The organism is Paenibacillus sp. Soil750 (genome assembly GCF_001428045.1).
Taxonomy (GTDB): domain Bacteria; phylum Bacillota; class Bacilli; order Paenibacillales; family NBRC-103111; genus Paenibacillus_E; species Paenibacillus_E allorhizoplanae.
This window is the reverse complement of record NZ_LMSD01000043.1, coordinates 173,015-230,685: the sequence shown is the minus strand read 5'-3', so window position 1 is coordinate 230,685 and position 57,671 is coordinate 173,015. Positions and strand designations below refer to the sequence as shown.

Sequence of the window (57,671 nt, the reverse complement as noted above, 5' to 3'; positions counted from 1 at the left end):
CCTTTAAGTTAAATATGAAACAACCGATAAAGAATAACTGCCGCTTCTGCTCGAGTTGTGTATGCTTTAGGTGCAATTCCCTGTCCATTGCCTTGAACGAGGCCTGTTTTGAGCAACGTTGCAATAGCTGCCTTCGCATAGCTCGACACGTCCATGTTGTCCGAGAATGTATCCAAGGTGCTAGTCTCATTACTCATATCCAATCGATGAGCTTGGTGAAGTGCTCTTGCCGTAATAACCATCAGATCTTCTCTCGTTATATTTGCTTTTGGGTTAAAATGGTAGGCATCACTGCCCTCGATAATACCGAGTGCTTTGGCAATACCTACCGCTTCAGAATAATAATCAGCAGTTGTCACATCTTGAAAACTATCCCCTGCATTCGCCGTGAGTCCTAAGGCTTTTACCAACATTACGATATAATCCGCACGAGATACTTCTTGCTCCGGACTAAATGTATCCAATGATGTACCTGTAGTAACACCTTTGGAAGCTAGTGCTTCCACTGCTTTCTGTGCCCAAGCGAAGCCAGCCAAATCGCCGAACGTACGATTAACGTAAGCCACAGCATATGTGCTGAAATGTGTTGTGGTAAATACAACGCTACGTGCTACAGCATCGTACTTCGCATTGGGTACAGCTATGGCTTGACCGTTCTCATCGACATACCAAATGACGATATGATCAAGGTTTTTCAGTTCTTCCCCTGTTGGCTCGTAAGGAATCGTAACCGTCACTGGGGCAGCCGGATTGTTCCAATGGAGTACTTCTGCGCCTGCTCTCATTTTCAAATCAATCACTGGCTTGCTGCCAATTTTCGATTTCAATGCATCTGGTATTTGAGAAGGATCTAAGAAACCAATTGTCAAACTTATGGAATCCGACTCCTTACCACTCGTGGAGCTAAGCATGTTGCTTGGCAATGATACCGTTCCTTGTGGGGTGATTACCTCCACTAGCTGATTCAATGCAGAGCCTTGTAAAGCTGCTCTAGGCAGCTCTTGCTCATAGGAGTTAGCGCCAGCAATCTTCGGCAAAATTACCGATAACTTCTTATTTCCGTTAGCATCCGTTTTCGCCAATTCAACCAATTGCTTCCACACCTCAAGTGAGACGGATGCAACGGCCGTATGGCTGTCATTCAAAGCAGGCGTTTGTTTCAGGCTGGCAGCACCTTCTAAACTAAGTTCGATAGTAGGCACTGGATTTGGTTGAACTGCTCCTGTACTTGGCATATTCGTTGGTTCAGATGGAACCTGTTCAATGTCTTCCGTAACCAACATAATTTTCACCGAACCCAACGAAGCTGGCGTAATAATTCCACCTGCTGGTGCCGTTCCCCATCCCGCAGAAGCTACCTCAACGACTCCCTCTGCCGCATTGGTTTCACCCTTCGCACGCAACGTAAGCGCGACAGAATTCGAATTCAATGACTTTCCGCCCAAATGTCCAAGAATGAGCCTTACAACACCAGGTGTATGCGCATCCGTGGTTAGCAGCTGCACCGCTTGTGAAGCGCTTTGTGCCGATACAAACTCAAACGCATCTGAATCATAGTGGATGACGAGATCCTCTGCAAAAATCGTATCAACTAATCCTCCGTTTCCAACGTTCACGCTAAAGTTTGATCCCTTCGTAACTCGACTTGGCGCAGACAGTGTTTCAGCTGTGCGATCAGTATAGAACTCGAAATCATCCAAATTGCCCCAGTTACCGGATTTACCTTCGGCCTTTATCCCAATAGTCGCTGTACCATTCGGTTCTGTACCATGATCTGCAGTATTATTAGTAACCTCAATATTCATCAGAATCGGATGCTTCCATGCCAACCAGCCTGTATTCACAATGCTCTCAGACAATTCAGCACCGCCGTAGTCCTTGGCAAACAACTGCATGCTGCTTTCTCCCCCGCCGCCGTGCGACCAAGCTTTCAGGGTGTATTTCCCGTTAGCTAAACCAGTAATCGTTTGCGTAGCCGAAAATGGCATATCCTGCGGTAAGGAGTAGTGGAGTGCATAGGTACTGCCATCATGCGCATTTGCACTATCGGATACCACTTTAATTGCGTTGCTCCCCCCAGTGATCGTCCAATTGGCGTTGTTACCACTTTCAAATCCAGGATTGCTCACCAAGTTGGTAGAGCCCTGAACAGTAATTGTTCCAGTTGCTCTTAACGGAACACCCGTCACAGTGCCCTGAAGCTGAATCGTACCTGGATGCTGCAAGGCATCCTCTTCAAAGACATCCCACGTCACGGGTAAATCACGAACGGAATCATCCGTAAACTCAACCTGCACTTTACTTGGAAGCACCGGTGTACTGCCAACCGTTACTTTTATTTGTTCCGGGTGTATCGCTGTTGCCTCCGCAACAAAGAGCTCGCCGCTCGAGCTAGCCGAGACACGATTAAAGACATCCAACGATGGCAATGCATGACCGTTAAAATCAAACATCGCTTGATTTTCCCAACCGTTACCCTCTCCAGCCTTCGAGCTCCACTCCGCACCTTTCACCGGAATCCAATCTGGTTCCCAGTAAAACACCCCAAGCCCCTTCTGATTGGGAACCTGTGCGACAGCGTTCATCACATCATGTACCTCTTGTGCTTGACCTTGAACGGTCGCTTTATAGCCGCCTAATTGTTCTTGACTAGGCCCGAAATTGTTCGAAAAATTGTCGCCATCATTCAGCGTGTACGCATACGCATTCTCAGCTACAAGCACCTCTTTGCCATATCGCTTGGAAATGTCAACCATATTGGTTCGGAGGTCCTCCAGTGGCCCATGCCAATAGGGATAGTACGAGAAGCCAATCACATCATAATCCACCTGACGCAAGGTCAATTGATCAAAATTCCGGCGAAACAGCTCGTTGTTCCCACCGTCGGCAAGATGAATCATTATTTTTGTCCGTAGCGCATTCGCATTGTTCGGATCATGGTCACGGACAGCTTGGACGCCTTGTTTGATCAAATTCGCCCATCCCTCATAGCCGCCGCTTCCTGTCGTCTGTCCTTCTGGCCACACCATTCCAGTGTTCGTCTCATTCCCGATCTGTACCATTTCCGGCATTACCCCTTCATCAGTTAAACCTTGAATTACATCCGCTGTATACGTGTACAACGCTTGTTGAAGCTGGACAGAGTTAAGCCCTTCCCAAGCCGCAGGCTTCGTTTGTTTAGAAGGATCTGCCCAGAAATCGCTATAATGGAAATCGAGCAGCACCTTAAGCCCGAGCTCATGGGCTCTTTTGGCAATTTCAATCGTTCTCGCCTTATCGTTATTTCCACCGCCAAGCCCAATTCCATTCGCATCAACTGGATTATTCCAAACACGTAGTCTGACCCAGTTCACCCCATGGTCCTTTAGTATTTGGAGAGCCTCTTTCTCAACGCCCCCATCGTAAAATTTGCCCCCGCTGACTTCAATTTGCTTCAACATGGACACGTCAGCGCCCTTAATGAAATCCGCGGACAGACCAGGGATTGGGTTAATGTGGATGTCACTCGAAGTCGTTGCAGCCGGCGAATCTGCCAGAACGGTTGGTATTGCCGTAGGCAGTATTCCTGAAGTTAACATTGCAGCCATAGCGATTACTAAGCTTTTCTTCATCGTCTCAAATCCTCTCTCGCGCTCTAATGTGAACGCTTTCTTTTCTCACTGCTACATCTTACCAACATCAGAATAGCAGCATAACCCGCAAAAATATCGATTACCTGTTCAATTTATAGACGCACTAAAAAACCGCCTCCTGCACCAGGAAGCGGTCCACACTTATTTTTTAGCGATAACAGGATCAGCTTGGCTTTGCATTTCAGCCACAATCTTATCGATACCTGCTTGCTTCAACTTATCTTTGAAGATTTGCAAACCATGCCCAGCATCGCTAGGATCAACTAAGCCGTAGAATAAAGGTTTTCCATAAGTTTCCATTACATTACTGACAGCTGCAACTTCATTCTTCACTTTGGTATCATCGAACGTAAATGTCTCCAACGGATGGTTAACCGTTACGGTTTTCTTCCAGTTCTCTGTGAATTTAATCGTCTCTTCAGCTACTGTCGAATCAAGACGCTCATTCAATGAATTCCAGCCCCATGGATCTGTACCAGATGGCGGGAAATCGGCCGATGCAGGAAGTGGCTTGAACTGATCCTTGCCTACTGGCTCATAGTGCTTGCCTTTGATACCGTAGTTGGTCAAATCATGAATCTCTGGGTCATAACGAAGAAGGTCAATCGCCATCAATGCACGCTCATAGTTCTTGGAACCCGCATGAATGGACATCCCATTGTTGATGAATGGATTGGATAGACGTTTCTTGTCTGCACTTAGATCGTATAACTCGACTTTCCAATCCGGATGCGTCGTTTGCATTTCGGATTTTGTGCGCAGCAGTGTACCTAGATTCCACTCAACTGAAGCTAATTTACCATCTTTGAAAGCTTGTGTTTTATCTACTTTATTGGCAATCGCATCGCGGGACCAAGCACCCGTCTTTTGGGTATCGAACATTTTCTTAGAGAAAGTTGCGAATTCAGGTGTATCTACATAGCTGAAGAGTTTGCCTGTTGCTTCCGTTACTTTATACACGATAGGCAGCTGCGGCACGACAAAGTTCCACTCGTTCGGCTGAATCAACTCTACCGAATTAAACTCACTTACCCCAATGCTTGGTTTGAAATCCTTTTCTTTCTCCGAGATTACTTTCAAGTAATTCACATAATCATCATACGTTTTCAGCTCAGGCAAATTATACTTCTGACGCAGATCACCACGAATACCAATCATATGATAGCTATATTCAAAATTGTTTTGAGGAATCATGTAAATTTTGCCGTTGATTTTCGCTTGCTCCCAAGCGACCTTCGGCTCTTCGGCCCATGTTTTTGGCGCGAATTTCTTGATCAGATCTTCGGTCAAAGGCATGAAACCATTCTTCGTAGCTTGTTGGGCATAGTAAGACCAAGTCGCGGAGAACACAAGATCGAAGTCTTCATTCGCAGCAAACATCAAGGGATATTTCTGTTGATATTCGCCCCAATCCAAGAAGCTAATGTCGAGTGTGGCATTAATCTTTTGCTTCATTAATTTATTAACTTCTCCGTATACCTCATCAAAAGCCTTTGGCTTGGAGCCTAACAGAACCGTTTTCAACTTAACTTCCTTACTTGTATCAATGCCCGTATTTGCAGCTGCTGTCGCGGAAGCGCTTGCTTGTGGAACTGATGACGATGACGCACTTGGTGAAGGCGTAGCTTCTTTGGTGCTGCAAGCTGTCAGTACAGTTCCCATTGCAAATAAGGATACCAGACTGAGTGTGGCTAATTTTTTCGTGTTTGCCATGTTATTCTCCCCTTATAAATGATAGATAAGTTATGATAAACCGGGAATTGGAATTCCCGGGGCTACCCTTTTTTACCCTTTTACAGCTCCAACCGTTAAGCCTTGAACGAAATAACGCTGTACGAACGGATACAAGAAAATGATCGGTCCTGTAACAAGAATGGCTAAGGCCATCTTCAAACTCTCGCCAGGCAAGTCTGTTACCTGCATACCGGTAATCGCCATAACCTTGCGAATACCTTCGAGATTTCCTAACATTTTATAGAGTAAATATTGCAGGGTGTACAGTTTCTCATTCTGTACAAACAGCAACGAGTTAAACCAATCGTTCCAATAATTCAACGCGGTGAACAAGCCAATTGTAGCTAGACCAGGCTTCGCCAAAGGGATAATCAATCGCACGAAGATCGTGAAATCCCCTGCTCCATCAATTTTCGCTGACTCGGTAATCGCATCCGGGATGCTGCGCAGAAACGTTCGTAAGATGATGATATAGAACACATTTAACAATGGCGGGACAAGCAGCGCCCAAAAGGTATTCTTCATGTGTAAATAGTTAACCATTAAGATATACCAAGGTACAAGTCCACCGTTAAACAGCGTTGTAAAGTAGAAGAAGAATGAAAATCCGCTGCGCCATTCAAAATCCTGACGCTGCAGCACATACGCTGCCATCGCGGAGATGAATAATCCCACAACTGTACCTGTTACCGTCAATGCGATAGTAAGTAGATATGAGCTCACGAATTGCTCAGGATGCTTAAGCGCAAACGTGTAGGCATCCCACGAAAATTCCTTCGGCCATAATCGAAACCCATCACTCGTGATCGACGATTCACTTGTTAATGATCCGCTAATGATGAGCAAGAAAGGAATCAAGCAAGCCAAACATATCACTGCTATAAAGACATAGCCAACCGTATCCAAGATGCGTTGATCGATTTGACTCTTTTTCACACTGGTCGTACTCATAGTTCCACCTCGCAAGTTGCTGTAAATTTAGAATAACGCATTATCTTTATCTGATTTACGTACTAGGAAATTCGTCACCATGATTGTGACAAAACACAGAATTGACTGATAGAATCCGATTGCAGATGACATGCCGATTTCGTTGTTGACCAACAGAGAGCGATACACGTAAGTGTCAATGACATCTGTCGTTTCATACAGTAGGCCGTTATTACCCACTAGCTGGTAGAACAGTCCGAAATCGCCACGGAAAATGCCGCCAATCGCCAAAAGCACAAGAATCGTAATCGTTGGTCGAAGTGATGGTAACGTGATGTATCGAATGCGCTGGAACACGTTAGCACCATCGATTTCCGCTGCTTCATAAGTCTCACGATCAATACTTAGAATGGAGGCCATGTAGAACACAGCGCCATACCCCACTGCTTTCCATGCCGAGAAGAAAACCAAGATATATTTCCAATACTCCGTAGTGGTATAGATATCTAATTCAGGAATGTGCAACGCGCGCAGCAGTGTGTTTACGGTTCCATGCTCGTAGTTAAACAAATTGTAAGCAACTGCCCCTACGACAACCCAGGATAAAAAATAAGGTAAAAACATAACCGTTTGCGCTGTTTTACGGAACAGCTTGGACCCGATTTCCGCCATGAAGATGGCGACAATAATTTGTAAGCCATTATTAATAAGAATGAATGCCGCATTGTAGAGCAGCGTGTTCCTGGTTACTCGGAAGGCATCTCCTGTTAGAAAGAAGAACTTGAAGTTGTCCAAACCTACCCAAGGCGACCCCATAATTCCTAAATCATAGCGATACTGCTTGAATGCCAACACAATGCCTGCCATCGGTACATAGCTGAAAAGCAAGAAATAAATTACTGCCGGCGCAATCATGAATAACAGCGCTTTCTTGGATCTCATGCGATACAGGAGTCCTGTTCTCATCTCTATCCTTTCCCCCATCCGTTTCTAGTTGTCTCTCTCCTGTATCTAAATTAACAGGTTACTCGGAACATGATAACCCGACAAAATATCGATTCCCTGTAACTTTTGCAGATGGCCACGCTTGCTAGTGGTATTGCATGTAAATATAAGATAATCTATAGCTACATCTAAGGGGGGTTGCCCGTCATGAAACTTCTATTTGCAGAAGATGAGAAATTCACGCGAGAAGGCGTACTCAAATCCGTCAGTTGGGAGCGCCTTGGTATCACCGAACTCCATGAAGCTGTAGACGGTCTGGATGCTGTTGCTATTGCGGAACAGTTCAAGCCGGACATCGTGCTCACCGACATTCGCATGCCGCGGATGGATGGCATCGAGCTTGCCTTTCATCTTCGCCGCAAATACCCGCAATGCAAAATCGTCTTTATGAGCGGCTATGCCGACAAAGAATATTTGAAAGCCGCGATTACCTTGAAAGCGGTTAGTTATGTAGAGAAACCAATTGATGTGGAAGAATTAGAAGATGCCCTGCGGGGTGCGATTGATATCGTATTGGAAGAACAGCGACATGTTGCCAATGATACGGTAGCCAAAGAAAACAAGAGTTATATGAAGCAAGAAGCCGCTTTGCAGCTGATTCGCGGCGGTTATGATGAGGACATGCTGCATAGTCGCTTATTAGCAGCTGATTTCACAGCTGTCATGCAAGCACCCGCAGCAACGGCCGTCATCAAGCTGATTTCACCTGGATCACAGAAAGAAACGCTGGGACATTTGATTGAAGAAGCGCTCGCTAGTAGTGAGCAACCCTATTTGTACGCTTGGAAAGATGATCATCACGCGATCGTTCACTTCTTTTCGCATCAGCATGACGGCGTCGAGATCAGCCATGTTCGACATCTGTGCTACGAGCTGTCCGTCGCCTTGAAGCGGGAGTTCGGTTTATTTTCCATCGCTGCGGGCAAAATTGTCCCTTCCGCCTATAAGCTGCAAGAGTCCTATACGAGTGCTGTGCTCCGCTTACAGGAGTCGTTCTTTCACAAACCGTGCTCCCTCATTTTGCATGATAATACGGGAAGTGATGCGCAATCGCTGCATTACGTAACGCAGCCTGAACAACTCGTCCGCTTCACGGAAGCGTTGTCTGAAGAGCATTTCGCTGACGCCGATCAGCTGCTCGCAACGATAACCGGGGATATTCGCCAGCATCCAGGCACGCTGATTGTTAGTGTGAAAGAACTCTACTACCGCTTCATTCTGGAAATGGATAAATTTGCACAAAGTCGCAACATCACCCTCTTCGATACCTCGGAGGAAAATGATGTGGCTTGGAAGCTGATTCTGGAATGTCATTATTTGGACGATATCCACCGAGTTACCGCCATGAAGCTAGACGAATTGAGAAAAGCTATTCAAGATCGCTCAAGCGGTGGCATGTCTTCGACAAGCTCCCGAATTGTGCGTTTCATACATCTGCATTATGCTGACGATGATCTTTCCGTGCAGGATGTAAGTGATCATATGCAGATGACGGCTTCTCATCTTATTTCAATCTTCAAAGATGCTACAGGGAAAACGATCAAGCAATATGTGACCGAATATCGGATGGAAAAAGCGAAAGAGCTGCTGCGCAACAACCGACTGAAGGTACTTGATGTGGCTTCGCAAGTGGGCTTCAAGGACGGGGAACATTTCGCCAAAATTTTCCGCAAATCCACGGGCATGACGCCTTCCGAGTATCGGGAGCGATGCCAATCATGATCTTCTCTTTCATTCAAATTCTGCGCAAATGGCTGTACAATACGAAGCTGCGTCATAAGATTATGTACACCTATTTGCTGCTGATCATGCTTCCTCTCGGCTTCTATCAGTTCATTGCTTCCGAGAAAATGTCCGATATCATCATCAATCATGTCACCTATTCGGCTAAACAAGGCTTTGATCAGACGTATTCCTTTCTGAATTATCGCGTCCAACGGATTGCAGAGACAACGAATATTCTCGTTTCCAACTCCGCCATCTCGGACATTCTGATGGATAACAATGTAACCAGTGATATCAATCGTGAGCTGCAGGAATACGCTAATCTTAAGAAGCTGCTGCGCTCTATGCAGGATAGCCTTGATATTTCACGTGTCATCCTTTACGTGCCTAGTGCTTTTATTTTCGCCAATGAGACTGAGAATTTCTTATCACTTAATGAAACGAAGGACAGTCCTTGTTTCAACCGGTTAAATGATTTGCATGCCAAATATTTGTGGTGCTCAGCCCCAGAACTTGGGGAGAAAGCTACCCGTGACAATTCTTCGCTCTACGTAGTCCGTAGTATATTGGATCCGAACAATTATGCCATTCCCATCGGTCAATTACGCGTTGATGTTCAAGCGGAAACGATTCGTTCCATGCTGAGTAAAGCGAATGTGGTCAGAAACAGTACGACTTTCTTGGTGGATCAGAATCAACAAATCGTCCTATCCTCGGATCCGTCAGTGACCACACTAGTCAATTTGCCTGATACGCTGGACGATGCAGTCTCCACTACTTGGCAAACGAATAACAATTACTATTTGTTCCGGCAACTGCCTTCCAATTGGGGGATGGTCACCGTCATACCACTGCATGAGGTTGTGCAGCAAAGTCACCAATTACGCAATGATTTGTTGGTTATTTTGCTCATCGTGACCGTCATCGCCTACTTGTTAGCCTACCTCTTCTCCTTCTCCGTCACACGGCGTATCACGCAATTAACTAGCCGCTTACGGGACGTGCAGAATGGAAATCTCATCGCGCTCGCACAGACACAGGGTAGAGATGAAATCGGTGAGCTGATCCAAACGTATAATTACATGATCGAACAAATAAGCTCGATGAATAAGGAGCATTACCGGCTGGGACAAGAGGTCAAAAATGCCGAATTAAAAGCACTTCAATCGCAGATAAACCCACATTTTCTTTATAATACATTGGATCTCATTAACTGGATGGCCGACAGCGGGTTGAACACGGATATTAAGAAGGTGGTCAAGGCTCTCGCTCGTTTTTACAAAGTCAGCCTCAGCAGCGGCAAAGACATTATCACCTTGCGCGAGGAGCTGCAGCATGTTTCGTTCTATGTGCAGATTCAGAATATCCGTTTTGAAAATAAGATTGATTTCCAGATTGACGTACCTGAAGAGCTGCTCAGCCATCCGATTCCGAAAATCACCCTGCAGCCCCTTGTTGAGAATGCCATTCTTCATGGGATATTAGGTCGAACGCAGCGCGAAGGCAGCATCTCGATTCGGGCCTATCTGGAAGATCTTACGATGCACCTCCTCATCAAGGATGACGGTGTGGGTATGAGTCCCAACCTCATCGAAGATATGATGGCGGGCATTAGTCGAAGTCGGATCGGTGGCAGCAGTTTCGGCGTTAAGAACGTTGGCGAACGGATTCGCCACTATTTCGGAGAGCCTGCGAAGCTTACTTATCGAAGTGTCCCGGGAGTAGGGACTGAGGTTGAGATCACGTTTCCATTTACGGAAGAGGAAAAATAGGATGTCTGTAGATGCGGAGGTGCAGAACATATGTACGCAATGAAAAAGCCAGCGGATACCCGCTGGCTTTTCCTTTTACTGATTAAGTTTCACTAATCGTTGAATGATAACAGCAGCTTGCGCACGTGTTGCCTGTGCCAGTGGCATGAATTTGCCATCGCTGCCCTCTATTATGCCTGCGCTTTGCATCAAAGCAATTGCTTCTGCCGCGTATCCTGCAATATCTGTCGCATCTGCAAATGCATTCCCTTGCTGTCCTGTCTTCAGATTCAACTTCAGTGCCTGTAAGCTGCGGAAGACCATGACCGCCATCTCTTGTCTGGAAATTTCGCTATCCGCTCCAAAGCTTCCATCCTCTCTACCACTGATAATGCCTAACTTCTCAGCAGCAGCTACCGATCCAAAGTACCAATCCGTTTGGTCAATATCGGTGAAATTCGATTCTGCTTGGTCATCAGCTAAACCTGCAGCCCGCATTAACATGGTTAAGAATTCGGCACGCGTTACCGGATTGCTAGGCATAAACTTGTTATCGCCTACCCCGTTTAGCACTTCTCTAGCTGCTAATGCTTCAATGCTGGTTTTCGCCCAATCCGCGCCTTTTAAATCACCGAATGTTACATTTGCGTAACTAAGGCTGTACGTTCCGAGCTCATTTGTTTTGAATTCCATCTTCCCTGTAGCCGGATTATAAGTGCCATTGATGATAACCTCGTGTTTTCCTGTGGCATCCAGATGGTGAATAACCACATTCTCAGGCTTCTCACCTGGCTTCAGTTGATAGGCGATAGCAACTCTTATAGCTTCGCCATCGAGTCTTGAAACAGGCTTCCCATCTATCTCGATGCCCAACTGATAAACCTTATCGCTGTCTGAAGATTTCTCTTCAAAAGTCCACTGAATCTCCTTAGCTCCCGCTTCTGATTCACCTTTCAGTGCTTGAACAGGAAGTTTCACTTCAACGTTATTTGACTTAAATGCCAATTGCGTAATACCGCTTGCAATGGCTTTATCCAGAAGTGCCACTGGAATAACTGCACCAAGTGGTTTATCCCCTTGCACATGAGGTAAATCAAAGCTCAGCTTATTGTCTTTGGCATTTTCAAACGCTGTACGGAAATCCGCTTCGCCAAGCGTAGTAATATTGCTACTTGCTGGATCAGGAATGACTGTACCTGGATTTGTTGTTGGATCTGTTCCTGGACCTGTCCCTGGACCTGGATCTGTTCCCGGACCTGTCCCTGGATCTGTTCCCGGATCTGTCCCTGGACCTGTTCCTGGATCTGTCCCCGGATCCGTACCTGGATCTGTCACTGCGGTAACCATTACATGCGCAATTGCTTTCAAAGCCGTCTCACTTACCGTACCCTGTACGTCAAATGTCCCTGCTTGTGCATAGCTAGCTGCATTCACACCATCCCATGTAACGCCAAGCTGAGCTGTCGTTCCATCGGTATAGATAGCCGATACCGTTGCAGGCAATACTGGCGCTATGCCAGCCACCGTTGTCACATTTACTGGTGTAATGGAAGTAATGACATTCGCCTGAGCTACAACGACATCATAATAATTGAACACATTCGCATTCACCGTACTCATGGCCTTCAATCGGGCCGTTCCTGGATTTACGCCTGTCACTTGCAAATCTAATCCATTCGCTACAATGGAAATTACTTTATTGCTGCCATTGGTTGCATTTTGACTCTCTACGAACCATTTAACATAATCGCCTGACGCATAGAAAGCGTGCAAACCTGTAATGGCTGCGTGTAAGGTTACTGCTTGATTAACATCAAGAGATGCTTCACCAGTGATCGCCATGCCTGGCGTTTGTCCCGGCACTTCCGATACAGGTGTCATAATAAACCGATCGGTATTAATCACTTTGTTCGATCCACCTTGGAACTCGAACCGGAATGTTTTCTCTCCTGCCGTTGCAAAAGTAACATCACCTAACGTAAAGAATCCAATTTTCTCAGCGGCAAGCACTTGCCCATTTTCCATTTTTTGGTCCCACACAGGACCTGTTTTTACACCATCCACATACCACTGTCCAATACCTCTGTTGGCATTCACTTTCGCAGCTACTTGAATCCGGTAGACACCAGCTTTCGCCACATTAAGTTTAAAATCAATATAACTGCCTGCTGTTGTTGCTGTAGATGCGAAATTCAAGCCCTGCGCGGACGCATTCGGTGTACTTCCACTACTTACTACCGTTTGTGTTCCACCACTTACCGTCGTTTTCCCAGCAATGCTCAAATCCGCAGCCACATAGGTCGTTGCCGAAGACAGAGTCGGGATAAACACATCCTCCGTAGCTTCGAATTGGTCAATGTGCAGGGTGCCCGAACCATTTGCTCCGAAGCTTACATCTGCCAGCATCACGGCTTGCTCATTGTGGCCATAGATCATAACTTTGCCTGACGTATTCGCTTTACCTGTACCTGTAATCACCATTTGATTGTTTACAATCGCCAACTGTGAGCTATTCACATTTTCATCAGCATACAAGATTTGATAATTTGCCCCCGTATATTCTTGAATCCAATAAGCTCGGCCTTTCGACGTATTCTCGGTAAGATCAATCTTAAAGCTCTTCAGTTGCTCACCTGCGAGCAACCCTTTAAATCTGTACGTATAGATACCTGTATCATCTAGTGAGATGTCTTCAATTAAATACTGTTTAGAAGGATCTAACCATCTGAGATTTACATCCACACTTGACGCTCCAGCTTTACCGCCGCCAGTAGCAATCATCAACGCATGATCCTTGTTCGGCGAAACCTGCATCATTACATAAGGACCTGCTTTTTGATCAACCCATGAAGCCGCACTATTACTATCCCAACCTACACCGTTATACACGGGGCGAATGATGGAATCCGTCAGTTCCTTAATACGACCAGAGTTTCTCCAAGCATTTAATTTAGCCATTAGGTCAATATTCTTCTGACTCCAACCTTCAGGTGAACTGCCATGCTTAATATTTCTAGCAAATAAATATTTGTAATACGTCGACATATCACCAGTTGTCATATTCCCGATATTGAAGTACACCGAGTTCAACGGCAAATGTCCGAACAAGCCTGCAAAAATAGGAATATCCAAGTCTTCACCATACTCTGTCGTCGCTGTTGTCCAGCCATTATCTACGACATGAAGCAATTCATTCGTACGATCACCCTGCGTAGGCCAAATATCAACCTCAGTCGTATATTTCACCATATAGTCCGGATTTTCATCAACAACTTCATTCAACACATGATTCGTTAGGACATTTTTACGGTAGACATTATCCGTCGGATGTGAATACGTCGTTACATCAGGATTCGGCCAGAATTCGGTTAAGTCGACCATTTGATGTGATAAATGATAATTATCAATCAAGTAGTTGATCTTCTCTTTCTTCGCTGCAATCACGGCAGGATCGGCCAAGTCGTTCCCGCGATTATGATAACCACCGGTCATGGAATACCACATACCAAGCAGTAATCCTTTATTTTGAAAATAATCCGCAAGCCCCTTCATATCGGTCGTAATCGATGGAAGTGCTTCGACACCATCTCTTGATGTGCCCGTATCATTCGCATTGTTCCAACCATCGTCAAACATAAACATATCGAAGCCCGCAGCATTGATTTTCGGTACGGCTACAGATTTGTAGAACGCTTCATTCCGTTTACTATCTCCCCACTGCCAATCGTTCGTATTGAGGATCGTTGACGTGTGATTGTACTTAAATCTCGCTCGCAAATGTTCTTCTACCGCCATCTTCCCATCGACGATATCGCCTTGAAAGACGCTCAAATTGACAGCGATATACTCGAATTTCTCACCTGGGAATAGCACAAGCTGCATGGCTTCTGGATTCGTTGCCACATTCACCATATGACCCTTGAAGGCACTGATACCTGCAAAAGAACGAACCATATAAGGAGCCCCTGTATCCGGTGAACTTGGATCTCTTTTCAGAATCTCCGTCTTCGAGTTTACTTCCGGTCCTACGTAGAAGCCATCTCCCGTATTGTAACGGTTAATGATAACCTTAATATCCTCACTTGCTTTCTTCGTGTCGCTTTGATCAACACCACCTGTCGTACTATTCCATTTGGACAAGTAAACATAGTGTAAATTCCTTGCTTCATCCGGAAAATCCAACGTAATGACATCTGAAGATGTAATCTGCAAGCGTTTGTCCACATTATTATTCGTCAGATAGGCTTGGTATTTCAAGCCTGCTTTGCCCTCATAGAGCTCGAAGGAAAGCGTAACTGTAATTCCATTTTTCGTGACAGGAATCTCTAAGCGTGTTCCAACCTTAGATACAGCACCATCGGTTGCCGTCATTGAAATATCCCTAGTAGATGCTGTTCCAAGCACGAAACCAGTGTCATTCGCATCCAAGCTGAGTGTAGAACCAACCGCTTCTTTTCCGGTTTCACCATTATTCAATAAGCGATAGTTGTAATGGAATAAGGTGGAATTGTTATCCGCTTCAATTTGAGGCAAATATTCTCTGCCTGCCGCTTTATTAAAGAAACTTCCGATCTTGATACTTCCATCATCCGTAAATTGGATTTTGGTACGTAGTACATCATTCTCGAGTGTCCACGTGTTCGCATAGTCAGCGATCGGTGTTGCACTGCGTTCATTAGACGCTGTTACACTCTCACCTGCCTGATTGAAGGCAGATACGACGAAGTAATACGGTACTTCACTCGTTAATCCAGAAATCGTCGTGCTACTAACGGGACCTACTGTGGCAGTCTCTGAATAATTGCCGCTTACCGTCCCGTATTTAATCGTGTACCCGGTAGCTGAATTCACGGGCTCCCAGTTAAGTACGACAGTGTTGTGTCCAGCAACTGCACTTGTCAGGTTAGGCGCTGCTGGTACCTCATTCGATCCAGCAATATTAAATTTGGCATGGAATGTTTTGCCCATAGAACCATTCGTTTGAACGGTTAATTTAATCGTAGGAAGCAGCTGCGTTACCGTGATTCCCGGTTCTGCTGAGATGGTCGTATTCGCAGGCAAATGAATCTCGATAGCGATACTGCCTGTATTCTCATGCGTTGGATCGGAAATGGATACATCTAACACATCAGCAGATTTATGTGTCATGACCGATGCTTTCTTATTACTCGTAATCCAATTGCTTCCGTTATCTTGGATGGATTTCGTCGTATCGTTCCAGAAATTAGCACCAACAATACCGAGTGATTTCTCTTTCACCGCTTGTGCGTCTGTCGAATTTTCCAAAATCTCCACATCCGGATGGCTGGCATAACTGCCTGTTTCCGCTGAAGAATAATTCGGAAGCGTCACATACTGATATGTTCCATTCGTAGGATTCACACCATGATCGAACCATAATGTCATATAATTGCTCGTAAATGGTGTTGTTAATGTCCCTGTTCGGCCATCAATTTGGTTCCAAGAGCCTGTTTTCGCTTCGCGAAGCCCTTTGACCGTTGCAGCTGTTGGGAAATAATAGCCGATATCTGTATTCGGCGTTTTGCCAGCCAAATGCGCCCATTGGACGGCATTCATCGTCTCATTCCAGCCGAGCGCAGCTGGTTTCGCTGCATTATTAACAGTAAATGTGTTATCGCCTGCGCTATCGATTTTGCGATTATCAACAATCGTCTCAATCGTACGGTTCTCCGTACTCGTGATGCCTGATCCCAATGCTACGATTTCATTATCGAACATGAACCAGGACTTCTTCGCAGTAAGATTGCTGTATAGCGCATCCAACTCCATGCCCGATACACCGTATTCGCCAAGGATTTCTGTGCCGCCAGTCCAGCTGTTCGCGCTCGTGTTATTTCCGCCTGACGTTCGTGTTTGACGATCCACGGTTGTGCCTGGAAGGCGATAAGGATCAACTGTTTGCCAATAGTCATCCGTAAATTGCCCCAGATCATTATTGTACAAGTAGGTCATGCCATCTCCAGTAAACCATCCTTTCAAATTCTCGTTGTTACCGGACTCATAGTTAGCAATACGATTCGAATGCATGCGGATGGCAAAAGTAAATGCCGGTCGCCGCTGAATCGCTTGATCCATACTGGCGAATTGCTTAAACGCGACCTGCTCGCCACGTGGTGTCACGCCAGCATCTTGCACGATATTTTTCGCAAGCACGATATAATCAATCGAGTTCCCAAGGTAGAAATTCAAGTACGTATCCGCTTGGATCCAATATTTGATCATACTTTTGAAAATAGTTGTATGCGCAAGTGGCGCAAGTTGAGATAAACGGATGACAGCTCTTGTAATGCGCTGAGCTGTTATATGGTCCGTCGCATAGGAACGTGAGATTTCCCGTCCTCTGGACATATCCATGACCAACCCTTTATACATGAACGGTTCGAAGTTATCGTAAATCCACTGATATACGTTGCTTACTTTAGGATCGGTGACTGCCCAAGTTGACCCGTTTAGCGCATAGAGCATATCAGCTAAATTTGCTAGCATTGTTGCGCCATATCCACCATTGTAAGGTGTTACATCATGCTGGATAAACGAACCATCTTTATAGAATCCATCGCCTGAAGTGACATAGACGAATACGGGACTTAGGCCATCTCTTGCCATAGCAATTTTGGCGGCATTTTTCACGATAATTCCGCGATAGGCTACGACTTGGCTTTTCCAAACACGATTCGCTGCTGTCATATCGACAATCGGTGTGAAATGTTCCACGGCATTCATGTAATTCGCAATTTGTGTGGAGGATAAGTCATCGTACAGTAGGATGACTGTATCATTGAGTGCTAGTGGCGCTCCCATCCACCAATCCCACCAATTATCATAGAGCACCTTATTTTCGTTGTAGCGGTTCGTGTACATCCAATCGAGCGCTGATTGGAGATCTGCAAGCAAAGATGCATTATTCTGTAAGGCAGAACCTGTTGTTGCATAAGCAATCGCCATTTCCTTCAAACGCGTGTAAGCCGACGTAATTTGAGCGGAATTCGATGTGCTGGCCAAATCACTCCAGAGCGCAGTACGATCCACTGTTTTTATCATGGAATCCCAATTTGTTTGCGCTTTGGCTGTTAATGCTGTGATTTGATTGGCAATATCCGCGTCCTGTTGACTATAAGAAGTTCCGCCGGTCAACATAACTTTCAACTTATTTCTCAGCGTATCAAATTCATCCGCTGGTGCTGCAGTCACTGTAATGTGGGCTACAGCACGAATTGCGGTGCCTCCTACTGTGCCGTTGACATCAAAGCTTCCTGCTTTAGCATACAGCGTATCTGCATAGGTGTCCCATTGTACAGCTCGCTGTTCGGTGGATTGATCCGAATAAACAACCGTAACTACCGTTGGCAGTACGGGTTTTGTTTTAGCTTGCGTCGTAACTTGCACTGGTTGTATGGCAGTAACGGCTAATTGCGGATTCGTTACTGTGATTGTAGCGATCGCTGGTATCGCTGTCCCAACAACAGTACCATTCACCGTAAAGGAGCCTAGTTGTGCGTATTGGGAAGCTTGGATATTCTCCCAAACGACTGGAGAGGATTTGATAGACTCATCTGTGTATACAGCTGAAACAACCGTTGGCATAACAGGTGGAGTTCCCGCAGACGTCGAGATAGCTACTGGGGAAACCGATGCGATAGTACCTGTGAACGGGAGAATCTCTCCTGTGCCCAGTCTCACTTGATCCAAGGTTACATTGGCAAATGAAGCAGAATCCCCACCGATTTTGATCAAATAGGAACCGCCAGCTCCATTCGGTGCGCCACTCCACGCTAACGTACCATCCACGTAGAGGTCATATGTATAGTTCGAATGAACGACTACACGATAAGCATGATAGACCGTCGTATCGAGGGTATACGATTTGGTCGAACTGGAGGCTTTATTTTGCACCACACCACTTGTTCCGTAGGTTAAATAAAAGCTAATTAAATAAGAAGCACCCCGTACCGTAAATTCATTGAGTGTTCCTGTCGCATTTACCTTAGCTATAGCTTCAAATGTGAACGCGCCTGAAGCTGGGGCAACGGTTGTCGCTGGTGCGACTGGCTGCTTTAAAAGATACGTAGATTTATCAGACGCATCCATAATGGTTACATTCCCCGTATTTTGCGTAACCGATCCTGTGAAACCCGTTGTTTTCTGCTCTGTCCAGCCAGTACTCGTGAAACTACTCAAATTATCATTGAGCAAATCCCATGGGCCGCTTGCGGCATACGACGGTTGAGGCAAGACCCCTACAAGTAGGCTAAACATCATCATCACGCAGATCACACTAGATATACTTCTTTTTATCAATGCCTACACACTCCTTACATCTTTTATTAAGCGCTTTCTTTAGCCTAAATAGAACATACCATCCCTGACATCACCTAGATAGAACGCTCACTTGATAAAACCTATCTTGAATTAACCTCTTTCTATCGGCAGTCAATTATTGATAGGAATACGAACGAGTTGTGATATATGGGGAGGATGCAACTGGAATAAGTGTTAAATCAAGGGTTTGTTGAACGCAAAAAGCAAGCACCGCTATTCGCTCGGTACTTGCTCTCATGTACGCTATTACTCGAATTTGAAGCTCGTTCTAATTTTACTAATTTGGTCCGTCATTGCACGAAATTCGGCTGTTAGCTTCTCGTCATGGGGATTATACTCTACGTCTCCTGGGGGGAATAAGAGAAACACCTGGTCCGCATCTTCGCCTAACTTGTATACTTGACCAATTCCCTTCGTGGTAGCACCATTTGCAAGCCAATCTCCCTTTGACCATATGGAAATGCTAAAGATCACACCACCGAACGCTTTATTCGCCTTATTAATAAAAAGGTAGTTCACACGCTCAGATTCATCATCTTTCCGCTCAACGACCTCGTATTTCCCCTCCCAACTAGACGGGATCGCGAGTGTGAAACGATAGCTTGAATTTCTGTATAGCATAGTAGGAGCATCACTCATTATTCGGTGATTGATTGCACCAATATGAAGGTAAACCGCATCGTAATTCTTGAAATCTCCCTCTCCCTCGGTTACAAACGTTTGGGCATCTACGCCGAAATTATTTCCCGAAATGACGGCTTCGCCTATTTCCTGATTATCTTCATTGTAAAAAGACAATCCCGCTCCGACCATGTTAAGACTGTTTCCTACGCCTTCGAATTTCAATTGACCTGTCACTTTGGTTTGATTGCCTGCTTTGGTTAGGATTAAATTTCCCACAGAGATATTAGCGTAATCTGGATCTTTGATGTCTAACGGCTTATTTTTAACGACAATTTTTTGAGATTCTGCATCATAATCAATCGTCGCTCCCAAATTTTCAGCTACAAAGCGAATGGGTACATAAGCATGCCCATCCACATTCAGAATCTGATAGTCACTATCTATCTTAACTTGACTGCCATTGATCTCAAAGCTAGCTGGAAATAATAACGCTTGAATCGTATCAGAAGCGATAGCTACTGATGAGCCTGCAAGCAGCAGGCCACACCCCAGACCTAACATATATTTCTTCATGGTTGACTCCTCCCAAACGCATCTATTCCATATTTTAACAATGACACCTCATTAGACGCACCATCTTCGAGATTGTTTCAAAATAAAAAAAGTCGAGCATCTTACGCTCGACTTTATCTCCCTTATTGGAGTTGATTGATGACTGCCGTCCACTTATCACTTTCCCAGGCCACTTGCGCGCCAAGTGCTTCGGTAGCAAATCGTAGGGGTACATACGTAGAACCTTCTGCGGATATAAAAGGCGCATTCGAAAGTGCCTGCCATGTTCCGTTAACTAGCGCTTGTTTCTTCCCAATTGGCAAAACAATCTTTTTTGATCCTTTCACAATCGTAACCTCTTGACGGGTTCCCTCCCAAATCACTTTGGCTCCCATCGCTTCAAATACGCCACGAAGCGGGATGAACGTGCTTTCGCCAATGATTTTGGCTTTAGGAGAAACATCGACGTAGGTGCCATTGATACGAATACCAACATCATTCGACGTAAATTTCTTTGGCTGGTCCGTTTTGACCGGATTCCCTTTGTATTCTGTAGATGGCGCAGCTGGGTTTACTTCCGTTGTAAAAGACCATGAGTTATTCTCAACAGTTACCGTATACGTTTCTCCATAAGCAAGCTCATATTTCGGAATGATATGCCAAGCGTTCGTATCGCCGAGCTCTTGCTTTAATTTGTAAATCTCAACAGGTTCATCTTGACTATTCGTCAGCGAGGCAGTCACATCCGTCTTATCTTGAGCTACCCCTGCGTATGTAATAAAATAACCTGATTTCTCTAAATCGAATTGTTCCAATGGATTCGGTATCTCAAAACCATAAAATCCAATCGGTACACCCGTCTGTCCATCGTAAGGATAAACACCCGTTCCTATATGGGTGAACCATTTCTTAGCAGGGTTTAAGACAAGTGCATGTTTATTATACCCTACGCCTAGTAGTGACATGTCCGGAAGTATCAAACTCGATCTATGAAGCGGAGCATCCAGCAAAGACTGCACGCCCTCCTCCGGCGAATCGGTCGTAAACGAAACATCCTCAAATACTCCGAATTTATCTGTATCAAAACCTGTCGCGGCTGCCCGATCCCAGGGAAGTTTGCCAGAGAATCCTTGCTTACTTGGTGTTTCTGTGTGGCCATTCTCTTTATTGATTTGAAGATAATTCGCATGTTTTCCCGCAGCTGTCGTGAGTAAAGGATCTAATTCCATCAATGGAATGCCCATATGAGCTCTGACGTCATTCAAATAATCTAGTGCGGCGCTCTGATCGTTGTTGCCTGCTGCAAGTGTACTGAAGTTCCCGATTACCATGGATACCCCAGCAAGTACTGTTGCTAGCGTAACACTCTTTTTTAACCAATTGTTCATTGTACCTCCGTAACACACGGTTTGATTTCCACGAATCATTCCTTTTCGACAAATTCCCTCCTAATTCCTGCAAAAGAAGATGAAAAAGACAGATCACACGTGCGAATCTGTCTTTTCACAAAGATTACTTTGGCTATCTTAGCTCTAAAGGTGCCGGGGCCCTCGAGATAGTCGATTATTTCGACTATCTCACCTCTAAACGCGCCAGGGGACCTCGAGATAGTCGATTATTTCGACTATCTCCCCCCTAAAGGCGCCGCTTTCCTTCGAGATAGTCGATTATTTCGACTATCTCACCTCCAAAGGCGCCGCTTTCCTTCGAGATAGTCGATTTTTCCGACTATCTCACCTCTAAAGGCGCCGCTTCCTTCGAGATAGTCGATTATTTCGACTATCTCACCTCTAAAGGCGCCGCTTTCCTTCGAGATAGTCGATTATTTCGACTATCTCACCTCTAAACGCGCCGCTTTCCTTCGAGATAGTCGATTATTTCGACTATCTCACCTCCAAAAGCGCCGGGTACCTCGAGATAGTCGATTATTACGACTATCTCATCCATAAATAAGGGCTAAGCTTCTCTTACCCCAAAACCCAAAACATATAAATTCTGGCGCTTATAAAAAGGCCACCGAGATTAGACTCGGCAGCCCTTTAAATTTATTATTCAATTTTGGAATAGAGATTTGTCTTGCCCTAAGAATTGCACCTACCAACCCATCCGTTCTTTCAGTGATGCGATCTGAGCAATGTGATGTCGATCATGCCAAACAAAACGTTGCAGTGCCGTTTCCAAACTAAGTACACCAAGGACTGGACTAGTAAAAGTCTTCTTGTAATCGGAAGGATCTAACGAGCGGAGCACAGCTACAAATCGAGTATGTATCGATTCCAATAACTGAATCGAAACTTCAATAGGTACCTGATAATCACTCAGCTCTGCCCATAAATCTTCCCGATATGAGCTTGCAACGGGACTATCCTCCGTAAGGGCTCGCTTGAAACGCAGAAAAGCATTTATATCATTGTCCGCCATATGATGAACGACTTGTTGAACCGTCCAGCCGCCTGGACGATATGGCGTTAAACGTTGTTCCTGGTTGAGGTTTAAGACAGTCATCCGCACAAGATCAGCTGTCTCCGCAACGTCCGTCACCCATTTATCCCGATTCGCTTGTGTTGGCTGCTCGATCCGCTCGAATCTCCCAATCGGGTATCGCAGTTGTTCCATAACGTCTGCCTTCCTCTCTTAGTCCAATCTAACCGCTTTATCCGGATCTCTTAAATAATCAAACATACTTTTCACTTGAGCAATCGTATTCCGTTCTGTTGATAATTCAGGTAGTTCATTTTCACCGAAAAAGCGCACCTCACTCGTTTCCACGCCGACCAACGCTTCCCCGCCAATTATTTTGCAAAGAATAAACATCTTATAAATGTGATAGGGCTCCGGTGGATGGTCATGGAACTTTTTATCCAGAACAGCGAGCAAACTGACGGGCACTACATCAAAGCCTGCCTCTTCTCTGATCTCTTTCACTGCAACTTCCGAAGGTGAGTAACCAATGTCAGCCCAACCCCCAGGGAGCGCCCAGGCACCATCTGCTTTTTCCTTCACAAGTAGTATTTTATCATCCTCAAAAACAACACCTCGAATATCCACTTTCGGTGTTGCGTACCCAGTTTCTTTGGCAAAGCTTAGGTTAATCGTATCCTTGCCCACCAAAGTGTACGTATCCATAATATCCACACTTATTTCCCGAAGCGCTTGGAATCGTTCCAAATCATAGACATCCTTCGAATACGTTAAACCGATTTGGGCAATCGCTTGAATTTGTTTGGCCCAATCTAACCATTTAAGGCTTACATCACGTTCTGTCATCTCTTCACTCTCCTACCTTTCTCCCGATATATAACAAATGCGAGGAAACCCCTAACACCGATGGATCACGCGCTAGTCGAATGAGAAGTTCAATGAACATGTCCTTTTCCCCTCGATCCGTCCAATATTGCTTCTGCTCTTGCGATAACAAAGCCCCAAGATTGGAAGATCCAATCAGATCTAATGTCTCAAATCCTTGGCTTTCCATAAATGGTTTGATGTCTTCCACATTGTAATAATAAGCACCCGTAAATCGACCTGCATCTGTATGATTAAAAATACCTTCTTCTATAAAATGCTCAATAGCAGCCATATTGTCATTCGGTTTCCAAGCATTGGGGAAGAGCAACGAAGTTAGCAGCATCCGCATACGACTTTGAAAAGCAACAAACACGATGCCATCGTTCTTGGTCACACGATACAATTCCCTTGCAGCAGCAACGCGATCCTCTTCTACTTGCAAATGATAAAGTGGTCCCAACATCAACGTAGCATCAAAGGTTTCATCTGATATCCCCTCTAAACTCGTGGCGTTCAACGCATGAAAGCCACTAAACATGTCTGTTAATCCCAACTCACTTGCTTTCTCTTTCGCTAACTCGACGAGATTAGGTGTAAGGTCGGTAAGCGTCACATGATAGCCGAGTTTCGCTAATTCCATTGCGTATTTACCCGGCCCAGCCCCGTTATCTAGGACATGACCACCGCGAGGGAGATACTTCTTCATGTAATGCCAATTTACCGTAAACTCAATAGGCTCGCGATCTAGTCTTCCCCATTCATCAAACTTGGCATAGTAATCGATCACATTCTTCATTCGTTGTTCCCTCCCTTATTGGAATGCCAAAAAACCCATCGCCTACAAAGAGGCGACAGGTTAAACCTTCGCGGTACCACTCTTCTTGATTCGTAACATGAATAGTTACAAATCCTCGAGACCCGATCACGGTGGTTAACCGTTAAGATCTACGAAACACTTCGATCTTACCGCTCAAGGGTGAGTTGGGGAAGCTATTGGCTGTCTTCCACCGAAGCGACAGCTCTCTGGACAATAGGTGTTCCTTACTAGTCCCAATCATTGCGTTTGGATATGTATGGAGTTGGATGTGATGTAAGTTTATATTCCCAATTACTTCCTGTCAATGGATTCTTTTTTCGACATTTTATCTACTCTAAATTACTGGTAATTGGAATTATAATGACCTTAGTCATATAATGACCGCAGTCATTTAATTGCGAGGTGATATTTGTGCTTAGAGAAGTCCGCAAACAAGAGCTCAAGCAGCAACTATTTTTAAAAGCGATTGAGCTGTTCCAGGAGAAAGGTTATGACAATGTGACCGTTGAAGAAATTGCCTCATTCTGCGGCGTCGCTAAGGGAACCTTTTTCAACTATTTTCCCAAAAAGGAGCATATCCTTCTTCATCTCGGTCAATCACAAATTCAATTTATGAGCGAAATTGTCCAGAATCAAATCCCGAATCTTAGAGAACGTCTTCGACTGATCTTCAATGATCTGCTCTCCACCTATGAACAACATTCCGATTTGTTAAAGCTTACGTTATCCGAAACGATGAAGTCCGCCTTGCTCATGAAAGAAGAATCACCTAACATCCTCATTTTTCAACAGACCCTTTGTCAGATCATTAATGAAGCTAAAGACTTCCATGCGTTTCAAACACGTTGGGAATCGTCCATTATCGCTTCGGTTTTAGTCGGAATTTACTTTAATTCACTCCTCTCTTGGGCGATGATTCAATCTCAAGGTGAAGATCTCACCGTTATGTTTAATAAGCAAATGGATGTTATTTGGGAGGGGATTGAACAATGAGCTCACTTCTTGTTTATGTATCAGCCACGTTCCTAGTGTTAATCAGCTTGATCCATGTGTATTGGGCATTTGGCGGCAGATGGGGCAGCCGCGCGTCTCTGCCGCAGACCAAAGATGGCGCTGCTATATTCCTACCTCGTAAGCCTGAGACACTAGCAGTTGCCGTATTGATGTTAGGCGTGTGTACCGTATTGGTTGCCCAGTCTGAAACGCTGTCATTCCTACAAGCAAACTCATTCACCAAGTGGTCATGTATCCTTTGTGGGAGTGTTTTCTTCCTGAGAGCGATTGGAGATTTCAATTACTTAGGTTTTTTCAAAAGAGTCAAACACACTGCTTTCTCCTATTATGACACGCGATTCTATAGTCCTCTCTGTCTCTTCTTGGCATTCTCATTTCTACTAACCGTTGTGTAATTGAAATTAAAGCCACCTCTCATCGGATAGATGATTGGTGGCTTTACGTTGTGTAACCTATTGACGCTACAGATGTTCTTTCAATTGACCTATGATTTCCTCATATTCTTGCTCAGTCAATTGCTTATTATCAGTGGGATTCATTTCGAACATTTTGCCCCATGTGTACCCATCCTTATATTTCGGAACAATATGGAAATGTACATGTGGCATCGTATCTCCAAAGGCGCCATAATTAATTTTGTCCGGAGAAAAAGCACGTTCCACTGCAGCTGCAGCCTGCGCTACATCACGCATATATGCATCCTGATTCTCTTGAGACAAGTGAAAGAATTCGGTATGATGTTCGTTCAAAGCAACAATACAGCGGCCCTTATACGTCTGTTCTCTAAATAAGTACAACGTCGATACACGCAATTGTCCAATCTCAATCATTAAGTTCGCCAATGCCTCGTTCTTGTTGCAATAATTACATACTGGGGTCATGGTGGAAGTCTCCTATTCTAGCGATTAGTAAATGGATAACATTACTAGTATCATAGCATAATTCACATCGGAGCAGATACAATTCCTATTAGGAACAGTACGGCTCCGCCAGCTTCTTAACGCGCTCAATACCATCCCACATGTCACCAGGACCATCATAAACAAGTGTAAGCGGCCCTTCATAACCAGCCTGTTTGGCGATGTTTAAGCAGCGAATAAATTCAGCTTCATCTGGAACTCCCGCGGCATTGGTTTGCGCTTTGGCATGAATGGATTCACTATGTGGAATCGTTTGGACTAACTCATCGAATTTCTGTTCGCCTTTGAAATTCCCGAAATCGGATGTGAATCCAATAACATCTCCACATCCTTCTATAATCGCAAGACAGTTGTCACCTGTTGAGGATAGAGATTTGAAATTCTCTGTCACGACGCGTACGCCATGCTCCTTACCATATTGTCCTAACTCACGGAGGGCTTCAATCGAGCGTGCCAAGGCATCCCTGTCCGATGGATCCGCTTCCCCTGCAATTATACGTACTCTTTCTGCTCCTGTCAGGGCCGCGATATCTATCCAACCTTTGATCCATGCAATATCGGATTGTCTACGAACCTTATCTGGACTAGAAATATCTCCATATTCAAGCAATAATGTATAAAAACGAAGCCCCGCATCTGTAAATGCCTGCTTCAAAGCAAGCAGATAAGCTTCATTCGTCTCTGGAAAATGAAAATGACAAACTTCCACCGAGCTGAACCCCTTCTCCGCAAGTACGGCTGGTAATTTGAGTAAAGAAAGCAGCTCTGGTTGATCTTGAGCTTCCGTGAATTGCGTTTGCGTGTTGTCATCCCAGCGAGTCCAACGCAAAGGACCTAAATTTCGATGTAAACTCCAGCTCGTTAGTGATAGAAATGACATAGCTTCCATCCTTTCATTCCTCTATTTTGACATATCGTATCAAAGTCGTCCTGGTATCGCCATACTCGAAAACGCAACTAGATGTCTTATTATGCTATTTTTCATGAGAAAAAGCAGGCCGCCTCAGCGCCTGCTCTCCTCCCAACTATGTGATGCGAACCAAAAGCTCCGCTAACCGCTCATACGAATCCTGCATCCCTTGCTCCATGCCTGAATGCAGCATGCCGTCTCGATCAGCGACCGATTGGAACACGGATTCCATCACTAGCTTGGTCTTTCCGCCTTCGAGTTCCTCGAATTTAGCTGTTTCGAGGATAACATGTCCCTTCTCCGGAAGTCCTTCAAACTCGAACGTTTGAATAATCCGATCCGGCGCAGTAACTTCATGGTACACGCCACGAAACGCATATTCATTTCCTTGGCTATCCAGATGTATATAGCGCCAGTTGCCACCGCTTCTCGGCTCAAAAGTGTCTAATTTCATCGTTAGATTCCGGGGTCCAAGCCATTCCACGAACAGCGCTGCATCCGTAAACGCTTTAAACACTAACTCCCGTGGCGCATTGAACACGCGTGTCATGCAGATCTGCTGCCCTCCAGGCTCATAGGTAAGAATCGCTTCATTCTCGATCATAACCGTTCACTTTCCTTTCATCGAAGTACCATGTCACTATCATAATCGAATTCACCATCGAGTTCCAAACATACAACTTTTACAAGGCGATTCGTCCAAAATCTTCCTTCCCGTTATATTCCTAGTTCATTGTGCTTTCTTCGCGTAAATAGAACGATGCCAATCACCACGACACACGCCATAGATAGCCAGGAGCTATAGAGGAACACTTGTCTCATCCCGTAGGCTGCGCTCATGAAGCCACCTAAAAAGCTGCCGATAATGCGCGCGGCCCCTAGGCTAAGTAAGCCATTCAGGGTTTGCCCGCTAGCCTTCCATTCCGCGGGTACTTCGCGATTAATGATAGTGGCAATCGTAACGGAAAGTACGATAAAGATGACGCCATGCAAGACTTGAACAGGTAATAACCAGTGCGCTACTTCAATCTGAGAGAATAAGTACCACCGTAAGGATGACGCTAAGGCTGCAACGAGTAAAATGATCGAGATGGGAACTCGCTTCAATATTTTTGCCGAAAATAATAAAAAGGGCAGCTCACTTAAAGACGAGATGGTCATCGACCAGCCTAACAGTACACTATCCCCACCCATTTGCTTGAAATAAATCGGAAAGAAAGCATAATAATAGCCAAGCGTAATTTGGATAATAAAATTCATGCCTATATAAAACATGAGTTTGCCATTTTTGAACAGCTCACGGAATTTCCGCCCCATCACATTCGCTGGTCGCCCAGCGGCAGCTGGAAACTGCCATAAACAAAGCAATGCGGCCAACATGGTACAGGCGTAAACCAGGAACATTGAATTGATATAAGACTTGGCAACGAATCCGAAAAGGAGTGACATTATAGCGAATCCTACGGTTCCTCCAAGCCGAATTAAACCAAAGCTCCATGTGGGCTGCCGATCTAATTCCTCTAAGGTAATCGCATCACTTAGTGCAAATATGGAGGTCTGAAAAAAAGTAAATATGCAAATGATGACAAGAATAAAGAGAAATTGATGCGAGATCGGGAAGAATAGAATCGAAATACCACTGCCGATAATTAATAATCGCAGGATATAATTCTTTGATTTGGCACGGTCCCCTAACGCCCCCCATACAGGTTGACCAATCATGGCAATCAAGGGTCCGAGACTAAGTAGGACTCCGATCTGCTCCTGAGAAAACTTCGCGTTGTTAAGATACACCGGCATGAAAGTTCCATAAACCGCGTTTCCCATATAAATAACGACATAAAATAATACAAATGCATTCAGTTTCGTAGCTGTTCCCTTCTTTCATCTGTGATTGCTATACGATGCCTACCCGCATGCGGTATCCAAATAAGATGGATCGTTGTTCACCAGCGAATACGTTCTCCACTAACTGACGAAACGCTGCTCCCTCTGCCTCAAGCTCTTTCGCACCTAACTTTATCGCAGATTGTATACTGCCCTGGCTTAATGCGAGGTTGGCATAGCGAGTTGCATCGCAAGACTCCCAGTTATGAAACACAATTTCTCTAGCATAGCGGAATAAACCCGATGATTGGATTTGCTTCAAATGCTCATCCTTGTTCCATTTGTGCGCCTGCTCGTGCTTAGGTGCCAGCTCAACAGCCCGCTTATCACCGAGCGATGTTAGCTTCATATATTGCTGTTCGATCTCCCAGTCTATGACAGGCGGCCAGTCACAATCATAAGCGGCGAAGACTCCGCCTGGGCGAAGGATCCGCGCGAATTCACGCAAAGTGCTTTGCGGCTCCATCCAATGAAATGATTGAGAACATGTTATAACGTCTGCTGAATCGGAAGGCAGATCAAGTTCATGAGACAACCCTTTAACGAATTGAATAGCCTCTGGCTTGTTCAACCTCTCCCATTTGGCTAGCGCTACTGCGCGCATGTCATCACTAGGCTCAACGCCGATGATCCGCTCTGCGTCATTCAACCATAGAAACGAAGATAACCCTGTGCCACAGCCTACATCTACAACGGTTTGGGGGTTGCTTCCCAAATAAGCTGTCACAATCTTGATCATTTCCTGCGGTGCAGTTGGCCGGCTTTCATCATACAACGCACCGAATCCGGTAAATCGCTGTACATTACTCGTGCGAATATGTTCAATCATAGTTTCCCTCCTCTGAGTGATCACAAAAAAAGCTCAACCATAGGATGAGCTTCTACTCGACATATTTAACGTACATGAACGTGTAATCGTCCCTCTAAGTGAAGTATGCCTTTATCTTGGACGGCTTCCTTCGCGAGGACATTGATTCGTTTCAACCACTCTTCTGGCTTATAATTGTTAGTTGTTGCTTGGACTAATCGCTCTGCATGATCATAACAGGTGTCATAGCCACCTAATTTACGAATGACCTCGACATATTCGACAACAAGCTTTCGAGCACCTTGCGCGGTGTAACCGAAATTCTGAACAAGAGCATCAACGATTCCGCGTTCATACAGATTCAGCCGAACTTGTGTTTTCATAGTAGATCCACCTGCCTCCCGTAAAAATGTTATAACCAACAAACCGAAGGGATGCTTCCCACTTCTCAGAGGAAAATACCACTTGATTGCCAAGACGCAACGCATCCAATTTCCGACCGCGTGTGGTGCGTAAAATTTGATCATAAAACCAATGTACATCTTTATTTAATTGTACTGCTTCTTCAATAATTCGTCCAGTATCCCCATCCGCCATTGGGCCTATAATGATATCCGGATGTTTGTGACACGGGTCATCTTCTCCCTTATTCATAACACTGCGATGCGACATCACAAATTCAGCCCATGCTAATGAATCACTTAGAAAAATGAGCGGCTCCATCTTCGCAGGAATTGAGATTAGCTCAATCTCAAGCACACAGGCAAGCTCATGCCCCATAATCGATCGAGCAGCCGCCTTACGAGCCCAATTTCGCGCCTGCGCTGCTGAGATAGTTGTATAAAATCCTTCGCCGAAATCACGGCCAGGTCGCCAATACCTGCTATCCAATAATTTATCTTGGAAAAGGTTGACGAGATTATCGGTTGTTCCATGATATAAACGTTGTGGTGTTATTATATCCATTTCGTTTTCCTCTGAAACCCCTTTCCCATTTAAATAGGCTAGTAAGCACCACGAATATGAGCGTGAACGTCAGTCGTATAGAAGCTCTTCAGACGAACTAGCTCTTCCGAAGTGAACGCTGGAACTTCAAGGGTAGCTAGATTATCTTCAATCTGCTTGACGTTCTTGAAACCAGGGATAATACAAGTAATGTGCGGATTCTCCAAAATCCAGCGCATCGCAGCACGTGCCATGTTCCCACGACCATCGCCGATCCAAGCCAGCTCCTGAGCGAGATCTACGCCTTTCGTGAACGGCAGTCCTGCAAATGTCTCACCTACGTTAAATTGGTCGCCATTCGCATTGAAATTCCGGTGATCATCCGCTGCAAAGGTGCTAGATGTCGTGAATTTCCCAGTTAGTAAGCCGCTGGCCAGCGGTAGCCGAACAAGAATACCAACCCCAGCAGCATTCGCTTGCGGAAAGAGGAGGTCTGCAGGTTTTTGACGAAACAAATTAAAAATCACTTGCAGCGCTTTGACACCAGGAACAGTGAGACAGAACAAACCTTCCTCCACTGTCTCAACGCTCACGCCATAGTGGCGAATTTTACCCTCGGCTTTCAATTTCTCAAGCACCTCGAAGACGGAACCATCCTTTAAGATCGCAAGCGGTGGACAGTGAATTTGATACAGATCAATTCGCTCCCGATTTAACCGTTTCAAGCTGTTTTCAGCAAATTGGCGAACCGCTTGCTCCGAGTAAGTCGCAAGGTCATGAATATCACCCGAACGGCAAAACTTCGTGGCAATGTGGACCTCATCTTCTTTCCCTTTCGTCGCTTTCGCTAACAGCTCTTCCGCATGTCCTGAGCCATACACATCCGCCGTATCAAAAAAGTTCACACCAGCCTCCATGGCACGGTGTAACCCTCGAATAGATTCATCATCATTTGCCTCGCCCCAGCCTCCACCAATAGCCCAAGTACCGAAGCTAACCTCACTAATTCGAAGTTCTGTATCACCAAGTTGACGGTATTTCATCATTCCCACTCCTTCTATGTAGATGTCATAAACCTACTTCTACTGATTTTCACCTATCACCATTTCGCCATAGGATAAGAGGAAACCTCCCTATTTATGCAAAAAAAGGAGTCCGCTTATGACGGAACCCCCTGGGTCGATGGTGAAACGAGAGACTAACGCTTGCGTTTATTGTAGCCCTTCTCTTCGTACGGCTCCAGCTTTTCGAGCCATAATTCAAGTAATGCATCAACTTCAGCTCGATAGCTTTTCAACTCCGCGGCATCCAAGATGATTTCATCCCGAGGCTCGATTCGATCTAGCACCTCAAACACGAACGATTGGCCACCGAACGTCGCCCAGTCCTTCTGTAACTCATTAAATGTATTGGTATTCATCTGCTTGCAAAATTCAAGCCGATTCTTCATGCCATCGAGATCCATACTGCCGTTTACAAGTATTTTATCGTTCTGGGTATTGCGAATTTGATAAACACCCATGGCACGAAACGTTTGTTTATAATTGGTCGCAAGCTCCTTCTTTTTCTGTTTGTCTAACATGTTGATTAATACCCCATTTCTTTTAAAATCCTGGAAAGCGTACTTAAACGTTCTCCAATCAACTCTCCGTCATCACTTAACGCTTGACTGAAAAGCTTGATATCTTCATTAATTTTCTCATTATCGGTACATACACCTACGGTCATCGCATCCCCTTGCAGGCCGATTCTGTCGATTACAGGATTCTCGGCATTATACCCGTTCTCATACCGATATGCGTCCTCTTGGAAATGCAGCTTCGTACGACATACGAGGATTGCTAGATCCAACACACGGTGTAAAGGAAGCTCTTCGGATTGGCGTGACCATTTCTCGCCTGTATAGCGCCATACTTTAGCCGAGATATCAACCTTTCCTCTGTCGTTCCACTGAGCTAGACCTAAGGAAAGACCTTGTGTGTCCGTGTTTTGCGTATATCTACCATCAATATTGGCATAGTTCTCAGCTACGATTACAGGCTTATGTTTGAGTGTTGTTGGGATTTTCATTATGATTCCTCCATGATTGAAATAAGTTTTTATTCTTTAGTAATTTACTAATTTACTAAATATAGATCTGATGAATGAAGTATACCGCAGCTTCTTTTTCAAGTCAATGGATGCCTGCTGGTAGCGGAATGACAGATCCTAGGAAATCTGAACCAAAAAAACACAGAACCACCCCAACAGGGAAGCACTGTGTTTTATTTCTGCCTATCCGCTATGCCCTACCCGGTATCCGTTTCGTGGGCTCCGCAAGCTCGCATGCCTCAGGCATCATGTTGCCGGACGTCATTTTCGCATCAATCACATCTATGATCATTTGTAGGGAATTAATCTGATGTTGGATATTCTCCCTATGCTGCTGCAGCTTGACTTGTAGATCTGAATGCTCAGTCAAATCGGACTCATAAGTTAGACCTAGAAACGGCTTCATCTCGTCCAACGACATCCCTGTCTTCTTCAGACAAGTGATTAGCTGCATGACTTGAAGATCTTCCGGATGATAAATACGATGACGGTTCTTCTTCCGATCCGCCTGAGGTAACAGTCCAATTTTTTCATAGTATCGAATCGTATCTTCAGATAAAGCGGATTGCTCCGCTGCTTCTTTAATTGAAAAACCTGCCGCCTCACTCATGAATCTCCAACTCCCTTTATGTACATTGACTTCATTATAAAACTTGGAGTTAACTCGAAGTCAATACATAATAATTTAATCCATATAGGGTTGACTTGAAGTCGACTCCAAGTTGTATAGTCAAATCCATACAAACATACATGCTTTTGAATATGGAGGAGAGTAAACATGAATACGAATTTATCAGGTAAAATCGTCCTCATTACAGGCGCCAGCAGCGGGATAGGGTTGGCTTTGACTCACCAGTTGCTGCTAGATGGCGCACAGATCATTGCGCTGATTCGCTCAGGATTCCCTGAAGACGATACAGCGATTCAAGCAGCAATAGGAACGCGACAATTGCGTGTCTACCAAGCGGATTTAAGTGATTTTACAAGCTTAAAGGTAGCACTAGAGCAAATTAAAAACTATGAAACGAAAATTGATCTCCTTTACAACAATGCAGGTGGCAGCTTCCCCGAACTCATGTTATCAAAGCAAGGTCGAGAACTGCATTATGAACTACAAACCGTCGTACCCTATATCATCACGATGGAGTTAATGGCGCTATTGAAGAAGGGGACGCTGAAACGAGTCGTGCACACCTCCACTAACGCGTTCAAAACGATGAAGCGATTTGACCCTGAAACTTTAGATCACCCCGCGCAATTTAAAATGCTGTTCGGCCCCTACGCGGCGTCTAAACTCGCGCTATCCTTATGGACGCAAGAACTCGCTCCCCATCTCGCCCTAGAAGGGATTAAGATGATCACTGTTGACCCTGGCGGCAATAATACAATGCGCAAAGGCAAACAATCAGGCATTCCCTTCTATCTCAAGCCGATCATCCGTTTATTTTTTCCACATCCTAGCAAAGGGGCCTCTCTGCTCTATCAAGGTGCCCTAGGTGAACATATACCTGGTGCTTATCTGACGAATAACAAGCCTGTAGAGTTGAAATTCGTCCAACATGCACCAAGAGTACTTGAGAAAGTTCGTGCCATTTATGAGTATATGTATAGGGAAGTTGGGTAATAATAAATAGACGCGAACGGCGTTGTCCATACAGAAAAACTCCTGCAGTTGTGCTTTACTAGCACTCTTGCAGGAGTTTTTCCTACTTATTATAAGTCCTGACTTAAGCGAATCATATCGCGGCACTGAATACCATTTTCAAAAATAGGTTCCTTATAATGCCTTGTAAAGAAATCGAGATCTACACCATAGATGCGAAAGCCGCACTTCTGATAGAGACTCAATTGCTGGATACCAGAATTTCCTGTGCCAATCTCAATCGTCTTATAATTTAACGTTCTTGCCGTTTCCACAGCGTGTTTCACTAATTCTTTCCCATAGCCACGGCCTTGTTTCTTCGTTATCACCGCGATATTCACTAGTTCAACCGTCTTCGGTCTTGTCGGAAGCAGCAAATATGCACCGACAATTTCATGGTTTTCCTCCAAGACGAAACATTTGCTTTGATACACATAAGATTCCACCATCGCAAGCTCTGGATCAGCTAAAAGAAATAAATGAATCGGATACTCCTCGGTTAACTGTAATTCTCGAATTTGCAACATTCTGTGTGCCTCCATCCTATTATGATGTGGGTTTCAGAAATGAAACTTTGCTTTAATCCTCGCTGCGACATCCTCTGGACTTACACCTGTATTGTTGATTCGTAAGTAATTCTCTTTGGTGATTTCACCAACTAGCGAGTTTAAACGATGCTTTTCCATGCTTTCTAGTAAATTCTGTTCCGATTGCACAACATTTCGTTTAGTAGGCTTATGTGCGAGTCGATGTGGGGTTTGATTCCGTTCCAATCGCTCATCCACAGATGCTTCAAGTTCAACGAAATAAATCTCGCCACCTTTGGATTCGAAAATCGAACAGACTTTCTGCACGAAGTCCCAATCAGCTTGCTCATCAAAAGCCCATACGTACGTGAAAATCAATCCATACAACTCACTTTTCGCAACCGCCTCAAAAATCTCACAACGAAATAGATCAACTAATCGCCAAGTTTCTTTGGAAAACCCGAAATAGGGATGGAGGAGATCAATTGTCATATGATTGTGAAATAGCTTCAACTCCGTTGTTTGTTCAAGTGCATGGCCGACTGTCATTTTACCAACAGCTTGAGGGCCGAAAATGAGCACAAATTTCATAGCGACACCCCTCTGTAGTTCATCCCATACTCCTATTTTATCATGCTGAATGGCTCTTTATTTGTATAAAATAAGTAAATTCAATCTTTCCGAGTTAGGCAAGCTGCCCTCAGCTAATAGAAAAACGGCCGCCTCAAGGCAGCCGCAACTTAATTATACGTAATTTTGAGGCCTAATTCTGCGGCACGCACCAGCGCTGCGTCTGAGAATTTCGGCTTTTTGTATTTGACCTCGAACTCTTCCTTTGTCAGTGGTGTCCAATTGAAATCACGATTCTGGTACACCCACGTTTTCGTGCCCCAATCCACATGAATGGTACGACTCGCTACCTTTTTCACAACACCAATTTCAAGAATAACACCTGTTTTACCAAAAAACTTCGCACAGTACTTCCCGACCATTTCACTCACTTGAAACATCCTCATTTCCATTAGTCAAATCACGCAGTATGCCAATTGCAATTTCAAAAGTATCCTCATCTGACTGAAATTCATCCAGAAAGGATCTTCTGAATATTCGTTGGATCTCTTGTCCCAACCCGGCAACACTTATCTCTTCCATATGCTTAATTATATAAATGGTAACGCTGCGAGCCTCACCATCGTATTCATCGTCTTGACTACCATCCTCCAGCAGTTGAATCGGATCCCACTGATCCAGATGATACTTCACAACGCCAATGATTGGCGAAGGATCGAAGGGTAAGGATGCTAAGTACTTATTCTCTTTCCTGATTTCATTCTTTATACTCCATAACATATAGTTCATCTTGGTATCTTGCGATACAGCACGAAATTTCACAGAGCTTGCCTCCTTTATTGGACACCAGCGTAATCTGCCGATTCCATCTTAATCAGAGCATTTCGCTGCAGTGTCGCACCTAGCAGTTTATCACGTATGTTGTTAGATGCCAACTTTTTATATTTAATTACCTAAATCATTAATGGCATTAACTATACACATTCTCGTTTCAGCCAATCGATTTCTATTGTCATTTCGATCCTCCGGCTCCAACCAACCAAAGCCGTCCCCTACATATCTCGGGAAAACGTGCACATGCACATGGCCTAAATCATTGAATGTACCACCATTTTGAAGAACCGTAATGCCATCTGGTTGATAGAGTGTCTTAATCACGCGTGATATTTTCATCACCGCTTTCAGCATGGCTGTTGATGTCTCTTCATCCATTTGCTCCAATTCAGCCACATGACGCTTAGGAAGCAATAGAACATGTCCTTCATTTAACGGAGCGATATCTAAAAGACAGGTCAACCACTCATTCTCGTATACTACATGAGCTTGAACTTCTCCGTTCGCTAGCTGGCAGCCTAAGCACGTATTTTCCATCTTACACTTCCATCCTTTCAGAGCACAGTTTAGTGTTATTCGCTTCTTATCAATTCCATCCATCCCTTGAAATTACCTGCTGAAACAAAAAACAGCCCCTCAAAAGAGTGACTGCATAGCTTACCGCTTAAGTTGAATACGTATAAAATCCTTGCCCTGACTTACGTCCAAGACGCCCCGCCTTCACATATTTCCTGAGGAGCGGACAAGGTCGATATTTGGAATCCTTAAACCCTTCGTGGAGAATTTCCATGATCGATAAACATGTGTCCAACCCAATGAAATCAGCGAGCTCCAGCGGTCCCATCGGATGGTTCATCCCGAGCTTCATCACCGTATCTACAGCCTCGACCGTTGCTACACCTTCATATACCGTAAAAATGGCTTCATTAATCATCGGCATAAGAATACGATTCGAAACGAATCCTGGAAAATCCTGCACCTCAACAGGTGTTTTACCAAGTTCCTTACTAAGCTGAAAGATAGCATCGAATACAATCTGGGACGTTTCGAGACCTCGAATAATTTCTATCAGCGGCATCACGGGAACCGGGTTCATGAAATGCATCCCAATAAGTTGCGAAGGACGTGTTGTCGCCGCAGCAATCTCTGTAATCGGCAACGATGACGTATTCGTTGCCATAATCACCTGAGGCGGACAGATCCCATCTAACTTCTGAAAAAGAGCTGTTTTCCAAGCCATATTCTCAGATATGGCCTCGATTACCAGATCCACCTGCGCAGCCTCTTCAATGTCTCCCGTCGGTTGAATGCGGCTAAGAATGCTTACTTTCGCTTCCTCCGTTAACCTCCCTTTCGCAACATTCCGATCTAATTGGTTGCTAATGACCAACATGCCCTTATCGATCAAAGGCATAGATAGATCATGCCAAAGTACCTTGCGGTCTGCAGAGGCGGCCACTTGCGCAATGCCGCTTCCCATCTGCCCAGCCCCAATTACCATGATGGTTTGTATAGACATCGTTCATCGCTCCTACTGCTTCATTGAACCGAACTATCATAACCGAATAGAATTTCCGGCTATTCCACACGAAGCAAGATCGCATCACCTTGCGCCGTACCGCTGCAGATCGCAGCAATCCCATAGCCACCGCCCATTCTGCGAAGCTCATGGATTAAAGTGAGAATGATCCGTGTTCCGCTCGCGCCAATAGGATGACCGAGTGCAATGGCACCGCCATTAACGTTAACGCGCTGCGAATTCCACCCTAGCAAACGCTCGCATGTGAGCACGACAGCGGCAAAAGCCTCATTCACCTCGAATCGATCAATTTGATCCAACGTCACACCCGTTTGCTGCAGCAGTTTCCGAATCGCCAATGCAGGTGTCGTCGCGATATAGGGTGCTCGCTCGCCTACACTGGTATGGCCAAGTATCGTAGCGAGTGGAATTACGCCCTGTTCTAAAGCAGCTTCTCTCGCCATAACGACCAAAGCTGCTGCACCATCATTCACACCTGGTGCATTTCCAGCCGTAATGCTGCCTTGCTTATCGAATACAGGGACTAATCCGGCAAGCTTAGCTAAGCTCGTATCCACACGCGGTCCCTCATCACGATTCACAACATTTGCTCCAATTTGGACAGGTACGATTTCCTCTGCACTGAAACCATTGGACATCGCCTGCAAAGCTAATTGATGACTGCGTAAAGCCCACTCGTCCTGCTCCTGACGTCCAATCTTGTATTCAGCAGCAATGCGACTGCCATGAAGCACCATATGCACGCGTTCGAATGGACATGTCAGACCATCATGAATCATCAGGTCGATCAGTCGCTGTTCGCCCATCCGTGCGCCCCAACGCGCATGCGTCGCCAAATATGGCGCATTGCTCATGCTTTCCATGCCGCCTGCCACAAGTAGCGATGCATCTCCTGCGCGGATGATTTGGTCAGCCATGGTCACACTGCGCAGCCCTGAAGCACACACTTTGTTGATTGTCTCCGACGTCACACTCCACGCCAGTCCCGCCCTGCGAGCCGCTTGACGCGAAGGAATTTGTCCTGCCCCCCCTTGCAGTACCATGCCCATTATGACTTCTTCGATCAATGAAGGATCCAGAGACGCGCGTCGTATGGCTTCCTTGATGACGATTCCCCCCAGCTCGACAGCTGGGACATCCTTCAACGCACCGCCAAACTTACCAAACGGGGTTCTCGCACCGCCAACAATGACGCTTTCTCGCATACACCTCGCCCTCCAGTCCACGCTCACGTCCTCTTAACTAAACGTGCAATCGCTCTCCGCTGCTCATCCATTGTTGCTTCAACCATTTGGAGCATTTTCGCATCTCGCATATACCGTTCAACGGGGAAAGCTTTCGTATATCCATAGCCACCGTGGATTTGAACTGCTTCAATCGCAACGGCCATCGCCGTATCCCCAGCAAATAGATTGACATACGCAGCACCAACTCCACCCTGGCTCTCACGCCATGCGGCTTGGTACGTGAGCAGTCTCGCAGCTTCAATTTGCGTAGCCATATTCGCTAGCTTGAATGCGATAGCTTGCTGCTGCGCAATCGGCTTACCGAATTGCTTACGCGTCTTTGCATAGCCGATTGACACATCCATCGCTGCTTGTGCAAGCCCTACCGCCAGTGCAGCGATGCCGCTGCATGCAGATTCCAGCGACTGCAACGCAATCCGATCGCCTTCCCCTTCCTCACCAAGCCGATTCGCCACTGGAATTCGGCAATCAACCAGTTCAATAGATAGGCTAGGTGAGCCACGTAGTCCGAGTTTTCTTTCCTTTTTACTTAAAATAAATCCCGGTGTGCCCTTCTCAATGATAAATGCACTACTCTCGTGCGACGTAGAATCATTTCCAGTCGATGCAAAAACCACATATACATCCGCTTCCTCCGCATTTGAGACGAAGAAATTCGTGCCCTGCAGCACGTAATCGTCCCCATCACGCAACGCTTTTGTGTGCAGGACAACGCCAGAAGCCTTCGCTGTTTGCGCATGTTCAGACCAAGCATAAGCCCCTAGCTTTTGACCATTTCCCATCGGAACCAGAAACAACTTCTTCTGTTCCGCTGAGCCAAACATCGAGATTGCCGCACACGCTAACCCGCTGTGTACGAAAAGCGTATACCCTGTCGATGCGCAAGCACGAGCTAACTCCTCCAATACCAAGCAATTCGTCAAAGCATCTGAGCCAAGTCCGCCATATAACTCAGGTACTAGAATCCCAGTTAAACCAAGCTCCCCCATCATTTCGAATAGATGATGATCAAACCGTTCTTCTTCATCTCGAAGCGCCGCCGTCGGGGCAACCTCCTCTGATGCAAAATCGCGTACCATCGTGCGAATCATTTCCAATTCCTCTGAAAGGCTATAATCCATGTGGAGCCCTCCCTCAAGCCGCTTGCACTTCTAGCTCTTTTCCTCCCATGTTGATCGTGCAATAGAACCATCCAAGGCCTCATAATCTTCATAGCGAATCGCTTTATATAACTCGCTGCGTGTTTGCATGTTATCTAGCAAGCCCATCTGTGTCCCTTGCTGACGAATCTCCTCAAATACCCGCTCATACGCTTTAGCAGCAACACGTAACGACGTAACCGGATAGAGAACCATACGGAAGCCCCAACTTTCAAATTGTGCTGCCGTATAGTATGGCGTACGTCCAAATTCGGTCATATTGGCCAGAAGAGGTCCATCTACTTCCTTTTGAAAATACTGAAAGTCCTCCTCACTCTCGAGTGCTTCTGGAAAAATAGCATCCGCTCCAGCGGCGAGATAGTGCTTCGCACGGTTGATGGCTTCCGCCATGCCTTCTACTCCTTTCGCATCTGTCCGTGCAACAATATACAGCGTCGGGCTAACGGCTTTGAGCGTGCGGATTTTTTGACACATTTCCTCGGTGGAAATGAGCTTCTTACCACTCAAATGTCCGCATTTCTTCGGCATATCCTGATCTTCGATTTGCACAGCGGCAACTTTCGCCTCCACCATCTCCTTCGCGGTCCGCGCGACATTCAAGATGCCGCCATATCCCGTATCGATATCGACCAATAACGGAAGTCCCGATGCTCGAACGAGCTCCCTGGCTCGCTCTGCAACCTCGTTGGAATAAATAAGTCCCAAATCAGGCAATCCTCTACTGGCCGTATAAGCGGCACCTGATAAGTAAATGGCGCCAAACCCTGTTTGTTTGGCGATTCTAGCTGCCATGCCATCGTGCGTGCCAATGATTTGGACAATAGGACCCGCTTCAATGAAACGACGCCACCTCGCAGCTAACTGTTCTTGACTCGGCTCCTCCTCAATCAACCATGACATAGTAACCTCCTGCCTCATTCAGCCGATCTGTTAACCAATTAAATGACGAAAAGCGACATATACGCAGGCACAGGTGTCTGAATTAGCTTCTCGTAATCGAATGACAGCTTCATGATCTCTTCTGTTTGCTTCCTTGGAAACCGCGTTTGCACATTCGCTTTGAACTTATCGATCACTTTTGGCAGTCCCTCAGCCCGCCGTTTCCGGTGTCCGATGGGATACTCACAAACGATTTTTCCCGTCGATGTTCCATCCTTAAAATAAATTTGAATGCTATTCGCGATAGATCGCTTATCTGGATCCAGATAATCCTTGCTGTACTGCTCATTCTCGACAACAACCATGCGTTCCCGAAGTGCATCAATACGCGGATCAGCAGCGACATCATCTTCATAATGCTCCGCAGTTAACGTACCATACAAAAGTCCGATAGCAACCATGTACTGCAAGCAATGATCACGATCAGCCGGATTGTGTAAAGGTCCTTTTTTATCAATAATGCGAAGCGCTGATTTATGAGTTGTTAACATAACTTTAGTTATGTCACTTAATCGGTCTTTAACAAGATCATGAAGCGTAAGCGCACATTCAACAGCGGTTTGCGCGTGAAACTCGGCTGGAAATGAAATTTTGAACAAAATATGTTCCATCACATAACTACTCAAGGGTCTAGCTAAGGTAAGCGTCTTTCCTTCGAAAAGCACATCCTGAAATCCCCAGTTCGGCGCTGTCAACGCAGATGCGTACCCCATCTCACCTCCGACCGCCATCAAAGCCAAACGAACAGCTCGGCTAGTGGCATCTCCCGCTGCCCAAGATTTCCTAGAACCAGTATTCGGCGCGTGCCGATATGTGCGTAAACTCGCTCCATCAATCCAAGCATTGGAGACGGCGTTGCAAACCTCTTCTTTCGTCCCTCCCAGCATAACGGCAGCCACTGCGGTAGAGGCGATTTTCACCAGATGCACGTGATCCAAGCCTACTGCGTTCAAACTATTTTCCAGCGCGAGCACACCTTGGATTTCATGCGCTTTGATCGCCATTGTTAAGATATCTTTCATCATAAAAGGTGCTTGCCCCTCGGCCATACGTTTCCGACTCACATAGTCGGCAATTGCAAGGATACTGCCTAAGTTGTCGGATGGATGCCCCCATTCTGCCGCTAGCCACGTATCGTTATAATCGAGCCACCGAATCATACAACCGATATTGTAAGCCGCTTGAACGGGATCCAATTCGAATCGAGTACCAGGTACTCGAGCGCCGCCGATCACCTCTGCACCTGGAACAATCGGACCGAGATGTTTCGTACATGCCGGAAAACGCAGCGCTAGCAAGCCTGTTCCTAGCGAGTCCATGAGGACATGATGAGCAATCTGATACGCTTCCTCACTCTCAATCTCGGCATGTAAAGCATAGTCAGCAATCTCTACAATGAGTGGGTCAAAAATCATCTCCCTCTGAACAGGTTCTTTAGACGTACTCATACGATCTCGTCCTCACTTTCTGAAAGAATATCCCCTTGAGGTGGATGTAAATCTCGCGCGCCCGTATAACGAACACGTGGTCGGAAGAGGCGATTGTTCGCATGCTGCTCCATCACATGTGCACTAATGCCAACCGTGCGCGCTGCAAGGAAAACAGGTGTAAACAGCTCAATTGGAATGCCAAGCAAGTAATAGACTGGCGCGGCATAGTAATCCAAATTGGGATGCAGCCCTTTCTCAGTTCGCATCACATTTTCCCCACGTACGCACATGTCGTATAGCTCCTGTTGGTTACAAGCGGGCGCGAGCTTCGCCAGTGCCTCCTTCATCAACAGCGCACGTGGATCCGGTTTTCGCATATACACGCGGTGTCCGAAGCCCATAATGCGCTCCTTTCGTGCAAGCTTAGAACGAATCAACGCCTCCAAATCATCTTCTGAACCCGCTTCAAGCAGCATGTGCATGACCGCTTCATTCGCTCCCCCGTGCAGCGTACCTTTCAGTGAAGCAACCGCGCCAACAAGCGCACCATAAATATCAGACTGCGTGGAGGCGATGACGCGCGCCGCAAAAGTCGAATTCGGCAATTCATGCTCACTGTACACAATCAGCGATTGATCATAGATCGCCACCTCCATCGGAGACGGAATCGTTCCTGTAATCATGTACAGAAAATTAGCTGAATACGACAATTTAGGATCAGGTTCGATGAGCGGCTGCTTCGTGATAGCCCGATAGCCATACGCGACTATTTGTGGCACTTTGGCCAATAAACGTATCGCTTTACGTCCATTCGCCTCAGGTGATCGATCATCAAGTTCGTCATCAAAGCTCGCTAACGCGGAAATGCTCGTTCGTAGCACATCCATCATATCGGCCCGTTCCGGCATCAAATGGAGCATCGCACGCACATTTGGCGGTAATCCATAGACCGATTGAATCTGTGATTCAATTGCTTGGCGCCTCGTCTCATTCGGCAATTCACCCTCTAACAGCAGTCCAACTACATCCAAATAGGTCATTTGCTCAGCAAGCTCCATCAGATCATACCCTCGAATCACAATTTCTTCCTTCTCCACATCGAGAAATGAAATGCTGGTCTCACTGGCTATCACATGCTCAAGTCCAGGCAAATAGTGATCACTCATGTTTTCGCTCTCCCTTCCTACGTGGTTTCAGAAAGCAGCAAACGCGAAATCACAATACGCTGAATCTCATTCGTCCCTTCATAAATTTGGGTCACTTTGGCATCTCGCAGATATCGTTCTACCTTTGACTCCTTCAAGCAACCCCACACACCACATAGCTGGACAGCACGTAAACATACCTTAACAGCCATATCGCTGGCAAAAAGCTTCGCTATGGCAGCCTGCTTCCCATACGAAAGCCCCTTGCTCTTACGCCAAGCAGCTTGATAGGTCAGTAGTCTTGCGCCTTCGATGTGTGTGGCCATCTCCGAAAAAGAAGCATCAAACAGCTCGCTGCGGCGCACGCCGTATTGCTCCTGATAAGCAACGAGCGCATCTAGGGCCCCTTGCCCTATCCCCGTTGCTTGCGCGGCAATGCCAATCCGCCCGCCATCTAAGCTTCGCATCGCGATGCGGAAGCCTTCCCCTTCCGGGCCCAGCCGGTTATCAGCTGGCACCCTGCAGTCTTCAAACCTCAGCTCCATCGTGGTGGATGAGCGGATCCCGAGTTTATTTTCTTTTGTTCCGAAAATAAGCCCTTCCATGCCTTTTTCCACGATGAAAGCCGTACAACTCTTGGACTTGTTCTGTGCATCCGTTATGGCGAAAACAATATACACCTCCGCCTCCCCGCCATTCGTTACGAATAGCTTGGAGCCATTGAGCACGTAGGCATCTCCTTCCTTCGTTGCTGTTGTGCGCATAGCGCCGGCATCTGAGCCGGATTCGCTTTCCGTCAGACAGTAGGCGCCGAGTTTTTTCCCTTGTGCCATGGGGAATAGATATGTTTGTTTCTGAGCATCTGTCCCATACGTATGAATCGCCCAACTGGCCAGCGACGTATGCACGGAGAGCATCACGCCTGTTGACGCACACACTCGCGACAGTTCCTCAATCACCATCGCATAGGTTAAGAAATCAGAGCCACCACCGCCAAGACCTTGTGGCCAGGGAATACCAGACCATCCAAACTCACCGAGGCTGTCGAAAATATCTCGATCAAACCGTTCAAATTCATCCCTTTCCTCTGAAGTCGGCTCCATCTTCGTGAGTGCAAACTCACGGACTTTGGCCCTGATATCTTGCTGATCTTGGGTATAAGAGAATTGCATGCGACGACCTCCTTCGACGTATTCATGCTGCTAACACTAGTTTGGCCGAGGTTGATTGGGTCGATCGTACTTCTTTGGACAAGTTGTAAACGCTTTCAATATATATTTATATATACACGCTTTTGTTAGGCATTAGACTGTACCGCGGGAAAAAATGATCTCTTCATACTGCCCAATACCTTTTAACCTGCATGACCTTCATTTTCACTTAACGTCAGTAAACTAAATACAAGACATCAGAAAAAGAGAAGCAGTTATCTGCTCCTCTTTCGCTAACTTTTTCAACCTTTACTCCGGCTTCATCACAACACCTGCTGGCAATACCCGCTCGATATGCTCACGAAGTGAAGTATTCGTATATAACTCCTCACTGAAAATAGCAATAATCCCGCTGTCCTCACGTGTTCGGATCAACCTACCCATACCTTGCCGCAGGCGAAGTAACATGTAAGGAATATCGACTTCTTCATACGGAGAAGCCGCTGCTTCACGCTTCGCGTTAAAGACCGGATCCTGCGGAGGAAAAGGCAGCGCCCAAACAATGACATTGGATAGCGATGGACCAGGAATATCGAGTCCTTCCCACAAGCTAACCGCAGCCAGCACGCTGTGCTCGTCCTCTTGGAACGAAGCAATCACATGCGAGATTTCTTGATCTCCTTCATAGAAGAAAGTTAGATCTTTACAATCGGATCGAGATGACATCTCAACTTTAAACCGCTGTAACTCTTGATGCGTTGGGAACAGAATAAGCGCTCTACCTTGTGTCCGATGAAGTAAGTCAATGGCAGAAGTCATTTTCTCTTGGAATGTTCCGCCCTCTGAGAATCGAGGAGCCACTACTTCCATCCGTTGCACGTAGTCATACGGTGAGTCTACCGAGAATGATAAATATTTCTCAAGGCCTAAGCTGTTCGCCACATAATCGAACTTACCCTCTACGGATAGGGTTGCTGAAGAGAATACGATAGGCATTTTGGTGGAAAAGACATACTCCTTGAGCACTTCCTTCACCGTTCTAGGCATAACAACAAGTGTGAGCCCAGTAATACTTTCTGTCGCCCAACAGATAAAGGAGTCCTCGTTGCGGAATAACGCGAATGCCTTTTGCATCATTTCCAGATGTTCCTCAACAATTTTCAGCTGATAGTCATTGAGTGTAAACATTTCCCCTTCAAAGACTAACTCCTCTTCGATCTCGGACAAAATATCACAGAGCGTATGAATCTCTCGTTTCAAGAGATCACTCATGACGATCTGCTTACGATCAGAGCCTGCAATCGGACGACAACTTCTTTCCAATACTTCAAACATGCGTTCGCTTTGCTCAATAGCCCGATCAATACAGACAGCTAGGGTTTCACGAACTTCCCCTTTTAGCAATCGAATAACCAATTCCTCGAACACCATATGCTTCAGCTTATAGGTCAACGCCTTTTGTGCAGCGGATTCCATCAAATGTCCTTCGTCAAAAACAACCGTGCAGTGATCCGGCAGCAATGGCAGCTGACCTTCACGTTTTCTTCCGTCATAGGTCCAAACATGCTCCATGTAAAAGTCATGCGAACATATAATCAAATCGGTTGACTTCCGGTAGGACTCCCGAGATAACGTTTGTCCACAACGATGACGTCTATCACAGACAAAGCAATCTTGGAAAACATCCCAGTTCATCCGATTCCACTGTTCATCGTTAAGATGCGGGTAATTCTTACGATCACCATACGCATAGAACGTTTGCAGTGCTTCTCGTGTATGGACAAAATCAGGTAGAGACTCGTATACTTCGCGATACAGTCCTGTATCCTCATGTCCGAATCTGGCCTCATCTAGCTTCACCAAACAAGCATATTGGTCCGGCGATTTTGCCAGTCTTGCATCAATTTGCAAATTCAAATGGCGAGCAATTTTATCAATATCTCCACCGGGTTTAACGAGCTGCTCAATTAAGGATTCATCCGCACATGCGATGATCGCCGGTTTGTTCATAAAACGCGAATAGCAGATCGCATATAATAAATAGACCAACGTTTTCCCTGTACCAACGCCAGCTTCCGCAAAAATCGTCTGTTTCTCCGCGTAAGCCCGTTCTAACTGAAACGCCATGTAAATTTGTTCATCACGTACTTCAAAGCCTGCTTCAGGCAATATGTCATAAAAGATATCCGCAATCCAGTCAGATACCTGCTGCATAAATGGCTGTGCATGATCATATGCAAATGGATAACGTCCCACGTTAATGCCCCCAACCCATAGTTTGAATCAAACTTGTATTATCTCATGAAAATCTAGTAAAAGCAAAACTACGATTTCTTGTGCAAGCAATCAAACTTGATTACAAACAAAAAAGCTCACACCAGAGCAAGCTTCTCTCCGGAATGAGATTTCCATTTACATACTAAAACGTTCCCGATATCCGCACTTGCGGCAAAGTTCCTCAACCACTTCGCGTCTAGAAAAGCCTTCAAACAAGCGATTGGCCCGCTCACCCTCGACGATTTCAGAGAATGGCGTGTGGTTGATATTCCCCAAATTGATAACCCCTTCCCCATCGAGACAACAAGGAATGACGGTCCCGTCAACGAGAATACCAGCTTGATTACGCAGGGCATGGCAGAAACCAGGACCTGAGATCTCCTCCGCTTTCAAATCTGGCCACTGGAACTCGTGATCCTGATTCAGATAGACACGATCAGCAAGCTTTACACCAGTTCCGCGGACGAATTTCTCATCGATTTTGTAATCGAGCTCGAACTCTTTCTCTAGCAATTCCAGCACTTCACGATTCCGATTCCGTTCCAAATTGGTCTGATTATCTGTATCCAAATTCCATAAACGGAAGGAAATAATGACATTCGATTTTGCGACGATTTCCTTGGCAAAACGCAGGATGCTCGTCACATAGCCTTCCTTATCCTCGGAGCCTTCATGACCGTCAAAGCTGTGCAGGGAAAAATTCATTTGACGAAGTGCAGGTTTATCAAGCAGTTTGTGCCTATTTTTGTTAATGAGCGTCCCGTTCGTTGTGATATTTACTTTGAAGCCTTTTTCGTGACTCAGGTCGAGTAATTCGTCGATTTTGGGATGGAGCAGCGGCTCGCCCTTCACATGCAAATAAATATGATCCGTATGCGGCTTAATTTGATCAAGGATATTCGTAAATGTATCTATTTTGATGAAATTCGCTTGACGCTTCGTCTGCGGACAGAACGTGCAAGCCAAATTGCATACGCTCGTAATTTCAATATAAAATTTCTTGAACTTCTTCATGGTCGGACTCCGTTTCTTGTTTGCGTTACTATGATAGAGGCTATTATACCAAGCGAGGCGGCTGAATGAAAGGATTTCACACTTTTTTAGAAAAACAACTGAACCATCCAACCAATAAAGTACGCTGACGGAACGAGGAAAATTTGCGCTAACAGCGTTCCTAAGAAACGTGTTGTCATGAGCAAAGCGTAGATTTTACCTAACTGTTTACGTTGTTCTTCGTCATGCAAAGCCTTATCAGTAATGAGACCCAACTGAGGATCGATGAAGATGGTGAGCAAAATAGTTGCAATTCCGTTGATCAGACCCGACGCTTGTGAGGCTGTAGTCGCATAATCTGGCCATAAATGAGCCGCATATAAAGAGGCTAGGACCCCTACGGAGTAGAAAGCTGTCACGACAATATTGATGAATAGAAATCGCTTGGAAATACCGAGATAACGGAACTGACTTAGCTTTACTTTAGGCTTTTTGATATATTTGGTCGTGTTCTTCAATTGTGAAATGGTCACATTCGTGAGCATCTTCGGCAGAGATCCTGCAAGTTCGAGACGAGCAATGACTCTAGCGCTTAAGTTGATAAAAGTAGGAAATAGCGCGATCGCGATAATCGTCCCGATAGACGAAGCCAACAGAGAAATGCGTAAATATCGCACCAAATCGAACGTGGGCTCATGCTTGGCAAAATCCACAAAATTCGCCGTCATTGGCGCCTGAATCAGGTTCGCTGTGCGCGATACAAGTACGACGATACCGACAAGTGAAAGTGCTACCGCAAGTTTGTTCACCCGCACACCCGCATAACGAATCGAGTAAGACAGTGTCTCTGCTGTGTGAATGATCATCGTCAATACAAAAACCAAAATGAGCGTGTTGATCATGCGAAGAGTTCATCCTTTACTAGAGTGATAGGTGCATGAGCGAGCGAAAGCCAAAGCAAAACGGGAACCAAAACGAAAACCATACAAAAACGAAAACCCACCTCCTGTTGATAGCATCGGGTGGGTTTCTTGGTGGTTGTGGTGAGGGATGTTCCCCTATCCGATTGGGTGGTTCGGCCAGAAATAGATGGAAAACATGTAGTTAATTTCGCCGATTTCACCTAACTGAACACTTTAAATGGAAAATATGTAGTTAATTTCAAAGCTTTCAACGTTTTCATCGAATTTCGTAGAAATTAACTACAGAAAATCCAGTTAAAAAAGATTTTGATATGAAATCGTGAAAATTTGCTGTAGTTTTTACAGTTAATTGATTTAATTTGTTTAAGGGCTCAGGTGTTGATGTTGGTGTTGTTACGGCAGACTATTTTACTATTCGTGACGCAGCTCAGATTACCTCCATTGGTAATCACGAAAGGCGCAAGAATTACGGCACGGACTAAGCCTTGCGGTCGTCCCCGTACCACAGCTCTCGGAACGTGGAGCTGTGTCGAAGCAGTTCCTCCGACGTGCCTTCTGCTTCGATACGGCCATCTTTCATCACAATGATGTGATCGGCACGCGTCAACGCGGTTTTGCGGTGCGAGACGACCAGACACGTAGCATCGCTGCGGTGCTGGAACATTCGCTCCCAGAGCTTCTGCTCCGTCTCGACGTCGAGCGCGCTCGACAGATCATCGAAGACGTACAGCTCGGCGTCCCGCACGAGCATCCGGGCTGCGGCCGTCCGCTGCGCTTGGCCGCCAGATAGCTTCACCCCACGCGGGCCGATGACCGTGTCCAGCCCGCCAGGCAGCTGCGCGACGTCGAACTCGAGCACCGCCGCGTTCAAAGCCTGCTGCAAGCTGTCGCCTTGCTCCGCTTGCCCGAGCAAAATATTATTGCGCAGCGTATCACTGTATAACCGCGGCACCTGCGCGGTGTATGCGCTCTGCGGTGGTGTAAAGAAAGTGCCCGGATCCTCGACGGGCACACCATTCCACGCAATCGTTCCTTTCTCCTTGGGCAGCAGCCCAAGCAGGGAACGAACCAGCGTGGTTTTACCAGATCCGATCGTTCCCGTGATGACGGTGAACGATCCTCTTTGCATGGCGAAGTGAATGTCAGTGATACCTCTACCCGTATCCGGGTAAGTGTAACTGAGCCCATTCACTTCCAAGCGGTGCAGCGGAGGCGCAACGACGCTGTCATTCTCTTGCTCTTGCTCTACCTTCACTATGGAAGAATCAACCTTGGCTACCCGCTCCTTCTTCAAATACAACGGCTTCACCATCGTCAACACCTTCGCCGACGCTCCTTGCAACAGGAAGGTCAATCGCTCCAGTGAAACACTCATTTGCTTAAAGTACGTGATAAACTTCCCGACATTCGTAATAAACTGCGTCACGAAGGTCAAATAGTAAACGAACAATGCGAGGTCTCCGACGGTGAACGTCCCTGCTCTCATTTTCGTCCCCGCTAAGAGAAGCAATAGTCCTGTCCCCAGATTGACCGAATTCGAGAAAACGGAGTCGAGCAATTCACTCATCAGGCGATCTTTCAGCATCGCTTTGCGACGTTGATCGCCGAAGCTGCTAAACCGCTCCATGACTCTCTTCTCAGCGCCAGCTACTTGAATAGCTTGCACGTTGCCGAACATTTCGCTAATCTCCCCAGTTACTTTCGAGGTAGATTCTCTACTAGCTGCGCGATATTTCTGCAAACGAACAGTTGCAAGTTGTGCCGCAGTGATGACAATAACGATTGGCATAAACACGAGAAGTGTCATTTGCGCATCAATACGAATCAATATGTAACCTGACACGAGAGCAAAACACGTCATCCCAAATACATCAACCGACCAGCTCGCCGCTTCCTCGGATTGATCCACGTCGTCGCGAAAGTGACTGATCGCTTCCCCTGGAGATACAGGAATCGCTTGTGCACCTGGTTGCTTGAGAACATGTTCTAGCAAATTGCGGCGAAGCAGCATCCCCATACGAAAGCGGAAATGCACATCCGTAATGAATCCAATGATGATCAATAGGATTCGTCCCAATGCTGCCCCGATCAACAGTGCGATCAAGCCCCACACGCCAAACTTTAATGTGGCATTCCCTGTCAACGTATCGAAAAAAGCTTTTGTAATAAGACCTGGCGCAATTGGAGCCAAATAAATGATGGTCCATGCGAGAGCATTAATGAAATATCGGAAAGGTTTATACATGATAAGACCTTTTAAATACTGAAACGTTGTCATGCCAACACCTCCTCTAACCCTGTCGCGAGCAATTGGCTGAAGCGGGAATTCGGGTCGGCTGCTAGAACTTCTCTACGTCCTGATTCCAACACACTTCCGCCATCCAAAATAACAATGTAATCTGCTCGCTGAACGGTGGCAAGTCGATGGGCAATCATAATACAGGAGCGCTCCGTCAACAATTTGGAAACGGCTTTCTCCATACGTTGCTCAGTCAAGGGATCCAGACGCGATGAAGCTTCATCCATAATAACCAGTCCCGGATTCGTCAGGAATACGCGTGCAAATGCCAACAATTGTGCCTCTCCAGCTGATAAGCTGCTTCCTCCCGATGCAAGCCCCGTATCCAAGCCATCTGGCATCGCTTCATACCAAGCACCTAAGCCAAGTTCATGAAGTACCGCAATAATCTGTTCATCCCGAATCGACGCATCATAGAAGGTTAAATTATCACGAATTGTTCCTTGGATGATTTCAATATTTTGTGTCACTAGCGCAACACGCTTCCGTAGCTCAGCTAGTTTACAAGCACGAATGTCGGTACCACTGAGTGCAATCACACCACTTTGCGGATCATAAAATCGTAATAATAACCTCGCAATCGTAGACTTCCCGCTCCCTGTTCGACCAAGCAAACCAAGCACTTCGCCTGGCTTCAATGTCATCGTCAGGTGATCAATCGTCGGCTGATCGTCATCATAACTGAATACGACATCCTTGAAATCAACCCCAAGCGGTCCATCCGGAAGCCCTGCCCCAGGACCATCTTGAATCTTCGATTTAATCGCGAATAGCTCACGAATTCGGGAAATACTTGCGTCTGCTTTTTGTAAATCCTCCATTTGCGTCCGAATCTTCTCGATCGGTTTTGCAAGTAATTCCGTGTAGAAGAAAATTAAATACACGGTACCTAAGGAAATATGATTGCCATGCCATAAATAGGCGCTAATCGCAAACGCCATCGCATTCCCCAACGCGAAAACAAAGATCGACATGTTCCACATCGCACAGAAACCGAGGAAAGCTTTGACGCGTAGAGGCAGCATTTTGCGGAGCATCGTATAGAAGCGATTCATCACGAAGCGAACCGCACCGTTAGCGCGAATATCTTCCGTCCCCTCCAAATGTTCCCCGATAAAACCATAAAACTCCGCATTTGCTTGCCGCCACCCCGCCCAAACAGGTACAGCAAACTGACGAATCCACCCAATCATGTAAATCGCGCAAACGACGAAAACAGCCATTCCCACACCAATTAACCAATTTTCCCGGAATAAAAGGACGAGAATACCCGCCATGAGCAGCACATTCCCAAACAAATGAATGATCATGCTCGAAAAAAAATTCGCAAGCGCATTCACATCCCCATCCACACGTTCAATCAGCGAGCCAGAAGTATGACTTTTATGAAAAGACATATCTAGTGACAGACAATGTGAGGCTAAATCAACGCGCAGCTTGTTGGTCGTTTTCCAACCGACATTTTCACTAAAATACGTCGCAATTACAGATACCAGCTGCTGCACCAATGCAAATCCGATAAACAGAAGCGCCGCAGTGAAAAGTGGCTTCATCGCCCCTTGCGACTGTGCGGTATCAATGAAATAGCGGATAATTTGCGGATTAACCAACTGCAGTCCAATAGATGCGAACAACAGAAGTGTTAGTCCAATCAGCGTCCCTTTCTGAGGGAACAAATAGCGGCCCAGCAGCTCGCGGTATTGTCCCATGGAGTTGCTGTTTTTTCGATTTTTCTTCATTGTAATGGAGTCCTCCGTATTCCTCTCGACGTACACTCCATCATACTAAATTGACTCCTTCTCGACAACGGACTGTTTGGCTAAAATGAAAAAAACCGCCTTTTTGGCGGTGGCTAATCGAGCCTTAATTAGTTGATTCAGTTTTACAGCATTCATTGAAGGGAAGCTTTTTCAACCATCCTGCTACTGTAGTGATGTTTTTCATCACTACATGCCTCGAAACCGAGCTGGCAGTGGTTTTTTGGAGCTTTAGTGATGTTTTTCATCACTACATGCCGCGAAACCGAGCTGGCAGTGGTTTTTTGGAGCTTTAGTGATGTTTTTCATCACTACAGCCGTCACCCACACTCAAAAATACCGCGATGTAATCATCTTCTTCTTCGTATAAAATTCAACACCGTCTTTCCCATTGGCATGCAAATCGCCATAGAATGAATCCTTCCAGCCTGAGAAAGGGAAGAAGGCCATCGGCGCCGGCACCCCAACGTTGACACCTAGCATCCCCGCCTCTACCTCCTCGCGGAATTGGCGTACAGCTTTTGCATTCTCGGTATATATGACCGCTGAGTTCCCGAAGCGGGATTGATTCACTAACGCCAAAGCGCTTGTCAAATCCGTTGCACGGAATAATGACAAGACTGGCCCAAATATTTCCTCTTTCGCAATCGTCATTTCAGGCTTGACATGATCGAATATCGTGGCTCCGAGAAAAAAGCCTTCCCCTGCACACGCCTCCACCATTCTTCCATCGATCAGTAGATCAGCACCTTCCGTGATCCCTTTCTCGATGTAGCTCGCGATCCTTGTACGCTGCTCATCACGGATAATCGGAGTCAGTGTAACCTGCTCCTCCATCCCACTGCCAAGCACCAACTGAGCAGCAGCTTCCTTCAACCCGCCAACAAAAGCTTCCCCATCACCTACAACAACGACAGCGGAACAAGCCATACAGCGTTCCCCCGCTGAACCGAACGAGGACATGACAATATTCTCGATTGTTTTCTCCAGATGCGCATCGGGCATGACGATATGATAGTTTTTGGCGCCTGCTAGGGCTTGCACCCTTTTACCAGCAGCGGATGCACGTTCATACACATACTTAGCCACAGGCTGCGAGCCTACAAAGGATACGGCCTTGACGGAAGGTGACGATGTCAGCGCATTGACCACATCATGGGCACCATGCACGACATTCAGCACACCATCAGGAAGTCCAGCTTCTTGCAATAATGCGGCTAATTTCATGGCAGTCAACGGTGTGCGTTCGGAAGGTTTCAACACGAAGGTATTACCAAGAGCAATCGCGAGCGGAAACATCCAGCATGGCACCATCATCGGAAAGTTAAAAGGTGTGATTCCTCCAACTACACCTAAGGGTACCCGAAATAACTCGGAATCCATTTCCGCAGAAATATTAGCAAGTGTAGTCCCCATCATGTGGGACGGTGCACCAGCTGCAAATTCTACACACTCAATGCCGCGCAGCACTTCACCTAGTGCCTCTTTGTAGCTCTTTCCGTTCTCACGTGTAATCAATTCAGCAAGTTCATGCTCGTGTGCTTGAAGCAACTGCCAATAATGAAACAAAACGCGCGCACGTTTCGGAACGGGCGTTCTACTCCATGATTCAAACGCATCTTGGGCAGCAAACACAGCTTGCTCTACATCCCTAGCATTTGAAAGCGGCACACGTGCAATCACTCCTCCTGTTGCCGGATTGATGACATCACTCATTTCACCACTTGTTGCGTCTACCCAAACGCCATTTATAAAATTTTGCAGGTCCGTCATCGCCGTTCATCTCCTGGGGTAATAAATTTTCTCCACAAGTCAATGGACACATTGTATAATAGGGTTCATTCCCTTACTTTTCGCAATTACGTCAACTTTCCTCACATGAAAGTGGTGATTTCGCTTGGTACAGACCCTATTGCAAGTAACCGTGCACGATATTTTGCAGCGTCCGCTTTTTCAAAAGGCCGAAGCGATTGCTACTGAAGAAGCACTGGCTCGTAAAGTTCGCTGGGTTCACATCATGGAAGTTACGCAAGTGGGTCACCTTTTGAATGGAAACGAACTTATTCTTAGCACGGGGATCGGTTGGCAGGACAACGAAGAAACGAGCCTTTCATTTCTGCAGCAATTGATCGACAGCGGTGCTTCCGGACTGTGTATTGAGCTAGGCACCTATACGAAACAGCCGCTTGAGAGCATGAAGTCGCTTGCTCTTCAAGCGAATTTTCCGCTTATTTTTTTCCATGAGGAAGTCCGTTACATTGACATTACACAGGACCTACATACGCATTTCATTCACCAGCATCACAAAATGGTATCTGATCTAGAATCCCTCTCCACCAAGCTCAATCAGCTGCTTCTGTCAGGCAAAGGCTTGCAGCCACTTCTCAAGCTGTTGCACGAGACGACGCAAGCGCAGATCGCCTTTTTCCCTTTCGACACGGATGAGGCTGTTTTCGTTCCTTCACTTCCCAAAGCTGATGGTGCAGCTTTCTATGAGAAATGGATTTACGGCGAAATGTTTCTCCTTTCCGATGTCAAAAACAAGCTTGCCCATCGCCCCATCCTCGCACTAGAACATTTGTTCGCAGACCTGCTTTTATGTGCCGAACAAGAACTGAGCGAGTTCCAAATCCTTGCTTTGGATCGATGTGCGACCGCAATAGCCCAAGAAATGATGCGCACCACTTATATCGAAGAGAAAACCCGCTACAAACAGGATCTATGGGTAACCGATTGGTTAGGCGGCAAACACTCGCTTCAGGATATTCGTGACTATCTCATGTCCATCAAGCCTCCCATGAAACTAGGTCCAATCATCCTATGTGTTTTCGATAAAGCCGCAGGAAGCAATGGTTCCAGAGCGCAAGAAACACTCCTTATTCAGAAACAAATGATCGCTCGCTCCCTGTTTGAAAGAGAAGGCTTTTATTTACTTCCTACGGTGTATGAGCACCGGATCGTCTTCATTCTTTTAGATCAAATTCCCTCTGGTGCTAGTCATGAACGAATCTTACGAACGATCCAGCGCTTTCATAAAACGCAAGAAACACAGCTATTTCCGACGCTAATGGGGATTGGCCAAACAATTAACGATCCGCTCCAAATTCAAGTCAGTTATGAAACTGCCTTACAAACGTTAGAGATCCAGAAAGATATCGGCGTTCTCCCGAAGCCTTTCTATCACGAACTTCACGTCTACAAAGTGATTCTGCTTATGAAGCAAACTGGCGAACTTACTTCCTTTATTGACAGGTATCTCAGCGGGATCATCGCCTATGATCTTGAGAAAAATGGCCAACTATTGAAAACTCTCCGCGTTTATCTAGCGCTTTCCGGCTCTAAACAGGAAACAGCGAAGGACCTGTTCATTGTTCGCCAAACGTTATACCATCGGTTGGACAAAATTGCTGCAATCCTCGGAGACGATTTCATGCAGCCGCAGAAGCGAATCGCACTAGAGCTCGCCTTGCATGGTTATGAATATCTGAACGGGCCCATCCACTAAGCCTTGGATTTGCCCTGCGACAATAGCACATTGACGTAGTACTTCCTGGCGTTGGCCGTCGTCAAATGAAGCCTCGCCGTTTCACCGCCGGGGTGCTCGAGATCCAGCCATGCCCCTTCTAGATCCTCGAGCACGCCGACAATTTTGAATTTCTGTGCGACATAGCCGTCAAGTTTTTGCTTTTCCGATTGAAAAAGCTCAAATTCAGACATGAGGAGCACCTCCTTGGACCGTTTCCTTCTTCGGTTGACTCACCTGTGAGGTTGACGAAACATATGTTCCCCTCTTGATGAATTGACCATTTCCGGCTTCACCTACGAACTGTTTTTCTAGAATGACAAAAGCTCCGCGAGACAACACCGTCACGGGCTCACCTGTAATTTCAATACCTTCGAACGGATTATAATCCACATTCATATGGTGGGTTTCGGCAGAAATCGTTCGCTTCGCATTCGGATCAAAAATTACAATATCCGCGTCCCCGCCAACCGCAATCGTCCCTTTTTTCGGAAACAAGCCAAACAGCTTTGCGCTTCGCGTCGACACAATATCCACGAATTGATTCAGTGTAATTCGGCCTTTCCCTACCCCTTCAGAGAACAGAATAGAGAAACGATCCTCGATACATGGCCCGCCGTTGGGAATTTTGCTGAAGTCTCCTAGCCCTAAATCTTTTTGACCGTTAAAATTAAACGAACACTGATCTGAGCCCAGCGTCTGCAGCTGGCCCGTTTTCAACGCATTCCACAGCACCTCTTG

At 45.9% G+C, this 57,671-nt stretch carries 47 protein-coding genes and 1 other annotated feature (1 of these 48 cut by a window edge); of the genes, 6 read left to right on the top strand and 41 right to left on the bottom strand.

The window, feature by feature from the left end; all coding sequences use genetic code 11:
• Positions 1 to 8: 8 nt before the first annotated feature.
• The 4 genes from ASL11_RS33965 to ASL11_RS33950 all read right to left on the bottom strand — a co-directional run bounded on the left by ASL11_RS33965 (position 9) and on the right by ASL11_RS33950 (position 7,262).
• Positions 9 to 3,611, bottom strand: a complete 3,603-nt coding sequence (locus tag ASL11_RS33965; protein ID WP_056625366.1) for a glycosyl hydrolase 53 family protein — start codon at positions 3,609 to 3,611, stop codon at positions 9 to 11.
• A 162-nt stretch (positions 3,612 to 3,773) separates the two neighbouring features.
• Positions 3,774 to 5,345 carry an ABC transporter substrate-binding protein gene (locus tag ASL11_RS33960; protein ID WP_056625363.1) on the bottom strand — a complete coding sequence of 524 codons (1,572 nt, stop codon included), beginning with the start codon at positions 5,343 to 5,345 and terminating at the stop codon, positions 3,774 to 3,776.
• Between the two features lie 72 nt (positions 5,346 to 5,417).
• Positions 5,418 to 6,317, bottom strand: coding sequence for a carbohydrate ABC transporter permease (locus ASL11_RS33955; RefSeq protein ID WP_056625360.1), 900 nt, complete (start codon positions 6,315 to 6,317; stop codon positions 5,418 to 5,420).
• Positions 6,318 to 6,344: 27 nt separating this feature from the next.
• Positions 6,345 to 7,262: an ABC transporter permease gene (locus ASL11_RS33950; RefSeq protein ID WP_056625357.1), complete on the bottom strand. Its 918-nt coding sequence runs from the start codon at positions 7,260 to 7,262 to the stop codon at positions 6,345 to 6,347.
• A 186-nt stretch (positions 7,263 to 7,448) separates the two neighbouring features.
• Between ASL11_RS33950 and ASL11_RS33945 the strand changes: the two genes are divergently transcribed.
• Positions 7,449 to 9,023, top strand: coding sequence for a response regulator (locus ASL11_RS33945; protein ID WP_056625354.1), 1,575 nt, complete (start codon positions 7,449 to 7,451; stop codon positions 9,021 to 9,023).
• Entirely contained in the window at positions 9,020 to 10,798 is a 1,779-nt protein-coding gene (locus ASL11_RS33940) for a cache domain-containing sensor histidine kinase (RefSeq protein ID WP_056625352.1), read from the top strand. The genes ASL11_RS33945 and ASL11_RS33940 overlap by 4 nt, the downstream gene beginning before the upstream one ends.
• A gap of 75 nt (positions 10,799 to 10,873) precedes the next feature.
• Here ASL11_RS33940 and ASL11_RS36875 read toward each other — a convergent pair whose 3' ends face one another.
• The 6 genes from ASL11_RS36875 to ASL11_RS33910 all read right to left on the bottom strand — a co-directional run bounded on the left by ASL11_RS36875 (position 10,874) and on the right by ASL11_RS33910 (position 24,377).
• Positions 10,874 to 19,096 (bottom strand): polysaccharide lyase family 8 super-sandwich domain-containing protein, encoded by an 8,223-nt coding sequence (locus ASL11_RS36875; RefSeq protein ID WP_157257147.1) that lies wholly within the window; start codon positions 19,094 to 19,096, stop codon positions 10,874 to 10,876.
• Between the two features lie 267 nt (positions 19,097 to 19,363).
• Positions 19,364 to 20,314 carry a stalk domain-containing protein gene (locus tag ASL11_RS33930; RefSeq protein ID WP_056625345.1) on the bottom strand — a complete coding sequence of 317 codons (951 nt, stop codon included), beginning with the start codon at positions 20,312 to 20,314 and terminating at the stop codon, positions 19,364 to 19,366.
• A 122-nt stretch (positions 20,315 to 20,436) separates the two neighbouring features.
• On the bottom strand, positions 20,437 to 21,681 hold the full coding sequence (locus tag ASL11_RS36140; protein ID WP_162261691.1) for a stalk domain-containing protein: 1,245 nt from the start codon (positions 21,679 to 21,681) through the stop codon (positions 20,437 to 20,439).
• 706 nt (positions 21,682 to 22,387) lie between these two features.
• Positions 22,388 to 22,909 (bottom strand): YfiT family bacillithiol transferase, encoded by a 522-nt coding sequence (locus ASL11_RS33920; protein WP_056625339.1) that lies wholly within the window; start codon positions 22,907 to 22,909, stop codon positions 22,388 to 22,390.
• Between the two features lie 18 nt (positions 22,910 to 22,927).
• On the bottom strand, positions 22,928 to 23,560 hold the full coding sequence (locus ASL11_RS33915) for an NUDIX hydrolase (protein WP_056625336.1): 633 nt from the start codon (positions 23,558 to 23,560) through the stop codon (positions 22,928 to 22,930).
• Positions 23,561 to 23,564: 4 nt separating this feature from the next.
• Complete coding sequence (locus ASL11_RS33910) at positions 23,565 to 24,377, bottom strand: class I SAM-dependent methyltransferase (RefSeq protein ID WP_056625334.1); 813 nt, start codon at positions 24,375 to 24,377, stop codon at positions 23,565 to 23,567.
• Between the two features lie 45 nt (positions 24,378 to 24,422).
• Positions 24,423 to 24,648 (bottom strand) — a binding site (T-box leader).
• A 161-nt stretch (positions 24,649 to 24,809) separates the two neighbouring features.
• On the opposite strand from ASL11_RS33910, the gene ASL11_RS33905 reads away from it, so the two are divergent.
• Together ASL11_RS33905 and ASL11_RS33900 are read left to right on the top strand one after the other, a co-directional pair.
• On the top strand, positions 24,810 to 25,391 hold the full coding sequence (locus ASL11_RS33905; protein ID WP_056625330.1) for a TetR/AcrR family transcriptional regulator: 582 nt from the start codon (positions 24,810 to 24,812) through the stop codon (positions 25,389 to 25,391).
• A complete protein-coding gene (locus ASL11_RS33900; protein WP_056625327.1) occupies positions 25,388 to 25,807 on the top strand; it encodes a DUF3995 domain-containing protein in 420 nt (139 codons plus the stop codon). The genes ASL11_RS33905 and ASL11_RS33900 overlap by 4 nt, the downstream gene beginning before the upstream one ends.
• A 66-nt stretch (positions 25,808 to 25,873) precedes the next feature.
• Here ASL11_RS33900 and ASL11_RS33895 read toward each other — a convergent pair whose 3' ends face one another.
• The 11 genes from ASL11_RS33895 to ASL11_RS33845 all read right to left on the bottom strand — a co-directional run bounded on the left by ASL11_RS33895 (position 25,874) and on the right by ASL11_RS33845 (position 33,583).
• Positions 25,874 to 26,293 carry an HIT family protein gene (locus ASL11_RS33895; RefSeq protein WP_056625324.1) on the bottom strand — a complete coding sequence of 140 codons (420 nt, stop codon included), beginning with the start codon at positions 26,291 to 26,293 and terminating at the stop codon, positions 25,874 to 25,876.
• 88 nt (positions 26,294 to 26,381) lie between these two features.
• Positions 26,382 to 27,212, bottom strand: a complete 831-nt coding sequence (locus tag ASL11_RS33890) for a sugar phosphate isomerase/epimerase family protein (RefSeq protein WP_056625574.1) — start codon at positions 27,210 to 27,212, stop codon at positions 26,382 to 26,384.
• A 145-nt stretch (positions 27,213 to 27,357) separates the two neighbouring features.
• Positions 27,358 to 27,846 (bottom strand): SRPBCC family protein, encoded by a 489-nt coding sequence (locus ASL11_RS33885; protein ID WP_056625322.1) that lies wholly within the window; start codon positions 27,844 to 27,846, stop codon positions 27,358 to 27,360.
• Between the two features lie 113 nt (positions 27,847 to 27,959).
• Complete coding sequence (locus ASL11_RS33880; RefSeq protein ID WP_056625318.1) at positions 27,960 to 29,105, bottom strand: MFS transporter; 1,146 nt, start codon at positions 29,103 to 29,105, stop codon at positions 27,960 to 27,962.
• A gap of 34 nt (positions 29,106 to 29,139) precedes the next feature.
• Positions 29,140 to 29,958, bottom strand: coding sequence for a class I SAM-dependent methyltransferase (locus tag ASL11_RS33875; protein WP_056625315.1), 819 nt, complete (start codon positions 29,956 to 29,958; stop codon positions 29,140 to 29,142).
• 65 nt (positions 29,959 to 30,023) lie between these two features.
• The gene (locus ASL11_RS33870; RefSeq protein WP_056625312.1) at positions 30,024 to 30,320 is read right to left on the bottom strand and encodes a hypothetical protein; all 297 of its coding nucleotides are present in this window, start codon (positions 30,318 to 30,320) and stop codon (positions 30,024 to 30,026) included.
• The gene (locus ASL11_RS33865) at positions 30,289 to 30,903 is read right to left on the bottom strand and encodes a DUF3990 domain-containing protein (RefSeq protein WP_056625309.1); all 615 of its coding nucleotides are present in this window, start codon (positions 30,901 to 30,903) and stop codon (positions 30,289 to 30,291) included. The genes ASL11_RS33870 and ASL11_RS33865 overlap by 32 nt, the downstream gene beginning before the upstream one ends.
• A gap of 38 nt (positions 30,904 to 30,941) precedes the next feature.
• Positions 30,942 to 31,925, bottom strand: a complete 984-nt coding sequence (locus ASL11_RS33860; RefSeq protein ID WP_056625305.1) for an aldo/keto reductase — start codon at positions 31,923 to 31,925, stop codon at positions 30,942 to 30,944.
• Positions 31,926 to 32,080: 155 nt separating this feature from the next.
• Positions 32,081 to 32,464 carry a GIY-YIG nuclease family protein gene (locus ASL11_RS33855; RefSeq protein ID WP_056625303.1) on the bottom strand — a complete coding sequence of 128 codons (384 nt, stop codon included), beginning with the start codon at positions 32,462 to 32,464 and terminating at the stop codon, positions 32,081 to 32,083.
• Positions 32,465 to 32,469: 5 nt separating this feature from the next.
• A complete protein-coding gene (locus ASL11_RS33850; RefSeq protein ID WP_056625300.1) occupies positions 32,470 to 32,952 on the bottom strand; it encodes a DUF6530 family protein in 483 nt (160 codons plus the stop codon).
• 211 nt (positions 32,953 to 33,163) lie between these two features.
• Entirely contained in the window at positions 33,164 to 33,583 is a 420-nt protein-coding gene (locus ASL11_RS33845) for a MerR family transcriptional regulator (RefSeq protein ID WP_056625298.1), read from the bottom strand.
• Between the two features lie 168 nt (positions 33,584 to 33,751).
• Between ASL11_RS33845 and ASL11_RS33840 the strand changes: the two genes are divergently transcribed.
• Positions 33,752 to 34,597 carry an SDR family NAD(P)-dependent oxidoreductase gene (locus ASL11_RS33840; RefSeq protein WP_056625295.1) on the top strand — a complete coding sequence of 282 codons (846 nt, stop codon included), beginning with the start codon at positions 33,752 to 33,754 and terminating at the stop codon, positions 34,595 to 34,597.
• Positions 34,598 to 34,686: 89 nt separating this feature from the next.
• On the opposite strand, the gene ASL11_RS33835 is transcribed toward ASL11_RS33840, so the two are convergent.
• The 18 genes from ASL11_RS33835 to ASL11_RS33750 all read right to left on the bottom strand — a co-directional run bounded on the left by ASL11_RS33835 (position 34,687) and on the right by ASL11_RS33750 (position 55,180).
• The gene (locus tag ASL11_RS33835) at positions 34,687 to 35,139 is read right to left on the bottom strand and encodes a GNAT family N-acetyltransferase (RefSeq protein WP_056625571.1); all 453 of its coding nucleotides are present in this window, start codon (positions 35,137 to 35,139) and stop codon (positions 34,687 to 34,689) included.
• A gap of 36 nt (positions 35,140 to 35,175) precedes the next feature.
• Entirely contained in the window at positions 35,176 to 35,733 is a 558-nt protein-coding gene (locus ASL11_RS33830) for an AAA family ATPase (RefSeq protein ID WP_056625292.1), read from the bottom strand.
• A gap of 149 nt (positions 35,734 to 35,882) precedes the next feature.
• A complete protein-coding gene (locus ASL11_RS33825) occupies positions 35,883 to 36,143 on the bottom strand; it encodes a hypothetical protein (protein WP_056625290.1) in 261 nt (86 codons plus the stop codon).
• Entirely contained in the window at positions 36,136 to 36,534 is a 399-nt protein-coding gene (locus ASL11_RS33820; RefSeq protein ID WP_056625287.1) for a DUF1871 family protein, read from the bottom strand. The genes ASL11_RS33825 and ASL11_RS33820 overlap by 8 nt, the downstream gene beginning before the upstream one ends.
• A 123-nt stretch (positions 36,535 to 36,657) precedes the next feature.
• Complete coding sequence (locus tag ASL11_RS33815) at positions 36,658 to 37,083, bottom strand: HIT family protein (RefSeq protein ID WP_056625284.1); 426 nt, start codon at positions 37,081 to 37,083, stop codon at positions 36,658 to 36,660.
• Positions 37,084 to 37,210: 127 nt separating this feature from the next.
• A complete protein-coding gene (locus ASL11_RS33810) occupies positions 37,211 to 38,065 on the bottom strand; it encodes a 3-hydroxybutyryl-CoA dehydrogenase (protein ID WP_056625281.1) in 855 nt (284 codons plus the stop codon).
• 59 nt (positions 38,066 to 38,124) lie between these two features.
• Complete coding sequence (locus ASL11_RS33805; RefSeq protein WP_056625278.1) at positions 38,125 to 39,291, bottom strand: acetyl-CoA C-acetyltransferase; 1,167 nt, start codon at positions 39,289 to 39,291, stop codon at positions 38,125 to 38,127.
• A gap of 23 nt (positions 39,292 to 39,314) precedes the next feature.
• A complete protein-coding gene (locus ASL11_RS33800; RefSeq protein WP_056625275.1) occupies positions 39,315 to 40,454 on the bottom strand; it encodes an acyl-CoA dehydrogenase family protein in 1,140 nt (379 codons plus the stop codon).
• 30 nt (positions 40,455 to 40,484) lie between these two features.
• The gene (gene prpB / locus ASL11_RS33795; RefSeq protein ID WP_056625273.1) at positions 40,485 to 41,393 is read right to left on the bottom strand and encodes a methylisocitrate lyase; all 909 of its coding nucleotides are present in this window, start codon (positions 41,391 to 41,393) and stop codon (positions 40,485 to 40,487) included.
• Between the two features lie 38 nt (positions 41,394 to 41,431).
• Positions 41,432 to 42,880 carry a bifunctional 2-methylcitrate dehydratase/aconitate hydratase gene (locus ASL11_RS33790; protein ID WP_056625271.1) on the bottom strand — a complete coding sequence of 483 codons (1,449 nt, stop codon included), beginning with the start codon at positions 42,878 to 42,880 and terminating at the stop codon, positions 41,432 to 41,434.
• Positions 42,877 to 44,028 (bottom strand): citrate synthase, encoded by a 1,152-nt coding sequence (mmgD, locus tag ASL11_RS33785; protein ID WP_056625268.1) that lies wholly within the window; start codon positions 44,026 to 44,028, stop codon positions 42,877 to 42,879. Before mmgD ends, ASL11_RS33790 begins: the two co-directional genes overlap by 4 nt.
• A gap of 17 nt (positions 44,029 to 44,045) precedes the next feature.
• Positions 44,046 to 45,179, bottom strand: coding sequence for an acyl-CoA dehydrogenase family protein (locus ASL11_RS33780; protein ID WP_056625265.1), 1,134 nt, complete (start codon positions 45,177 to 45,179; stop codon positions 44,046 to 44,048).
• 288 nt (positions 45,180 to 45,467) lie between these two features.
• Positions 45,468 to 47,414 (bottom strand): ATP-dependent DNA helicase, encoded by a 1,947-nt coding sequence (locus ASL11_RS33775; protein ID WP_056625261.1) that lies wholly within the window; start codon positions 47,412 to 47,414, stop codon positions 45,468 to 45,470.
• Positions 47,415 to 47,570: 156 nt separating this feature from the next.
• Complete coding sequence (locus tag ASL11_RS33770; protein ID WP_056625258.1) at positions 47,571 to 48,449, bottom strand: radical SAM/SPASM domain-containing protein; 879 nt, start codon at positions 48,447 to 48,449, stop codon at positions 47,571 to 47,573.
• 86 nt (positions 48,450 to 48,535) lie between these two features.
• Complete coding sequence (locus ASL11_RS33765; RefSeq protein ID WP_056625255.1) at positions 48,536 to 49,330, bottom strand: lipid II flippase Amj family protein; 795 nt, start codon at positions 49,328 to 49,330, stop codon at positions 48,536 to 48,538.
• A 499-nt stretch (positions 49,331 to 49,829) separates the two neighbouring features.
• Complete coding sequence (locus ASL11_RS33760) at positions 49,830 to 51,629, bottom strand: ABC transporter ATP-binding protein (RefSeq protein WP_056625252.1); 1,800 nt, start codon at positions 51,627 to 51,629, stop codon at positions 49,830 to 49,832.
• Positions 51,626 to 53,389, bottom strand: a complete 1,764-nt coding sequence (locus tag ASL11_RS33755) for an ABC transporter ATP-binding protein (protein ID WP_056625248.1) — start codon at positions 53,387 to 53,389, stop codon at positions 51,626 to 51,628. Before ASL11_RS33755 ends, ASL11_RS33760 begins: the two co-directional genes overlap by 4 nt.
• Positions 53,390 to 53,737: 348 nt before the next feature.
• Positions 53,738 to 55,180, bottom strand: a complete 1,443-nt coding sequence (locus ASL11_RS33750; RefSeq protein ID WP_056625244.1) for a CoA-acylating methylmalonate-semialdehyde dehydrogenase — start codon at positions 55,178 to 55,180, stop codon at positions 53,738 to 53,740.
• Positions 55,181 to 55,304: 124 nt separating this feature from the next.
• Here ASL11_RS33750 and ASL11_RS33745 point away from each other — a divergent pair, with 124 nt between their 5' ends.
• A complete protein-coding gene (locus ASL11_RS33745; RefSeq protein WP_056625241.1) occupies positions 55,305 to 56,912 on the top strand; it encodes a PucR family transcriptional regulator in 1,608 nt (535 codons plus the stop codon).
• On the opposite strand, the gene ASL11_RS33740 is transcribed toward ASL11_RS33745, so the two are convergent.
• Positions 56,909 to 57,124, bottom strand: coding sequence for a hypothetical protein (locus ASL11_RS33740; RefSeq protein ID WP_056625238.1), 216 nt, complete (start codon positions 57,122 to 57,124; stop codon positions 56,909 to 56,911). The genes ASL11_RS33745 and ASL11_RS33740 overlap by 4 nt on opposite strands.
• Positions 57,117 to 57,671, bottom strand: partial view of a dihydropyrimidinase gene (gene hydA / locus ASL11_RS33735; RefSeq protein ID WP_056625235.1) — the 3' portion only. The gene runs 888 nt beyond the window's last position; only the last 555 of its 1,443 coding nucleotides appear in the window; its start codon lies off the right edge, out of view; its stop codon occupies positions 57,117 to 57,119. Before hydA ends, ASL11_RS33740 begins: the two co-directional genes overlap by 8 nt.

Coding starts and splice junctions, on each gene's coding strand:
- prpB (WP_056625273.1), bottom strand. CDS start 41,393: ATGTCATGGTTGATTGAGGAGGAGCCGAGTCAAGAACAGTTAGCTGCG.
- ASL11_RS33885 (WP_056625322.1), bottom strand. CDS start 27,846: ATGATCGAGAATGAAGCGATTCTTACCTATGAGCCTGGAGGGCAGCAG.
- ASL11_RS33805 (WP_056625278.1), bottom strand. CDS start 39,291: ATGCGAGAAAGCGTCATTGTTGGCGGTGCGAGAACCCCGTTTGGTAAG.
- ASL11_RS33770 (WP_056625258.1), bottom strand. CDS start 48,449: ATGAAGAAGTTCAAGAAATTTTATATTGAAATTACGAGCGTATGCAAT.
- ASL11_RS33875 (WP_056625315.1), bottom strand. CDS start 29,958: ATGATTGAACATATTCGCACGAGTAATGTACAGCGATTTACCGGATTC.
- ASL11_RS33760 (WP_056625252.1), bottom strand. CDS start 51,629: ATGACAACGTTTCAGTATTTAAAAGGTCTTATCATGTATAAACCTTTC.
- ASL11_RS33965 (WP_056625366.1), bottom strand. CDS start 3,611: ATGAAGAAAAGCTTAGTAATCGCTATGGCTGCAATGTTAACTTCAGGA.
- ASL11_RS33765 (WP_056625255.1), bottom strand. CDS start 49,330: ATGATCAACACGCTCATTTTGGTTTTTGTATTGACGATGATCATTCAC.
- ASL11_RS33945 (WP_056625354.1), top strand. CDS start 7,449: ATGAAACTTCTATTTGCAGAAGATGAGAAATTCACGCGAGAAGGCGTA.
- ASL11_RS33810 (WP_056625281.1), bottom strand. CDS start 38,065: ATGTCTATACAAACCATCATGGTAATTGGGGCTGGGCAGATGGGAAGC.
- ASL11_RS33845 (WP_056625298.1), bottom strand. CDS start 33,583: ATGAGTGAGGCGGCAGGTTTTTCAATTAAAGAAGCAGCGGAGCAATCC.
- ASL11_RS33800 (WP_056625275.1), bottom strand. CDS start 40,454: ATGGATTATAGCCTTTCAGAGGAATTGGAAATGATTCGCACGATGGTA.
- ASL11_RS33950 (WP_056625357.1), bottom strand. CDS start 7,262: ATGAGAACAGGACTCCTGTATCGCATGAGATCCAAGAAAGCGCTGTTA.
- ASL11_RS33930 (WP_056625345.1), bottom strand. CDS start 20,314: ATGAAGAAATATATGTTAGGTCTGGGGTGTGGCCTGCTGCTTGCAGGC.
- ASL11_RS33895 (WP_056625324.1), bottom strand. CDS start 26,293: ATGACCCCAGTATGTAATTATTGCAACAAGAACGAGGCATTGGCGAAC.
- ASL11_RS33910 (WP_056625334.1), bottom strand. CDS start 24,377: ATGAAGAATGTGATCGATTACTATGCCAAGTTTGATGAATGGGGAAGA.
- ASL11_RS33865 (WP_056625309.1), bottom strand. CDS start 30,903: ATGGATATAATAACACCACAACGTTTATATCATGGAACAACCGATAAT.
- ASL11_RS33780 (WP_056625265.1), bottom strand. CDS start 45,179: ATGCAATTCTCTTATACCCAAGATCAGCAAGATATCAGGGCCAAAGTC.
- ASL11_RS33840 (WP_056625295.1), top strand. CDS start 33,752: ATGAATACGAATTTATCAGGTAAAATCGTCCTCATTACAGGCGCCAGC.
- ASL11_RS33915 (WP_056625336.1), bottom strand. CDS start 23,560: ATGACAGAACGTGATGTAAGCCTTAAATGGTTAGATTGGGCCAAACAA.
- ASL11_RS36140 (WP_162261691.1), bottom strand. CDS start 21,681: ATGAACAATTGGTTAAAAAAGAGTGTTACGCTAGCAACAGTACTTGCT.
- ASL11_RS33815 (WP_056625284.1), bottom strand. CDS start 37,083: ATGGAAAATACGTGCTTAGGCTGCCAGCTAGCGAACGGAGAAGTTCAA.
- ASL11_RS33860 (WP_056625305.1), bottom strand. CDS start 31,925: ATGAAATACCGTCAACTTGGTGATACAGAACTTCGAATTAGTGAGGTT.
- ASL11_RS33850 (WP_056625300.1), bottom strand. CDS start 32,952: ATGAAAATCCCAACAACACTCAAACATAAGCCTGTAATCGTAGCTGAG.
- ASL11_RS33870 (WP_056625312.1), bottom strand. CDS start 30,320: ATGAAAACACAAGTTCGGCTGAATCTGTATGAACGCGGAATCGTTGAT.
- ASL11_RS33940 (WP_056625352.1), top strand. CDS start 9,020: ATGATCTTCTCTTTCATTCAAATTCTGCGCAAATGGCTGTACAATACG.
- ASL11_RS33960 (WP_056625363.1), bottom strand. CDS start 5,345: ATGGCAAACACGAAAAAATTAGCCACACTCAGTCTGGTATCCTTATTT.
- ASL11_RS33790 (WP_056625271.1), bottom strand. CDS start 42,880: ATGAGTACGTCTAAAGAACCTGTTCAGAGGGAGATGATTTTTGACCCA.
- ASL11_RS33855 (WP_056625303.1), bottom strand. CDS start 32,464: ATGTTAGACAAACAGAAAAAGAAGGAGCTTGCGACCAATTATAAACAA.
- mmgD (WP_056625268.1), bottom strand. CDS start 44,028: ATGAGTGATCACTATTTGCCTGGACTTGAGCATGTGATAGCCAGTGAG.
- ASL11_RS33890 (WP_056625574.1), bottom strand. CDS start 27,212: ATGTCATTTCTATCACTAACGAGCTGGAGTTTACATCGAAATTTAGGT.
- ASL11_RS33955 (WP_056625360.1), bottom strand. CDS start 6,317: ATGAGTACGACCAGTGTGAAAAAGAGTCAAATCGATCAACGCATCTTG.
- ASL11_RS33900 (WP_056625327.1), top strand. CDS start 25,388: ATGAGCTCACTTCTTGTTTATGTATCAGCCACGTTCCTAGTGTTAATC.
- ASL11_RS33755 (WP_056625248.1), bottom strand. CDS start 53,389: ATGAAGAAAAATCGAAAAAACAGCAACTCCATGGGACAATACCGCGAG.
- ASL11_RS33920 (WP_056625339.1), bottom strand. CDS start 22,909: ATGGAACAACTGCGATACCCGATTGGGAGATTCGAGCGGATCGAGCAG.
- ASL11_RS33740 (WP_056625238.1), bottom strand. CDS start 57,124: ATGTCTGAATTTGAGCTTTTTCAATCGGAAAAGCAAAAACTTGACGGC.
- ASL11_RS33750 (WP_056625244.1), bottom strand. CDS start 55,180: ATGACGGACCTGCAAAATTTTATAAATGGCGTTTGGGTAGACGCAACA.
- ASL11_RS33830 (WP_056625292.1), bottom strand. CDS start 35,733: ATGAAATTTGTGCTCATTTTCGGCCCTCAAGCTGTTGGTAAAATGACA.